This is a genomic window from Hymenobacter fodinae, from assembly GCF_004745825.1.
GTDB classification, from domain to species: Bacteria; Bacteroidota; Bacteroidia; order Cytophagales; family Hymenobacteraceae; genus Hymenobacter; species Hymenobacter fodinae.
Genome location: NZ_SRLA01000001.1, coordinates 229,659 through 284,434, shown reverse-complemented (window position 1 = coordinate 284,434; position 54,776 = coordinate 229,659). Strand labels below are relative to the sequence as shown.

Below are 54,776 nucleotides of genomic sequence, written 5' to 3'. Positions count from 1 at the left end.
CCTACTGCATTGGGACAGCACCACTGCCGGCTCCAGCACCCAGATTCTGGGCACCCATGACCGAGTATTCCCGCCCGGCCCCACGCCCATTGAGTACCTCATCCGGGGTGGCGGCCACTTTATGGTTATCAGCCACGCCCCAGAAATTGCCGAAATCCTGAATAAACTGGCGGCTGAGCAGACCAACGTAGTGGCGGCATCTCAGCCAAACGCTGTTTAATACCTATTGTATGTTTGCTACTTACCCCTACCAGGGCCGCACGTTTTCCTTCAACCCCAATGCTCCCTTGGATATTTCCCTGCCCTTGGCGCCGGGCGAAAATCAAGTCAACTGTTTTTGGGCCGAGCCAGTGCAGTTTGATGTGATACGGGTAGGCAACTTTGTGGGTAGCGTGGCGGAAGGCGGCAGCACTAACTACAAGCGCGTACACGTAACGCCCCACGGCAACGGCACCCACACCGAATGCTACGGTCACATCTCCGCTGAGCCACACGCCACCCTCAACCGCTGCCTGCGCCGGTTTCTATTCGTTGCCCGTTTGGTTTCGGTGCAGCCCCGCCCCCAGCCCAAAGGCGACCAAGTGGTGATGCTAAACGATTTTCGGCGCGAGTTGGAAGGCGGACCCGATGCGACTATTCGCCCCGAAGCTATTATTCTGCGCACCCTGCCTAACCACAAGGCCAAGCGCACCCGCCAGTACTCCGGCACGAATCCTACCTACCTAGAGCCAGCTCTAGGCCAGTACCTAGCGGAGCAGCACATTGAACACTTGCTCCTCGACCTGCCCAGCGTAGACCGTGAAGAGGACGACGGAGAGCTACTAGCCCACCACGGCTTCTGGCAGTACCCCCACGCCACGCGCCACGCAGCCACCATCACCGAACTCATCTTCGTGCCCGACGAGGTAGAGGACGGCCTTTACCTACTAAACCTGCAAGTCACCAGCCTAGAGCTAGATGCCAGCCCCAGTAAACCGGTGCTGTATGCGATAACTTAACGCTAGGCCAGTCGAACGCAAAAAGGGACTGCCCTCTCGAGCAGTCCCTTTTCTATATCTCTAACTCCGGAGTTACCGAGAGTTACGCGTTGTCGTGCGCTTCAGCAGAGGCAGTAGCGGAAGTAGAAACCTCAGCGGCGTCAACTACAGCGGGAACTACCGATACGAACGAACGGTCTTTGCGGCCCTTGCGGAACTGCACCGTGCCGTCGATCATCGCGAACAGGGTGTGGTCTTTACCGATACCCACGTTCTGACCGGGGTGGTGCTTCGTGCCACGCTGACGAACGATGATGTTGCCGGCGATGATGCCTTGACCACCGAAAATTTTCACGCCGAGACGCTTGGAATGCGATTCACGACCGTTGTTGGAGCTACCTACGCCTTTCTTGTGTGCCATGGTATTGTTGAGTTGAGAGTAGAGGGTTGCCGGCTGCCAGGATCAAAGCCGAATTCTACTGAACTGGCCACTGGCAACGCAAAACAGGCAACTCAATTACCCAATAGTGTTGATCATTACTTTGGTGAACTGCTGACGGTGACCGTTCAGCTTCTTGTAGCCCTTACGGCGCTTCTTCTTGAACACCAGAACTTTATCACCCTTTACGTGGGCCAGAATGGTTCCGGTTACAGTTACGTCCAGCAGCGGAGCTCCAATGGTAACGGTTCCGTTATCATCGGTGAGGAGGGCTTTGCCCAGCTCTACGCTGTCGCCGACGTTGCCAGCCAGCTTGTGGGCGTATACAAATTTATTGGCTTCGACCTTGGTCTGCTTCCCGGCTATGTTGACAATTGCGTACATCGGCGTCTTCGCGGTTTCTGAAAAATGGAAGGCAAAAGTAGAAGGATGATTTTACAAATCCAAACCCTAACTCATTAAACATCATTGCCCCTGCCTTCCTGAGCTCTAGTAGGCCTATATGCAGGAACGCGCCAGCGCATACGCGAATAGCAGTTTTGTGGATAACCAACATTGTCCACACACAGAATGTGGATAACTTTTATAAAGCTGGACTTATTCCAGGATCCGGTGGCACTCCGGACAGGTGCGCACAACCGGCAGGGGCCTAGTAGCATACACAAAAATTAACACAGAAAAAACGCTACTGCCGAGCCGACCTTCCCAAAAGTGAGGGTTATCTTTGGCTCCCTGACTCGCCCGCCTTTCTGGCAATTGTTGTGAACAAACCCGGCGGGACCAGAGTTAGAGACCCGCCCCCTCGCTGGCGGGCGTTGCTACCACTACTCACATTCTATCCTGCTGCCATGGAACCTCTGCTCACCGAGAACCCCAACCGCTTCGTCCTCTTCCCAATCCAGCACAATGATGTGTGGCAGATGTACAAGAAGGCCGAGGCCTCTTTCTGGACGGCCGAGGAAATTGACCTCTCCCAGGACCAGAAGGACTGGGAAAACCTCAACGACGGCGAGCGTCACTTCATCTCGCACGTACTGGCTTTCTTCGCGGCCTCCGATGGCATCGTGAACGAGAACCTGGCCGTAAACTTCATGCAGGAAGTGCAGATGGCTGAGGCCCGCTGCTTCTACGGCTTCCAGGTGATGATGGAAAACATTCACTCGGAGACCTACTCCCTGCTGATTGACACCTACATCAAAGACCCCAAGCAGAAAGACTACCTCTTCAACGCTCTGGAGACCGTACCGGCCGTGGCCAAGAAGGGTGAGTGGGCCATCAAGTGGATCAACTCGGAGAACTTCACCGAGCGCCTGATTGCCTTTGCCGCTGTAGAAGGCATCTTCTTCTCTGGCTCGTTCTGCTCGATCTTCTGGCTGAAGAAGCGCGGCCTGATGCCCGGCCTGACCTTCTCGAATGAGCTTATCTCCCGCGACGAAGGGCTGCACTGCGACTTCGCCTGCCTGCTCTACAAAGACCACCTGCAGAATAAGTTACCCGAGTCTCGTGTGCACGAAATCATCCGCGACGCGGTGACCATAGAGCAGGAGTTCGTAACCGACGCGCTGCCCGTGAACCTGATCGGCATGAATGCCCAGCTGATGTCGCAGTACATTGAGTTTGTGGCCGACCGCCTGCTGGATGCCCTGGGCTACAGCAAAATTTATGGCTCTACCAACCCCTTCGACTTCATGGAAATGATTTCGCTGCAGGGCAAAACCAACTTCTTCGAGAAGCGGGTGGGTGAGTACCAGAAGGCCGGCGTAATGAGCGAGCGGACTTCAAACGCTTTCTCCCTCGACGAGGACTTTTAATCGGCTAGCTGCATAGTAAGAGTGGCCTAGGACACTGCTTGATGCAACCTATACCAGGGGGCGCTAATCATACGATTGGCGCCCCCTTTCGCGTTTATAGCAAAATCGTATTATTGCCAGGGCGGCTCACTGCAGCGGCTAGTTAAAAATTTGACAACCTGCCATTTATTTCAACAGCTTATACATCCATTACCCTATGAAAAAGGCCACTACCCTACTGGCGGCTCTTCTACTGAGCAGCAGCCTCACCTTTGCCCAAAGCGAGTTCCGGAAGCTCAACCAGCAGGCGGCAGATGCTTATGCGGCCAAGAGCTATAAGAGTTCCGGGGAGCTCTATGACCAGGCATTTAAGCAAGCCAAAGCCCAGCCCACCAGCACCGACCTCTACAACGCGGCCTGCAGCTGGGCCTTGGCCGGCGACGCCACCAAAGCTTTCCAGTACCTCGACAAAGCCACCACAGCCGGCTGGGAAAACGTGGCCCACGTGAAGCAAGACACCGACCTAACTACCCTGCACGCCGACAAGCGCTGGCAGCCCATGCTAGCGAAGCTGGAAGCGGCCGTGGCTAAAGTGGAAGCCAACTACAACAAGCCCCTGAAGCAGCAGCTCGACTCCATCTACGCCTCCGACCAAGGTGGGCGCCTGAAGTACGAGGCCATCGAGAAGCAATACGGCATGAAGTCGCCGGAGATGACGGCGCTTTGGAAGGAGATTGAGGCCACGGACGCCCGCAACCTGCAGCGCATCACCAAACTGCTCGACACGCACGGGTGGCCTAAGAAGTCGGAGGTCGGGAATACGGGTACCACTACGGTGTTCCTCGTGATTCAGCACTCTGACTTGGCTACGCAGCAGAAGTACTTCCCCATGGCCAAGCAGGCCGCCGAGCGCGGCGACCTATCAAAGTCGGCGCTGGCGCTGCTGCAAGACCGAATCCTGATTGGGCAGGGCAAGCCCCAGATCTACGGCAGCCAGCTCCACACCGACGCCGCAACCGGCAAAACCGTTTTCTCGCCCATCGAAGACGAAGCCCACGTAGATGAACGCCGCGCCGCCATTGGTATGGAGCCGCTGGCCAGCTATGCCAAGCGCTTTGGGTTGGAGTATAAAGGCCCAGTGAAGTAAGCACGCTAGGCCAGTACGGTGCACTGCTCAGCCTTTGGTGTAGCTGTTTCACCGCATTGCTGTACTCAATGAAACTCTCACCGCAGCATAAAGCCGCAGTAACTCCGTCTGCCGACGAAGTGCAGGAGCAGCGCGTGCGCTGGAATCGTGCATTTACAGACCCTGCTTGGCGTAGTACTCGCTTTAACTCCCAACCCAATGCGCTGTTAATAGAAACCGTAGGCCACATGTCCGCGGGGTTGGCCCTGGATATGCACATGGGAGAAGGTCGCAACGCCTTATACCTAGCTCAGCTGGGCTGGCACGTGACGGGCGTGGATATAGCGGAGCAGGCCCTACACCTCGCGCAGCAGCAGGCGCAGCAACTAGGGCTGCAACTCAACACCGTGGAGGCTGATGCTACGCAATACGACTGGGGCACCAACTACTGGGACCTGATAGTGCTGGCTTACGCCGATGAAAGCACCCACGTAGCCCAAGTGCAGGCTGCGCTCAAACCAGGTGGCCTAGTAGTCTTCGAGAACTTCCATGCCGATATCAACCGGGTGCGCCCCGGCAAGCCAGGCCAGACGCTTGGGTTTGCCACCGATGAGCTCAAGAACGTCTACGCGGAGGCGGGGTTCCGGATACTGCGCTACGAGGAGCCCATGGACATAGCCGATTTCTCACTGGAAACTCACCGCCTGGTGAAGCTGGTAGCCCAAAAGAGATAAATCGGCCTATCGTATCCTTTTCTCGCGGCCTCAAGAGCTACGTGCCATATCTCACCATTTGGCGAACGGGCAAAACCTCGTTGCTAGTCCTTCAATCGAGCACCACCACGGCCTTGCCCTTCACCTGGCCTTGGCTGGTTTCCTGGTAGGCCTGCCGGATATTGGCCAAGTCATACACTTTCTCCACCGGAATTTGCAGCCCACCCTCAGCCAGCGCGGCCAACGTGCGTAGGCCAGTGGCGCTGGGCTTCAGAATGAGAATTTGGTGTTTCTGACCCGAGAACAAGTTGTGGAAAAAGGCCCTGGCCAGCCCCAGCGGCGAGGGCAGCATGCTCACAAACGTGGCCCGAGGCTTCAGCAGTTGCTGGGCCGCGGTAAAACTGAGTTTGTCTGACATGTCAATGATGGCGTCGAACCGTTGCGGCAGTTCGCCAATGCGTTGCTTGGTGTAATCTATTACCGAATCGGCACCCAGTTGGGTGGCTTGCCCCAGCCCCGCCGGACCAGCCACGGCCGTTACGCGGGCGCCGCGCTGCTTGGCCAGCTGAATGGCAAACAGGCCTACGCCACCCGTGGCCCCGTTGATGAGCACCTCGTGGCCTTGCCTCACGCCCGCCAGCTGATCAACGATTTGCAGGGCGGCTAGGCCAGTCACCGGCAGGGCCGCCGCCTGGTCGAAGGAAATGTTGGCCGGTTTGTGAGCAATGGCTTCCTCCGTGACCACCACGTAATCGGCCAGAGCACCACCTTTAAATACCTCCAGGAAGCCAAACACGGCATCGCCGGGCCGGTAGCGCGTGACGCCGGAGCCCACCTGCGACACAATGCCGGCGAAGTCGATGCCGACGCCTTTAGGGAACGATGACCCCGACAGCAGCTTCATCTCGCCATGGTAGATTTTCCAGTCTAAGGGGTTGATAGAAGCGGCTTTTACCTGAATCAGCAATTGGTTTTGGCTGATGGTGGGGGCGGGCTGCTCGCGCACCTCCAGAACCTGTTCGTCGCCGAACCGGTCGTACAGTACTTTACGCATGGGGGTTGATTTTAAGTGAATGCCGCAATCAGCTAAGCCCGCGTTTCGTCTGTAGTGGCCTACCCAATGGCTGGCTACTGCGGGGTGGCTGGTTGCATGACAAAGGTGGGGCTGTGACTGCCCCGAGTACTAGCGCAAAACGGCGCAAAAACAGTCCGATACGGCAGCCTGGATGCCTCACCGTATCGGACTGTTTTTGCGCCGTTTTGGAGTAGCCCTGGAGAGCAGGCTAGGCCACCTTTGCAACACACTTTCAGACAACTACCATGGACAAGCACACGCAAGCTCCCACCATCCTGGGACCCCAGCAGGGCCGCACCCTGGCCGTAATGGGCAGCAACTACCGCATTCTGACCAGCAGCCACGACACGGCCGGCGCCTACGCCACCATTGAGATGCTGGTGCCCCCCGGCGGTGGCCCCGGCCCCCACGCTCACGCCGACATTGAGGAAACCTTCTTTGTAATGGAAGGTGAAGTGGAAGTCAAATCGGAGTATGGCACGCACCTAGCCACCGCCGGCTCATTCATCCGCATTCCGAAGGGCGGGGTGGTGCACGGCTTCAAAAACAAGAGCACGCAGCCCGCCCGACTGCTGTGCACGGTGGTGCCAGCTGGCCTAGACGAGTTTTTCCAGCAGATTGGTGAGCCGGTAGCCGTAGGCCAGTTTCTGCCGCCGCCGGTGCTTACTCCGGAAGCCATTCAGCGCATTCAGGCCCTGGCCCAGGAGTACGGGCAGCAGGTGTTTCCGCCTAACTACCTCGGCTAGCGCCCCCTCTACGACTGCGAGTAGCGCTTGGGGTGAAGGCCGTAGTGCTTCTCAAACAACCGACTGAAATGGCTCAGGTTGGAGAAGCCCAACTCGTAGCCCACCTCGGCCACCGAGTGCTGGCCCTGCTTCAGCAGGAAAGCGGCTTCCTTCATGCGAGCCTGCTGGAAATACGTGTACACCGAGCTACCGAAGGTTTGCTTGAAGAGCTGCTTGAGCTTGGTTTCGCTCATGGCCGCCTGCTGGGCCAGTTCACGTAGTACGGGCGGGGTGCTCAGGTCAGTGAGCAACTGGTTGTGCACCCGCAGGAGCCGTTCGGCGTCGGCACTATTGATGGGCTGGTGCGGAGCCGATTCGCGCAGCATCAGCTTGCGAAACACCAGGTACAGCAGCTCCTGCACCTTTACCTGGGTATAGAAATGGCTTAGACCGTCGTGCTGGTTTACCTCCGTGATGTTCCTAAGCAACAGCTTGGCTTCGGCCGACAGGCTATCAAAAAACAGGAAAGAGCTTCCATCGGCCGTAAGGGTGCTGAGCACCGGGTGAGGCTCGTTACCGGCCAGCAGCGCCTTCAGGCGGGGCGTTTTGAGGGCTACCACCAGGTAGTGCACCGCGTGCCGGGCCGGAAACCGGATGGTGGAACTCAGGTCGTTGGAGGTAAGCTGCACGGCCGAGTCGTCGCGCTGGGAAAACCGTACCTGCGGATGGTTGGTGAAGGCAATGTCCAGCGGCTGCTCATTGCTGTAGAAGAAGATGGTCACCTGGTCGCTGCTCCCGCCGGCCGCCTGCCGGTGAATGACGAGGTCTTCGTGCAGCTCGTAGCGGTGCATGGTCACCTTGAAATCCAGCCCAAACTGCAGCTTGCGCACATAGCCCTGACCTAGGTGGTCCGGTAAGCTAACCTGACCGTCGTGCACGGGCACTTGCAGGTACTGCGCAAACTGGGTGGTAAAGTCGAAGTCGGGCGTCGCGAAGAAACTGAACGTCATGCCGGGTAGGGCGCTAAGCAGGTATCGGGGAAAGGCAGGTAGCAAGTAAGTGAATCCTTTGCCCATCCGTAGCTGTGCTGAAGCTAGCAAACTAGAACTAGCTCCCCTCCTCAGATGAGGAGGGGTTGGGGGTGGTTGACTGGCCTAGAACAGCAATTAGAGCTAGATCTAAAATTGTTCTTGCGTCTATCAACCACCCCCAGCCCCTCCTCATCTGAGGAGGGGAGCTTCCCTAGGCCACTCCGCCTTCCCCACCGACAATACCACTTCTGGGGGAAAACAACAACCCAATTTCTAATCGTTTTAGCTTGCTATATAGACATGCCTGAATGACAAAAAAGGGCCTAAGCACTAGCGTTTTAACAGTATGTGGAAAACTTCTAAAGAATAGGTTTGTCCTGAGATACCAGAGCGGATATATTCGGAACCGTCGACCTGCTCAAGTGGCAAGGTTTCGGCCCGATTATCTGCCTGAACTGCTTGGCCGGCCTGTACCGGCTACACCTATACTTCACCCCCTCCATCAACTGCTACGCCTATGTTGGTAATCAAACGCGACGGCCGCCGCGAGTCCGTTAAATTCGATAAAGTAACGGCCCGCATCGAGAAGCTCTGCTACGGGCTGAACCAGAACTTCATCTCCCCGATTGAGGTGGCGAAGAAGGTTATCGACGGCATCTACGACGGCGTAACCACCGTTGAGCTGGACAACCTGGCGGCTGAAACCGCGGCCTCGCTCACCACCAAGCACCCCGACTACGCGATTCTGGCGGCGCGCATTGCCGTGAGCAACCTGCACAAGGTGACCAGCAAGTCGTTCAGCAGCACCATGAAGCGGCTGCACACCTACGAGGACCCCAAGACCGGCGAAAATGCCTCGCTGATTGCCCAGGATGTGTGGGAAATCGTGCACGCCAACGCCGCTACCCTCGACTCGGCCATTATCTATGACCGCGACTATAACTACGACTACTTTGGCTTCAAGACGCTGGAGCGCTCGTACCTGTTGCGCCTCGATGGCAAGGTAGTAGAGCGGCCCCAGCACATGATTATGCGCGTGGCCGTGGGCATTCACAAGGAAGACATTGCCGCTGCCATTGAGACCTATAACCTCATGAGCGAGCGGTGGTTCACGCATGCTACGCCCACGCTGTTCAACGCCGGTACGCCCAAGCCCCAGCTCAGCTCGTGCTTCTTGCTCACGATGAAGGACGACTCCATTGAGGGCATCTACGACACGCTGAAGAACTGCGCCCTGATTTCGCAGAGCGCCGGTGGTATTGGCCTGGCCGTGCACAACGTGCGCGCCACGGGCTCTTACATCAAAGGCACCAACGGCACCTCCAATGGCCTCACGCCCATGCTGAAGGTGTTCAACGACACGGCCCGTTACGTAGACCAGGGCGGCGGTAAGCGTAAGGGCGCTTTCGCGGTGTACCTGGAGCCCTGGCACGCCGACATCTTCGACTTCCTGGACCTGAAGAAGAACCACGGTAAGGAAGAAATGCGCGCCCGCGACTTGTTCTACGCCCTCTGGACGCCCGACTTGTTCATGAAGCGCGTGGAAGCCAACGGCGACTGGACGCTGATGTGCCCCAACGAGTGCCCTGGCCTAGACGAGTGCTACGGCGAGGAGTTCGAGAAGCTCTACCAGAAGTATGAGCGCGAAGGCCGCGGCCGCAAAACCATTAAGGCCCAGGACCTGTGGTTTGCCATTCTGGAAAGCCAGACCGAGACCGGCACGCCCTACATGCTGTTCAAGGACGCCGCCAACAACAAGAGCAACCAGAAGAACCTCGGTACCATTAAGAGCTCCAACCTCTGCACCGAGATTATGGAGTACACCGACAAGGATGAGGTAGCCGTGTGCAACTTGGCCTCGTTGGCCCTGCCCCGCTACGTGCGCCCCGACGAAGCCGGCAACCTGATCTTCGACCACCAGAAGCTTTACGAGGTAACCTACCACGCCACGATGAACCTCAACAAGGTCATCGACATCAACTACTACCCCGTGGTAGAGGCGGAGCGTAGCAACCGCCGCCACCGCCCCATCGGGCTGGGCGTGCAGGGCCTCGCCGATACGTTCATTGCCCTGCGCATGCCCTTCGAGAGCGACGAAGCAGCCGGCCTGAACAAGGACATCTTCGAGACCATCTACTTCGCGGCCATGACGGCCTCCAAGGACCTCGCCATCAAGGACGGTCACTACGAGACCTTCCCCGGCTCGCCCCTGAGCAAGGGCCAGTTCCAGTTCGATATGTGGGGCGTAACGCCAAGCTCCGGCCGCTGGGATTGGGAAACGCTGCGCACCCAGGTAATGGCGCACGGCGTACGCAACTCCCTGCTGGTAGCCCCCATGCCTACGGCCTCTACGGCCCAGATCTTGGGGAATAACGAGTCGTTTGAGCCGTACACCTCCAACATCTATGTGCGCCGCGTGCTGAGCGGGGAGTTCATGGTGGTGAACAAGCACCTGCTCAAGGACCTGGTGAAGCTAGGCCTGTGGAACGACCAGATGAAGAACGCCATCATTGCCGCCAACGGCTCGGTGCAGGACATCCCGAACATTCCGCAGAACATCAAGGACCTGTACAAGACGGTGTGGGAGATTTCGCAGCGCCGCATCATTGATATGTCGGCCGACCGCGGCGCGTACATCTGCCAGAGCCAGAGCCTGAACCTGCACGTGCTGAACGTGAACTTCGGCAAGCTTACCAGCATGCACTTCCACAGCTGGAAGAAGGGCCTGAAAACCGGCATGTACTACCTGCGCACCAAAGCCGCCGTGGATGCCATCAAGTTCACGGTGCAGAAGCAAGCCGCCGAGACCCTGGAGCCGCTGAACGTATCGGCCCAGAATGCCTCCGACATGGCCTGCTCCCTGGATAACCCAGACGCCTGCGAGGCCTGCGGTTCGTAAGGAGAGAAAATGAAAAACCGGTAGCTAACAACTACCGGTTTTTCATTTTAGTAAATGCCGTACAGTTTTTACTTGCTTTACCCTTAGATGCTAGCTGAGATTAGCTTACATCTGATGTAATATGATTATTCTATCACAATCGACATTGGAGCAACTGGCAAAAGCTGGTTGGCAGCCAGATCGAGTCATTTCAACGCTCAGTTATCAGTTAGCACTAAGAATAGAAAGATACCCTTGGTTTTCTGCCATTGAGGATTTTTTGCAGGAGTTTGGTGGGTTGCGAATTACATTTAGTTATCAGGATGGAAATACGAGCATACTCCATTTTGATGCTAGTAAGGCAGCAGCAGACGTAGATACGGATTGGGCACTGAATAATTACAAGCAGCGCATTGGCTGTAGTGCCCTTTGCATTATTGGCCAGGCGTACTCAGACCATATGTCGCTATACATGGATGAGGAAGGTAAGGTATACGGGGGCTTCGATGATTTTCTATGTTTGATTGCTGAAAACGGTGAAGCGGCAATTGAAACTATATGTCAGAGGATGCCAATGCGAGAAATACCAGATCTGCTGGACTAGCTACTGACATGATTCAGTACCAAATCATAAAGCTGTGCCCCTTGTTGAAACCTTAGCTATACTAAACTCACGCTGATGGAGCATAGCATACCAGTAAAAGCCACCATTCCAGGCTTGGCACAGTTTTCTATATAGTGTTTTTATACTGCTCTATTCCTTATGAAATACAACGCTACTCTCTCGCTATTGCTGGGCCTGGCGCTGGCCTTTACCGCTGGCTGTGATAAAGATGATCGGGAAGAAACACCCGAGCCTATGCCGGAGCCTGCCGTTACCTATAGCCGCTCCATTGTGTATCAGGATAACGGGCAGCACCGGGATACCACCTTTCAGGCACCGCAACTAAAGGGGTCTGTCGCGCAGACGGCCCAGAGCCTATCAGTGGGCGTAGGGCCAACCACCGGCACCGAGGGCATGGGCTTCGCGCTAGACCGCGCGAAATTGCCCGCCACACTCACCGGCACCTACACCCTCAAAACCCTCCGCGACCGAACCCTGGATGCGGACGTAACCTACTACTACGACCTGCCCGAAAGCCGGGGCGGCGGTACCATCCTATACCCCAGCAGCATGCAGCACGTGTCGGGCAGCTTCACCATCAGTAGCTACGATGCCAAGCGGCAGCTCCTGAGCGGCACATATACTGCCACCTTAACTGAGTCTAACGACCCAACAGTGGCCTACAGCACTTTTCCCAAGCGCAAGTGTGACATTACCATTACGGGCACCTTCGCTAACGTGCCGCTAAAGCAGGTAGACTAGCGCGGACTCACGCAGTACCTCTTCTAGGCCAATAGTCCAGTGCACGAAAAGGCTTCCGCAGTTTGCGGGAGCCTTATTGGTTGTACTAGCCGCGGCTTAGGGACGCCCGTGGGAGCTGCCAGGTGTGCTGCCCACGAGAGGACCGGAGCATGGGCGCCGGAGGGTTTGGGCGGGTTACGGCGGCGGGCTGAGGCCAGAGCCCATCATCCTGTACCGTCGTGGTGAAGGCGGCTGCGTACCATCAAGGTGCCGGCGCGTGCTGGCCTTAGCCGCTACTCTGTATGCCTTCTTCTGCTCTCTACCGCCCGCAGCCCAAGGTGCTGCTTTTTGATGTAAACGAAACCCTGCTCGACATGAGCAAGCTTAAGCTGGCCGTGCCGAAGGCCTTCGGTAACAAGCACGCCTTCAAGCAGTGGTTTGGCCTGTTGCTCCAGTACTCGCTAGTAGATACCGTAACGGGTACCTACCACTCCTTCCCCGACATTGCCGAGGCTGCCCTGGACATGACCGCCGACATGCTGGAGGAAAAGCGCCTGTCGGTCAGCACCAAGAAGCAGCTGGTAAGTTTGCTTACCCAGCTGCCCGCCCACCCCGACGTACCCCGCGGCCTCGAGTTGCTGCTGGACGCCGGCTTCCGGCTGGTGGCTTTCACCAACTCCCCGCAGGAAAGCCTGGACGCGCAACTGCGCTACGCGAAGATTATCCACTACTTCGAGCAGGGGCTGAGCATAGAGGCCGTGCAGCTCTACAAGCCCCACTTCCACACCTACCAGGCCGCCGTGAAAGCCGTGGGCGTAGCCCCGACCGATGCCCTGCTGATAGCGGCTCACGGCTGGGACGTGGCCGGAGCCCAGGCTGCCGGGCTGCGCAGCGGCCTTATAGCCCGTCCTGGCCAAACGCTGTACCCCCTGGCCTCGCCGCCCACCTACCAGGGGAAGGACCTTCCCGCTCTGGCCCGCCAGATAATCGGGTAAGCGAAATTTGTGAGCAGGCCTAGCCAGGCTAATGGATGCTACCCTTTTTGGAGCCCGCCTAACCCGCCCCCTGAGTGGCCTAGTAAACTCATAGTGCAACAAAAAGGCTTCCGCGAACTGCGGAAGCCTTTTTGTGTTAAACAGCAGTTGTTTAGTGGCGGCCATGACCTCGTCCCCGGCCGTGCCCATGCCCATGTCCGGGAGGACCGTAGTAGGCGGGGCCGGCGGGCACCAGCATCACGGGGCGAGGCTGGTAGTAGTATTTCGGAGCCTTATACTTCTTCACTTTCACGGGCCGGGCCTCACGCACCACCACGTACTGAGGCGCCGGGCGGCCGATGTTGATGGTGACTTGCGCCTGAGCCGCCGTAGCGCTCAGTACCACGGCCGTGATGGTAAGGCCAGCAGCAGCGAGAAAAGATTTCAGCATTGGGAGAGAGTGTAACGGAAAGACGAGTAAAAAGCCTGTAAGTGAGCGAACCAAGTTCTGTGCAATAGTGGCGGCAAATACTGGGCCAGACTACTGGAAATATCCTAGTTGCGGTGCCCGAGGCCTAGGCTTACCCCGGAAGAATAAGTGCTGTATCTTGCTTACTACTGCTGCTCCCAATGACTTCTACCCCCACCCCCGCCCTGCCCTCGCCGGCCGTGCTGGCCATCTATAATGCGGTGCCCAGCGTATTCTGGTCGGTGCTGCACTTGGGGCCGCTTACTGTTTTCTGCTACCAGTATCTGGCGCGGCCGTGGCTGTACGGGATACTAGGCGTGAGCTTACTGGCCTACGCCCTGCCCCGAGCCTGGTTTCGGCACTGGCAACTGAGTAGCCGCCGCACCATTTACCGGCGGATGGGCGTACCCCTGATAGGGCAGTTTACCCAATACGGGAGCTTGGTGAACAAGCTAATCCGCCGACGCTACCCGCAGTACCGGCGCGCCCGCAACCGGCAGACGGTAGCCGGGCTAGTGAGCAGCAGCTACCACATGGAGCGGTTTCACGTAGCGGCCCTACTGTTCTTTTTGCTGTGCAGCCTGGCGGCAGGCGCCCAGGGCCGCTGGGGATGGGCCGTTGGGCTGGCCACGCTGAACATCAGCTACAACCTCTACCCCATCTGGCTGCAACAATACCTGCGTCTGCGCGCAGTTTCTGACTGAGCACAGCGTATTAGAAAGCGCTAGGCCACCCGGCGCCCACAAGACAGGAGCACTGGGTGGCCTAGGCTATAATGAACAGAGCAGGGCTAGTACTTGATTTTGCTGATGGTGCCAGAGCCGGTGCTGAGGACGTAGTAGAAGTTGGGGTTAATGCGCTCAATGTCGGTGAGTCGGTCTAGGCCACCCGCCACCGTAGCGCCCGACTCCGTGGCCACGCGGCCCGTAGAGGGTAGCCACCCCACAAACGTTGGGGGAGTAAATCGAAACTGGCCGTACTCGGTGACGAGCAGGCCGTTGTTGCGGGTAGGCGCCAGATTGGTGAGGGCTGTGAAGCCGGTGCGATAGTCGCTCACCACGCCGCTGGGGCTGATCTGCAAAATTTTAGCCGCCCCCGCAGTGAAGGGGAAGCCCGTGAGGGTAGTCACTAGGAACCGGCCGCCCTCGTAGATGATGCCCGTGGGCACCGGCTGCGTCATGGGGTTAATGTTGGGGATGCGGGCGAACACACTGGGCTGCCGAGTGCTTAGATTTACCCTGATAATGGCATTGGCTCCCGCATCGGCAATGTACAGTTGGCCGTCGGGTCCGAAAGTGAGGTCGTAGAGGTTAGAATCGAGAGGAGTAGACAAATTTTGAGAATACACGAAGGCCTTAAGCTCAATATAAGGCAGTGAGGAAGCACTAACGGGCCCATTTTTGGCCTTGTACTTTGCTACATCGGCGATGTAAAGCCGTCCGTTCAGTCCGTCGAGGATGTAGAGCTTGCCATCGTTGTAGAGCACGTGCCCTAGGCCACCCAGCTCGCCGTTGGGCAGCCGCGCCGACCCAAACCCGGTGAAGGCCGTTTGCACGTCACCGTTCTGCATTACCACTACCACTGAGCCATCGTTCTGCCCGGTGCCGCTCTGGCTCACCCAGATCACCCCCTTCTTATCGACGCTCATCCCAATGGGGCTGGCAAGGCCATCAACCACTACGGTTGCTTGGTCAGGCATGGCCTTGGCATCCGACTGGTTGGGCGCTACTTGCTCAAAGCTGTTTTTGTCAGCACAGCCCGCGGCCAGTAGCCCGGTAGTAAGCACAGCAAGGCAGAGACGTGAGTACTTCATGGCGTGATGAATTGGAAGTGAAAAAGAAGATATAACCGAACTAATACGGCCGACTTTCAACCAATTAGTACTATTAAATATAGGTTAAATACAGTAATAATCACGGGGTTTTAGCCTCTATATTTCGCTCCGGAAACCATTAGCTCAGCCGTATACAACCATTTGCGTATCCGCTACCTCTCTGTTAGGAGCCTCTAACTTATTGCCGAGTAACCACTCTATATAAGTACTGGCCTACAGCCAGGGCCACAGATGGCAGCCTACACAGATAGTTTTCTTTGCTATATCGTCACGTATCTCTCTATTCTCACATGCGTAAAGTTTTGCTCCCTTGCCTGGCTGGCTTCCTTGGTTTGGTAAGCTGCACGGCCACCCGCCCCCCAGCTAGCACCGGCACCAGCCCAGCTGGTTCTCGCACCGATATTATGCTGCTGGCCGTGCCTCACCTGTCGCAGCTATATAAGAAAGATAACCCGTCTACGGATGTGCTCTCGCCCCGCCGGCAGACGGAACTGGTTGCCTTCCGCGACCAGGTGCTGCGGTACCGGCCCGATGCGATTATGGTGGAAGAATTGCCCTCTGAGCAGCCCCGTCTCGACAGCCTCTACGCCCTGTACCGGCAAGACAAGCTCGATGTGAACACCATGCCCGGGGGCCGCTCCGAGATTTACCAGCTGGCATTCCCACTGGGCAAGCGCTTGGGCCTCAACCGTATCTACTGCGTCAACTCGGAAGGTGGCACCTCTCAGAGCATCCTGCACGAGGGCACCAACATCAAGCTATACCAAGACGCCACCACCGAGCACCGCGCTTACTACGCGCCCGTTGTGCAGAAGTGGGAAACCGGAGCCCTGTCCATGTCGGGGTTGCTGGCTTTCCTTAACGGCCAACCCATGCTGCAGCAGCTTCACACGCTGGTGTACCGCACCCCAGCCCGTGTAACTGATGGTACCCTCAAACCTGACCCGATGGTGGACTCGACCTTTATCAAGCCGCATTACGTGGGCGCGGAGTTCATTTCGGTGCTCTATAACCGCGACCTGAAGATCTATTCCAATATTGTAACTACCCAGCTGGCCACCCGTAGCTCCCGCGTGCTCACCATTATTGGGGGCAGGCACGTGGGGTCTTTGCAGGGCATATTCAGCACTGATCCTGCTTACCGGCTAATACCTTCTACGGACTACCTAAAGCAGAAATAATCCTGCTTATTTATCCCCTAGGCCACTATGCAAATCGCCGTTTTAACCAAGAAAGCCCAAGTGCTGTCCCGATAAACAGCACTTGGGCTTCTCCGATTATGAATAACCTATTTACTCAAACTGAAATTCCATCCTTACCTGGCTGAACAGCGAAGTAGAGTAGGTAAGCGTATTGCCGCGCTTAACTCCATCGGTTTTGAAAGACTGCCCAGAACCGCTAAACATGTTAGAGAATAAGCAGTACGTTCCATGCTGATTTTGAGCGAGCAGGCTAACCAAATAGGTGTTGGCCCAAGTGTTTCCTCGGCTCAGTTTAGGCAGCTCAAGCACCACCCGGCCAGGAACTTCCACTACCATAGGGGTAACAGTATTGCGGAATACATTGGGCGCGATGGCGCTTTTAAACACCACAGGCGCATTAGGCACTAGTCCGCCGGGCGGGAAGGTACTTGTAGCCTGTAGTTGCTGTATCTGCACAAATACATCGGCGTACTCCGTGGTAGGCCAAGTGGCATTAAAGTTCTGTAGGGGTACCAAGGACCAGTAAGCTTTATCGATAACGAGCCGCTTGAGCACCATATCCAGCACCTCTACTTTCTTGGAAACGGAGCTGCGCTGCCCATCGGCCCCTGTGGCGGTTAGTGTAACCGTGTAGGTCCCAGACTTGTCATAAGAAAGTACTGGGCGTTTGGCATTGGAAGTAATGCCATTACCAAAGTCCCAGGAGAGAGAGGTGGCATGTTGCACGGCACTGAACAGACTGCAGGTATCGTTGGTCGTCAGGTTTTGCTCAGCCGCCTTTGCACCTCGAAAAGTAAAATCTGAAACGGGGGCTGGGGCGGGTGTAATTTCCTGGCATGAGGCCAGCATCGTCAGACAGCCTAGGCTGAGTACAAGGTTTTTCATAGTGGATAGCGCGCAATACAAGAAATAGAATACCCCAGCGCGGCAGGGCACTGCCTCTGACGCTAGTTCTTGCTGCACAATATACAGGAGTTTCAAAGTGAAACTAGGAAGTACCACTTCCCACCACCAACTCTTGGCCTAGAATAGACTGGTCGCCTGAGTGGCCTAGCCTGCTCTATGGCCGTTTACGGCGTGGGGTGGCAGGAGTTGAGCGGCGCCGGTTGGTAAGCTGCTCAGCCTGCACCGAGTCGATGGGGCCGGCCGTTACTTTCCCGCTGGGCACTTCGGGCAAAGGCAGCGTGCCGCTGGGGCGTACGTCAGTAGCGGGCGCCACGGGCTCGGCATTCCGCTGACCCACACCGGCGGGCAGCGTTACCCCGGGCATGGGGCTGATGCGCTCAGTGGGGTTGCGGCGGGTAGGTGTAACAGGAGCCCGATTTTGGGCCTGCGCTGCGGTGGCTACTAGGCCAGTCAGCAGTACAGTAAACGAGAGGAAGCGACGCATAGGACAACAGGCAAGTCAGACCGTAGAAGTAGGTAGACCTGCCCAGCAGACCGCCCAGATGGGTCGGCCTGCTGGGCAAGCGGTACTCTTCTGCTGTACGGTGGCGTAGTGCGCAAGTTTGCCGGCTCAGCAATCTGCTCCCTACGTAGCTGTTTGTCCGGGGCTCAGCAGCCCTACATCATATCGTAGCAGGGGTAGCGGCGCTGCCGGTAGATTTTGCCATCCTGAAACTCAAAGATCAGGCACAGCTGCGCCGATAAGCGCTGCCCCCGAAGCAGGAGCCCAATATCATTGGTGGTGGTAGCCTGCCAACGGCCTTCCACGATAACGGTGCCATCGGGGCAGGTTTGGGTGTGTTGCACCTCAAAGCTTGGGTCGCGGAGCAGCTCCCGCCCGGCCCGCAGATTGGCAATAATGTCGGAAAAAGAACGGCGCTGAATGGTTTTGTGCAGCAGATTGGGGTACTCCAACTGCTCAACTTCGGGATGCAAGACAGCGGCATACGCGGCCTCGTCGATGCTGAATGCTTGTACTAAGTCGAAATAGGTTTGCAGAACGGATTGATGCTCGCTCATGGCGGAAGTGGGAATGGACGGATGGGAACACAAGGATAGAAGCTGGGCGCAAGTTACGTCTCCGCGCCCGGCACTTCTATCTAGTACGTACGATACGCCAATATAGGGCCCTTCTGGCTAAACTGCTGGGCTTATTACTTGCCTTTAAACCACTATTTGTATTGGTGCAACCTGGCTATTTTGGGCGGCGTATTATGGAGCGTTTTCGTTTGTATGTGCCACCTAAAACGTTTACAACCATGGCTATTCAGAAATATCAGGACTCCTTTTCCGACTTGGCCTCCTCTAGCTTCAGCACGATGCTCGACCGGTTCTTCAACGACTCTATGGCGGCGCGTGGACGCGTGAACAGCTTCTCGCCCCACGTGGATGCGTACGAAACCGAGAAAAGCTTTGAGATTGAAGCTGCCCTGCCCGGTATGAAGCGCGAGGACATCAAGGTGGACTTTCACCAGGGCCGCCTCACCATTGCCGGTGAGCGGCACTTCCGCAACGAACAGAACCAGCGGCGTTACCACCTAGTAGAAAGCTCCTACGGCTCGTTCCACCGTTCTTTCCAGCTCCCCGATACCGTAGATGCCAGCCGTATTGAGGCCGCCTTCGAGAACGGCATGCTGCATATCAGTGTGCCCAAAGACGAACAGAAAACCATGCGCCATCAGATTGAGGTGCGCGGCGGCCAGAGCAGCCAGCCCGGCGGCGCCAACGGCCAAAGCTCCAGCGGCCAGATGTCGGAGCGCGTGGGCCAGCAGGCCACCGATGTAACTGTTCAGACGGACGGTCAGAACGGCACCCAAAACAGCCAGAGTACAGGCGATGCCATTCAGGAAATGCAAAACCGGCCCCAGAGTTCCGGTGTGGGTTCCTAGGCCACTGCTAGCCTGCTACTAATCACTTGGTATGCCCAGAACAGAGCCCGCCCGTTATAGGGTGGGCTCTGTTGCTTTCACTCCTACCTCACGCTCCGTACTATAAGGCAGCTTTTACGCTTGCGAACAGCCACTTAGCAGCCGTGGTCGTACAAGCTAGGTAGCATCCTTTCTCTTCCACGTTACTTCCTAGTCTCATGGTTCGTATTCTTCTTTTCTTTCTGCTGCTGGCAGCAGGCATGGGCCGGCCGGCGGCGGCCGTTGCCCAAGAGCTGCCTCCTCGCCCTGCGCCCTTTCGGTTTGTGAATGACCAGGCGCAACTGATGAGCCCGGCCGATGCAAAAACCCTGGAAAATGGCTTGCGCCGCTACGCCGACAAAACCGGCAACCAGCTGGTAGTGGTGACCGTGCCCACCCTGGGCGGGCGCGACGTAGCCGACTACGGCCGGGCACTAGGCCTGGCCTGGGGCGTAGGTCAGCGCGACAAAAACAACGGCGTAGTAGTGTTGCTGGGGGCCCAAGAGCATAAGGTTACCATTCAGGCGGGCTCGGGGCTGCGTACTCAAATTACGCCCGAGCTTACGGCCCGGGTAATTAACCAGCAGATGACGCCCAGCTTCAAGCAAGGAAACTACTTCGCGGGGTTGCGCTCGGGCCTGAATGCGCTGATGCTCGCCGCCGACCCCAACGCCAACCAGCCCGCTGCTGCCACCCCGGCTCCCGCCACCGACAACACTGCCGGAGTAGCGGCTTCGGGTGCAGGCCTGTCGGATGAGCTGCCGGCCCGTGCCTCCGCGCCCGACCCCGTATCGGCGCCGATTCCGGCGTCTGACCCGGGCTCACCTGGCCTAGGCATGGGTACGCTGCTACTAGGTGCCCTAGTAATTGGGGGTGGCTTGTGGCTTATCATCCGGATGTTCCGGCGGAAATCGGCACCAGCTACTAACCCGTATGCTACTCCTACTAACGGCGGGGGTGCCCCCGACTTCTTACCCAACCAGCCAAATGGCCCCGCGGGCAACTACGGCCGCGGCATGGGTGGCCAGCAACCTCAGGGTGGCCCCGATTTCCTACCTAACCGCGGTAACTCGGGTGGCGGTGGTGGCCTAGGCAGTGGCATGGGCGGTATATTGGCAACGGGTGCCGCCGCTGCGGCCGGCGCTTACCTGGGCAACCGCATGGCGCACGGCCACGACACCCCCAATGCAGCCGGCTACGACGTCGACCGCACCCCTCCCCCATTGGATACCAATACCGGAGCGGCCGCAGGGGCCGGCGCTTACACGGGCGGCGGGTTCCCGGCCCTGGGCGGCACCAGCGGCACCGATGACACTGCCCCCGACTACTTCTCCGAAACCACCTCCGACGACTCGCAAGACTACTTCTCCTCGGACTACGACGACACCTCGTCGGATGACACCGGTGGGGGTGGGTTCGATGATGACAACAACAACAGCGGCGAATGGTAAGCTGCTAGGCCAGTCAGCATAGTGAGCAATCAGGTCACACGTCGGCCTTACTCACCTGAAGGGCAACTAAAAGCCGGGCTTCCCTCCTATCTAGGTCAGGGAAGCCCGGCTTTCTTTTGTTACTGGCCTAGGCCACATCAAGCAGCTGGGCTCAGATCAGAATGGTTTTTAGAGTACTCTGCTACAGATAAACCGGCTGCTTCAGCAACCAAAGCTTCGCCTCTTCGTCGGTTTCGAAGGAGCGGTACGTGAGAGGTAAGCCCTGCACGTGGGTGGTAATATAGGCCGTAGCCAGGCGCGTCAGGACACTTTCCGATACTACCACCGCCCCGAAGCGGTAGCCAGCCGTGCGCACGGCTCCGGGTAGCCACTGCTCGGCCACCCACCGCTGCTCTTCTTGGCTGAAGGGCTGCATTACGCGCTGATTTATCAGCATCCGGCTCCATTTCCGCTGCTGCATGCACAGCGCCATGTGAGTAAACAAAGCCTTCAGATCGGCAAAGGTGCGGGCGTTTGGCCCCCAGTGAGCGTGTAGGAAACCCGCGGGATCTTCCAGTAACCGGCCGGCGGTGTTTTCAAAGTAAACTCTCATCGAGTGTAAAGGTAGGTATCTGCGGGGTTGAAGGCTCCGCTTTTGTGCGCACCGGCAGGCGGGACACCGTTTCTGTTTTCTGGCATGCAATCTATCGTCTTCACACACCTGTTTTCTCTACGTGGGCCAAGCGGTAAAAGCTACCTGCAGCACGCTCATCTTTATCCTAACTACTGGGGGCTTTCCATGGTTTCGTAGGGCGTGGGCACGTCCACGTTGCTGGACTTAGGGAAGGCTAAGAAGTGCGTGACGCGCGGTGGTTCGGGGCCGGTGTGCAACTGCCGGACGCGCGCCTCCACGGCGAGGTCTTCCTTCGTGAAGCGGTGATGCTGCCGCTCATGCTCGCCCCAGGTAGCTACGTAAAAAAACTCCGTAATGCGGTTAGGCTGAGCTATGTCCGTGAATACGCCGGCTCGCAGGGAACCGTCGCGCAGGCGCAGGCGGGTCAGCTGCTCGGCCGCCTGCCGGAATGCCGCTTGGTTTTCGGGCTCTACCTGGTACTCCACCATCACTACCACCGGGCCATCGTCGGGGTCTATGTCGCCGGCCATAGTCGGCGTAGGCCAGTGCTCGGCGGGCTCCAGGTTCAGGCCCTCACCTGAGCGCATGGGAAACGGAAGCGCCAGCAGCATACTCAGCAGCATCCAGCCTGCTGCCCCTAGCAGAGCCAGCTCCAGGGTAGTGCGGTCGGCCAGCTCGCCCCACACCACGCTCCCCAGCGACAGGCCCGCCTGAAACACCAGCATGTACATGCTTACCACCCGGGCCTGCACCCACTTAGGCACGTTGAGCTGCACGGTGGTGCTGAAGCTGGTCATGGTCATCAGCCAGGCAATGCCCGATATAAACATCACCGGATAGAGCCACTGAATGGCCGGCGCCAGGGCCAGGGCCACGTTGGTACCCACAAACACTAGGGTACCCAGCAGCACCCGCTGGTTGTAGTTGATGCGGTTGCCGACGCGCCCCATCAAGAAAGCACCTGCAATGGCGCCCGCCCCCAGCCACGAGAGCATCACGCCGTAGGAGCCTGAGCTTAGGTGCAGACGGCGCGCAACTACCACCGAGAGCAACCCCCACATGGCGCTGGCCCCAAAAGAAAAGGCAAACGTGCGGAACAGCACCGCATAAATAGCCGGCGAATACTGCACGTAGCGCATTCCAGCCCGCAGGGCTCCCATAAAGTTCTCGGCGGGCCCGCTGGCAACCTCTGCCTGCCGTTTCCAGGTGTAGATTACCGCGAAGGTGCCCAGAAACGACACCGCATTCAGCAGAAATACCCATCCCGGCGAGTAATAAGCAATGATGACGCCCCCAATAGCCGGCCCAATGGCCCGGGCAATGTTGTTGCTGACGCCATTGAGCGTGATGGCGAAGCCCAGCACTTTGCGGGGCACCAGCTCTACCGTTACGGTTTGCCACACCGGCGCATTAATAGCTGCCCCAATACCCAGCACAAACGTGAGAGCCAGCACCCCAAATGCCGAAACCTCGCCCAGCAGCGTGAGCACTCCCAGCAGCAGCGCCACTACCGCCATAAAGCCCTGCGTAAACAGCAGCAGCCGGCGCCGATCAATAAGGTCGGCGATGGCGCCGGCGGGCATGCTCAGCAGAAAGGCCGGTAAGCTGGTGGCCGTTTGCATCAAGGACACCAGCAGGGCCGAGGTAGTAAGCGTAGTGACGAGCCATACGCCAGCCACGTTTTGCATCCAGGTGCCAATGTTTGACACGACCGAGGCAATCCAGATAGCCCGGAATACGGCAAATGTGAAGGGCGTCCAGAGGGTGGCCGGGGCCTCATCAGGGGCAGCGGAGGAAGTGGAACGGGAGGGGAGAGCCATACAAGCGCGGGAGACCAGAAATCAGCGGACTCGGCAACGCGGTGCACACCACCCAGCCCACAGGCTGCGTACGGCGCCCAAGCCAGAATAGGTACGCCCGCGGTTCTCATTTCAGCGCTGCCCTGCCTTCACTTCTAAAACAAAGCCGCCACCATCCAGTAGTGGAAGGTGGCGGCTACCGTATCCGAAGTGAAACGGGTTACTTACTTGTTCTTACTGGTTTGCCAGCCTTTACGCTGGGGATGCCGCGAGCGGCGCGCTTTTTCTTAGCCTTCCGATACAACTTCCAACGCCGAAATACGCCCAACTTACGGGGCTTGTGTCGGCTGTTGCCGCGGTACTTCTTGTAATTGGGGCGGTGCCCAATCCGGCTGCTACTGCTAGCGGCGGTTTCAGTGGTAGCTGCCTCCCGCGGGGCTGCCACTGCAGCTACTGGCTCCAACAGGAGCATCAGCGCACACAGAAAGAGGAGTAGTATTTTGGACATACAAAAGATTAATAAAATGATGACCTATTGCTACTACACCTCCGTGGTATTATCCATCTTAGATATACGCAGCTTACATCACGAAAATAGGCGTATTTTCTACATAATGTTATAATATAGCAAAATAAATATTTATCTAACCTATCAGATATATAATTGCACTTATGCAAGCTAAACCGTGTAGCTACCCCAATTGATCGGGCGGCAGAAGTGCTTACTCTCAGCCTGAATTGCGTGAGGCGAACTTCCCGCAAAACCACGTGGGCAGCAGAAAAAAGCAACAATCGGCGCCCTTAGGAGTTCCTAGGCCACCCCCGCTTCCCTTCTACTTACAACTTAGCTTCTGCATGTTACAACGTTTCGATAGCGTCATCTTCGACTTGGATGGCACCCTCTGGAATTCCTCCGAAGCCATTACCAAAGCCTTTCAAGCGGCCAAAAACAGCGTCGATTATATTGAGCACGACATCACTCTAGCTCAGGTACAATCCGTGACGGGTATGCCCTACGGGGCAGTGTATGAGCGCCTGTTTCCCACGTTGCCCGCCGAACGTCGGGAGGAATTCCAGGCCTTATGCGCTGAGCAGGAGCTGACCGCCGCCCGCGAGCATGGGGGCGTGCTCTACCCCGAGCTAGAAGAAACCTTGCGCTACCTGCAGGAGCGCCAGTACCGCCTGTTCATCGTCAGCAACTGCCAGCGTGGCTACGTGGAGGCCTTCTTCGAGAACAGCCAGCTAGGCCACTATTTTGAGGGGCACCAGTGCTTCGGTACTCGCGGGCTGCCCAAGTCGGAGAACATCAGCGAGGTGGTAAGCCAATACGGCCTGCAAGCACCGGTATACGTGGGCGACACCCGCGGCGACTTTGAGGCCAGTCAACAGAGCGGCACCCCCTTCATTTTCGCCACCTATGGTTTTGGTGAGGTCAGCCCGGAAGAGGCTCCGCTGCGCATCAACCAGCTCGCCGACCTCCGGAACTTGCTCTAGTGGCCTAGGCCAGTTCAGGCGCGCGATACTTTTCCCTTCAGGTCCCAGTGGCTGGAGAGCACGCGCGAGCTGCCCGGCTCCCGCTTGATGGTGCGCACGTACCGCTCACCGGTAATGGCACCATCGGGCCGGCGCTTCCCCAGGAACAAGGTCACGGGCTCACCCAGCTCGTTTGTAATGAAAGTCAGGGCGAGGCCCCTGAATGCATCGTCCAGGGTGGCCGAGGGTTCATATACTTTGCTGAGCTTTTCAATGAGTTTGGGGTGGAGGGGCATGGCGCGGTAAGGTTGGTCGGGATGTAGTGTACGCCGTATAACGGGGGCAGAGTTAACGCTCTGGTTACGCAGTATCCGCTACCGTCGAGCTTACTGAACGGGCGTTTCTGGTAACTCATCCATGCAAAAACTTATGGCAAAACAGATGAAAGCCGCGCTCTACCGCGAGTTTGGCGGCCCCGACAACGTGCGGGTAGAAACACTGGACGTCCCGGCAGTGCAGGAAGGAGAAGTGCTAATCCGGGTGAAAGCGGCCGGCGTAAACCCCGTGGATGCTTTCATTCGGGGTGGCCACATGCAGCAGTTTCTTCCCTACACCTTCCCCGTTATACCCGGCTGGGATGTGGCGGGCGTGGTAGAAGAGTGCGGCCACAGCGCCCGGCGTTTTTCGCCCGGCGATGAGGTGTACGCCTATGCCCGCCGCCCAACCGTGCACCTGGGCACGTTTGCCGAGTACATTGTGCTGCCCGAAAGCTACGTAGCCGCCCGCCCCAAGGGCCTGAGTTGGGAAGAGGCTGCGGGTATTCCGCTGGCGGGCCTCACGGCCTACCAGTCGATGTTTGATGCCGGGCAGCTGCAGGCCGGGCACTCGGTGCTGATATTGGGGGCTTCTGGTGGAGTAGGCAGCCAGGCTATTCAGCTGGCCAAGGCGCACGGCGCTACGGTGGTGGCTGTAGCCAGCGCCCGCAACCAGGAATATATGCGGGCGCTAGGCGCCGACTACACCATTGACTACGCCCAGGGCCCGGTAGCCGATGCGGTGAAAGCCATTTTCCCGGAGGGCGTAGATCTACTCTTCGACTGCATCAGCGGCGAGACGCTGGCCCAAAGCGCGGCGGCCATTAAGCCCACCGGCACGCTGGTATCCATCCTTAGCCACGGCGAAGGACTTGACCTAGGCCCCGAAGTACAATTCAAGTACCTGTTTGTGGAGCCCAACGCCCCGCAGCTCGACCACCTACGGGAGCTAGCCGACGCGGGTAAGCTGAAGATTCAGGTAAGCCAAACGTATCCGTTGGAGCAAGTTCCGGAGGCCTTCCGGCAGATTGAGACCCACCACACCACGGGCAAAATCGTGATAGTACCCTAGCTCACTTCTAGGCCACCTCCTGATTCTGTACCTCCCCAGGACCTACCTCTTGCGTAGACCTCAACGGCTTAGGCTACGTGGGGTGTAATCCCCACCGGCCGCATACCTTGTTGAATTGTACCTATGGATATGCATTACATCCGGCGCGGGAGCGGCAAACCCCTGCTCCTGCTACACGGAATTGGGGGTAGTTGGCGCTCCTGGCAAACTATTCTGCCGGCCCTGGCGGCGGAGCGCGACGTCATTGCCGTGGACTTGCCCGGCTTCGGGGCTACCCCGCCCCTGCCGGGTGAAGTTTCCATCCGGACGCTGGCCGATGCCGTGACGGAGTTTCTGCGCAACCATGACCTATTGGGCATCGATGCGGTAGGCAGCTCCATGGGGGCACGGCTGGTACTGGAACTAGCCCGGCGCGGGGGCGTAGTGGGCGCAGTCGTCTCCCTCGACCCCGGCGGCTTTTGGCGGGGCTGGGAAATTCCTACGTTCTACTACTCAGTAGCGGCTTCCATCCGGCTGGTGCGCGCCCTGCAGCCGGCCCTGCCTACCATTACCAGCACCACCTTGGGCCGGACGCTGCTGTTTGCCCAGTTCTCGGCTCGGCCCTGGCGGCTTGCCCCGCAGGTGGCCCTGGATGAGCTACAGACGTTTGTAGCCTCCCCTTCTTTTGATGAGCTGCTGCATAACCTGGCCTACGGCGAGAAGCAGCTGGGTGCCCCAAAAGGCAGCATCCGGGAGCCGCTGGTTATTGGCTGGGGCCGCGAAGACCGGGTGTGCTTCCCGCGGCAGGCCTACCGCGCCCAGGAGCTTTTCCCCGATGCTCGGCTGTATTGGTTTGAGGAGTGCGGCCACTTTCCACAGTGGGACAAGCCCGAGGAAACCGTGCAGGTAATCTTACGGGTTACCAGTGGCCAGCAACTTCCCGCAGGTAGTTCTCCCGTAACCCAACGCCGCCCACTGCAGCCCCTCCGGGCTGCCGTATTAGTGGGCAGCATACTGGCCGTAGTGTCCGGCAGTGCCTGGCTAGTTACCCGCAAGCACAGGTAGTTCAGGTACTAGGTTACAGGCCTAAGTCACTCAGCAGGAGCAGGCCTAGCAGGCAGGTGCTGAGCCGGCCCCCTACCTTACTCTGCGCGTCGGCCTGCTCCCGCCCAGAAAAGGTGTAACTTACAGGATGACAGAAGAATATTTGCGCCAGCTTGGCTTCGAAACGTACACCGATCCTAACGCCTTCGGTAAAGCAGTGGCCTACAACGTAGCCTGGCGCTACCGCCACACCCACGCCGCCCAGGATGGTACCGTGCTGTACGCCGAGCACCCGCTTAGCATTCCGCGCTGCCGCCTTAGCACCCTCCCCGCCCCTTTAGACCAGCGCGACGTGCTAGCTGATGTAGCGCTGGACGACGATGCTGGCCTAACGGCCGCCGTTAACAGCTTCTTCACGGCACACCAAGGCATAGGTGCGGTTCTCAAGGCCAACACCTCATCGGCCTTCCGCCCTTTCCGCCGAAAAGAATAGCATCCTTTGGCACTAATACCACAAAAAGCGCGAGGATACTCCTCGCGCTTTTCTGCTTTTATAGAATAGATGATATAGAATAGGTCAATAATAGTTGGCAGAGTCTATCTGGTGGTGATGAGGATGGCGCCTTTCTTACCCTTCTCGCCATACTTAGCGGTTGCCTTCTCGGCATCTAGCACATACACACTCTTAATAGTGCTTCCTTTCAGTGTGGTAGTTTGGCCGTCTGCTTCCTGATCATTTATAAAGACCAGTCGGTCTTTGAAATCCGACAATGAAATGTCTTTGTCGCCCTCAGTGCTTTCCTTGATGCGCATCGTAATAGCCTGGTTTTCGGAAGACGCGGCTTTGTACACGATGTTGTACTTCGTGTTGAACGCTTTCAGCACCTCTGAATCTTGCCCAGCTTTGGTAATAATCAGCATCACGCCTTTCTCGCCAATTGCGCCGAAGTCTTGCTTAAAAGCCTCTTCATTGAAACCAGGCATGAACTTGTGGCCTTTTAGCACATTCACGCTTGCTATAGTACTTGGTTCTAACTGACGCATGGCCTGCTCAGAGCTCGGCACCCCATCCACGAAATACAGGGCATTTTGAGCCATAGTAGCTGCCTCCTTCTGGACGGTGGTAGTCGGTTCCGGGAGATAGGCTTTTTTCTCGCAGCTCCAGAGGGTGAGGCCAGCGGCCAGCGGTAACAGGAGCAGATAGCGGGCGGCCTGCGTGCGGGCCGTACGGGGCTTATTCATCATGGCAATACGGGTTTTAAGGAGATGGAAATTGAAATGGCTGACAATAGAGTTGGCCTGCCCCTGCACGCTCTGGCGCAGCAGCTGGTACTGATAAGTTTTGTTGTCGAGGAGGCCCGATTGCAGCACCCGGTAATCGGTATTGAACTCCAGGTTTTCGTGCAGAGCCTGGCGCAGGAGCCACACGCCGGGGTTGAACCAGTAGAAGAGCAGACTAAGCTGGGCCAGCAGCACATCCACGGTGTGCCACTCCCGCACGTGCACTTGCTCGTGGCACAAAATGGCGGGCAGTTCCTCGGGGGTGTGCTGGGCCGGATTGAGGTACACGGTCTGCCAGAAGGCGAAGGGCGCCACTGCCTCTGGCACCGCCCGAAACGGTTGGCCATCATACTCGGCGGGGCGAGAAATGCGGTGCAACCGGTAGAGTGAGAGTAGCTGCAACACCAGCCGAACCGCTAGGCCACTCACCCCCACCCAGTAGGCCACTACCAGCCAGTTAATAGTAGTTGGCACGGCGGCCGGCAATGCTTGCCAATTGGGAGCCAGCATTAGCAACTGCGCGGGCAAGGGGTTCTGAGGAGCAAACCAGTGGCTCAAGTCGATGAGCGGGTAGGCGGGCGCAAATACCAGGGCGAAGAGCAGAAACGCCCGGTTCAGGCCGAAGAAGGTGAGGCGGCGCAGGCCCAGGTAATACACGGCGCAAAACAGCAACAGAGCCCCGTTTACCTTCAGCAAGTACGGCAGCAGGTCGGCGGTGCTCATTCCTCCTGCCCTTTCTCAATCATGCGCACAATCTCCTTCAGCTCCTCGGCGCTGATTTTCTGCTCCTTCGCAAAAAAGGAAACCAGCTCTTTGTAGGAGTTGCGGAAGTAGTCGCCCACGAAGGTGCTCATGAAGCGCTTGCGGTACTCTTCGGCGGCAATAAGCGGGGTGAAGCGGAAGGTGTTGCCCAGCTTCTCGCCGCGCAGGTAGCCCTTGCGCTCCAGGTTCCGGACCGTGGAGGCCAGCGTGGTATAGGGTGGCCTAGGCTCGGGCAGGAGTTCCAGCACCTCCTTGATAAAGCCCCCTTCCAGCTGCCAGAAGGCGCGCATGGCTTCCTCTTCAGGTTGAGTAAGTCGTTCCATATCAGTAACTACGATTGTTTCGTAATACTACGAAATTATCGTAATTAAAGGTATAGAAGTGGCACCTTTATTTTTATCAAAAGCAAAAGGTGGCCTACGACATGCGTAGGCCACCTTCACAGGAGGTAAAGCCGCAGTACAACCAGCGCAGCTTAGGCCGGCAGGTGCAAGTGTTTGGTAAGCCACTGCACGGCGTCGCCTTCGTTGGTAAATTGATTGATGGAGCAATAGTCGCCGTGGGTGTAGGGCAGGGCGGGTAGTGTCATATCATCGGTAGTGTCATCCAGCTGAGCCGGCGACACGAGGTAGGCCAGGTACACGTGCTGCCCTAGTCGGTTCCGCAACGTGGGGTAAAAGTCGCGCACCAGCCAGTGCACGTCGCTGTTTTCCAGATGTTCGCGGCGGCGCGAGTCTATTAGCCACAGGCACGTGGTGCAGCCCGCCGCAAATTCCAACAGTCGATGGTACCCCGTGCGCAGCTCCGGCGACGAGGTAGTCCGCAGCCACCGGGCCGTCAGAATACTCAGGTCGGAGCGGTGCAGCAGATGCAGGAAGTCATTCAACGTATTCTCTGACATAGAACGAAGATAAGTCAGGAGTTCTTAGCCGCACGGCCGGCGGGGGCTAAACGCAACCTAGGCCTGTTACGCCCACTTAAACGGGAGCGTTACAGGCCTAGTATTTCTGCTGATAAGCTTACTGGGTGCTTCTAGTGGCTACAGTTGAGCTTACCACACGCGGGCGCGCACGTTCTGAGCTCGCACCATTTTGGCATCTTCCTTACACCCAAACGCCTCGTAAAACTCCGGCATGTTCATGAGCGGACCGTTGGTCCGGAACTGAGCCGGCGAGTGCGGATCGGTCATGACCTGCTGGCGCAGATATTCGGGACGGGCATTGGTGCGCCAGATCTGGGCCCAGGCCAGGAAGAACCGCTGCTCGGGCGTGTAGCCGTCGTACTTGGGGCGCGGGCCGTTGCCGTACTTCTGCTGGAGCTGCTTCTGCAGGGCGCTGTAGGCCACACTCAGGCCACCGAAGTCGGCCAGGTTCTCGCCCATGGTTAGTTTGCCATTCACGTACACGGAGTCAACCGGCGAGAAGGCCGAGTACTGCTTGCCTACCATATCGGCACGCTGGGTAAACTTCTCGGCGTCCTCCTTAGTCCACCAGTCGCGTAGGTTACCCTCGGCATCTGACTGCCGGCCCTGGTCGTCAAACCCGTGCGTGATTTCGTGACCAATTACCGCGCCCATACCGCCGTAGTTCACCGCATCATCCGCGTTCGGGTCGAAGAAGGGCGGCTGCATGATGCCAGCCGGGAAGGTGATGTCGTTCATCGAGGAGTTGTACGATGCATTCACCGTGGGCGGGGTGAAGCGCCACTCGTTGCGGTCAATGGGCTTCCCAAACTTGCTCACGTTATCGTTGTAAGCCCACTGACGAGCGGCCAGCACGTTCTTTAAGTACGACTCGCGCGAGATGGTCAGGGCCGAGTAGTCTTTCCACTTATCGGGGTAACCGATTTTTACCTTGAAGGCGGCCAGCTTCTTCAGGGCTTCCTGCTTGGTGGCGTCACTCATCCAGTCGAGCTGCTGAATGTGCTCGGCCATGCTGGCTTTGATGTTGTTGACCATTTCCATGGCCTTTTGCTTGGTCTCGGGCGTGAAGGTTTTGTCCACGTATAGCTGCCCGAAGGCCTGCCCCATGGCGGCATCCGTAGCGCCCAACATGCGCTTCCAGCGAGGCTGCTGCTGCTTGGCTCCCGTGAGCACCTGCGTAAACCGGAAAGCCTCGTCGGAATAGGCCTTGGGCAGGGCCGAGCTGACAGAGCTAACCAGCTGCCAGTCGAGGTAGGTCTTGATATTAGCCAGGGGTTCCTGCTTCATCAAAGTATTCACCTCCTTGAAGAAAGCCGGCTGGCCTACGATTACCTCCTTGGCAGCACCCAGCTTGTTTTGAGCCAGCATGGTGGGCAAGCCGAGGTTGGGAAATTGCTTACTAGCCTCCGCTACCGTCATCTTATTGTAGTTGGCGTAGGGGTCGCGCAATTCCACCCGGCTCTTGCTGGCCTGGGCCAACCGGGTTTCAATGCTCAGCACCGCCGCAGCCTTTTTAGCTGCCGTGGCTTCTGAGTCGCCCATAAGCTTAAACGTATTCGTCATGTAGGCCACGTAGGCGTTGCGCACGGCCTTGGAGCGGGCATCGTCCTTGAGGTAGTAGTCGCGGTCGGGCATACCTAGGCCACCTTGGCTCAGGTTCACGGCGTACACGGTGCTCTGCTTACGGTCGGGACCTACCCCGGCCCGAAAGAACGCGCCCGTACCCAACGCCTGCTGACGAGCTACCACCGTTTGCAGTCCTTTCAGATCCTTTACGGCGGCAATGCGGGCCAGCTCCGGTTTCAGGGGCGTGATGCCGGCCTTCTCAATGGCCACGGAGTCCATGGCGGAGGCGTAGTAGTCGCCTACCTTTTGCATGTTGCTGCCCTTGGGGGCCGAGGTATTGGCCGCAGCTTCCTCCAGAATTTGGCGGCTCACGGCATTGTTACGGTCGGCGAGCTGCTGGAAGCTGCCCCAGCGCACCTCACTGGCCGGAATGGGCGTGTTCTTGAGCCAGGTACCGCTGGCGAAGTGGAAGAAGTCGTCACAGGGCGATACGGCCGGGTCGATGTTGGCAACGTCCAGGCCTACACCCTTCACCACCGGAGCTTCAGCGGCAGCGGGGGCCGCCACCGTAGCATCAGGTGCAGTAGTAGTAGTGGCCGCGGGCTTCGAGGAACTGCAACCCGCTATGGCTAGGCCCGCCACCGACAAGGCCGCTAGGGTGAGTTTGTTTCTGTTTTTCATACTGGAAAGGAATGAGAGAACGGAGTGGTTTGGAGGCCCAAATAAGACCGTCATGTCGAGCCTGTCGAGACATCTCTACCTCTGGCTACTAACCACTGGCCTAGAGAAGCGGTAGAGATGCTTCGACAAGCTCAGCATGACGTTTTACATACTTCGTACCCGGGCTAATATCAAAAGAAGAAAAGCGAGCTGCCTGAGACAACTCGCTTTTCAAACTACTATTTAGTAAAGCTTACCACACGCGGGCGCGCACATTCTGGGCGCGCACCATCTTGGCATCTTCCTTACAGCCGAAGGCCTCGTAGAACTCGGGCATATTCATCAGCGGGCCGTTGGTGCGGTACTGCGCGGGCGAGTGCGGGTCGGTGAGTACTTGCTGGCGCAGAGCCTCGGGGCGCATGCTGGTGCGCCACACCTGGGCCCAGGCCAGGAAGAAGCGCTGCTCCGGCGTCAGGCCATCGTACTGCGGACGGGGGCTGCTACCGTACTGCTTCTGGAGCTGCTTCTGCAGGGCGCTGTAGGCCAAGGCGGTGCCACCAAAGTCGGCCAGGTTTTCGCCCATGGTCAGCTTGCCGTTCACGTACACCGAATCCAGGGGCGAGAAAGCCGAGTACTGTTTGCCCACTAGGTCGGTGCGCTTCGAGAATTCGGCCGCGTCTTCTTTGGTCCACCAGTCGCGCAGGTTGCCCTCCGCGTCCGACTGCCGGCCCTGGTCGTCGAAGCCGTGCGTGATTTCGTGGCCGATTACCGCGCCCATGCCGCCGTAGTTCACCGCGTCGTCGGCCTTGGGGTCGAAGAACGGGGGCTGCATGATGCCGGCCGGGAACACGATTTCGTTCATCGTGGAGTTGTAGTAGGCATTCACCGTGGGGGGCGTCATACCCCATTCCGTCCGGTCAATGGGCTTACCGAACTTGCTCACGTTGTCTTTGAACTCCCACTCGCGGGCAGCCAGTACGTTCTTCAGGTACGACTCGCGCGAGATGGTCAGGGCCGAGTAGTCTTTCCACTTGTCGGGGTAGCCGATCTTTACCGTGAAGCCGTTGAGCTTCTTCATGGCCTCCTGCTTGGTGGCGGGACTCATCCATTCCAGGGCCTGAATGTGCTCACCCATAGCTTCCTTGATGTTGGCCACCATCTCCAGGGCCTTCTTCTTGGTTTCGGGGGTGAAAGCTTTTTCCACGTAGATCTGGCCGAAGGCTTCGCCCAAGGTCCCGTCCGTTGAGCGCAGCATGCGCTTCCAGCGGGGCTGCTGCTGCTTGGCCCCACTCATCACCTGGTTGAAGCGGAACGACTCATCCACGTAGGCCTTGGGCAGAGCCGAGGCAACGGAATTCACGAGGTGAAAACGCATGTAGGTTTTCCAGTCGCCGATGGGCTCTTGCTTCAGGGCCGTGCTGGCTTCCTTCATGAACTCAGGCTGGCCTACAATCACTTCCTTAACGCCGCTTAGGCCCACCTGGGGCAGCATAGCGATCAGGCCGATGTTCGGGAACTGGGCATTCGCCTCGGCTACCGTCATCTTGTTATAGTTAGCGTACCGGTCGCGGAGGGCTACGCGGTCTTTGCTGGCCTTAGCGAGCCGGGTTTCGAGGCGCAGCACGGTGGCAGCGTTTTTAGCAGCCGTGGCCTCGTTGTCACCCAACATCTTAAACATGTTGGTGAGGTAGGTGGTGTACGCCGTCCGGATAGTTTTAGAGCGCGCGTCGTCCTTCAGGTAGTAGTCGCGGTCGGGGAGCGTAAGGCCGCCTTGGCCCATGTACACGGCATACTCAGTGCTCTTCTTGGAATCTTGGCGCACACCCAAACCGAATACCGAGCGGGTCTGGAGCATCTGCTGACGCACCAACGCATTCTGCAGACTCTTCAGGTCTTTCACGGCCGCAATGCGGGCCAGCTCGGGCTGCAGGTATTTCAGGCCTGCCTTCTCAATGGCCACGGTATCCATAGCCGAGGCGTAGAAGTCGCCCACCTTCTGGGCGTTAGAACCTTTTGCTGCCGCTTTGTTTGCAGCCGACGACTCCAGAATCTGGCGCAGCACGGCGTTATTCTGGTCGATGAGGGTGTTCCAGGAACCCCACGACGATTCGGCGGCCGGGATGGGCGTGTTTTTGATCCAGGTGCCGCTGGCATACTGGAAGAAATCTTCGCAGGGCGAAACCGACAGGTCACGGGCCGACAGATCGAGACCCACCCCGGGCATTACCGGGCCTTTTGGAGCCGTTTCAGTGGTAGCAGCAGTGGCAGTAGAAGTGGTAGTAGTCGACGTGGTGGTGGCAGCCGGCGTGCTAGAGGCGCAGCCCGTGAGGGCTAGGCCAGCAGCGGTACCCAGCGTCAGCAATAGGTAGCTCTTTGAGAACATGTGTGAGGGTAGACTATGGAAAAAGTGAAGTAATATACAAGAATATCACCTCGCATTAATAACAAGCAGGTTAAAGGGCAGATAAATTGATAATATTTCAATTTATCTGCCCTGAGTGGCTTACCAAATGACAGCGCGCTCAGCATCGGGTCGCACCATCTTCTGGCCCGGCTGGCACCCAAATGCCTGGTAGAACTGCGGCATGTTCATCAGCGGCCCAATGGTGCGGTACTGGTCGGGGGAATGGGGGTCCGTCAGGATCTGCTGGCGCAGGGCCTCGGGGCGGATGTTGGAGCGCCGCAACTGGGCCCAGCTCAGGAAGAAGCGCTGCTCGGGCGTAAAGCCATCAATGACGGGGCGCGGACCGTTGCCGTACTGCTTCTGCAGCTGCTTTTGCAGGGCACCATATACAATGGTGAGGCCCGCGAAGTCGGCGAGGTTTTCGCCCATAGTCAGCTTGCCATTCACGTACACCGAATCCAAGGGCGAGAAAGCGGAATACTGCTTGCCTACCACGCCGGCACGCTGAGTAAACTGCTCACCGTCTTCCTTGGTCCACCAGTCGCGCAGGTTGCCTTCGGAGTCGTACTGCCGGCCCTGGTCGTCGAAGCCGTGGGTCATTTCGTGGCCCATCACGCCCCCAATGGCGCCGTAGTTTACCGCGTCGTCGGCCTCCGGGTCGAAAAACGGCGGCTGCAGGTACCCCGCCGGGAACACGATTTCGTTCATGGGCGGGTTGTAGTAGGCGTTGATGGTGGGCGGGGTCATCCCCCACTCGTTGCGGTCAATGGGCCCACCGAACTTCTTCACGTTCTGCTGGTAGTTCCACTGGCGGGCGGCCAGCACGTTCTTTAGGTACGACTCGCGCGAAATGTTCAGGGCCGAGTAGTCTTTCCATTTATCGGGGTAGCCGATTTTAACACGCAGGGCGTTCAGCTTCTTTAGAGCCTCCTGTTTGGTGGCATCGCTCATCCAAGTGTTGGTCTGGATGTGCTCGGCCATCGACTCCTTAATATTCGCCACCATCTGCAGGGCTTTGGCCTTGGCTTCGGGCGAGAAGGCCTTGTCTACGTACAGCTGCCCAAACGCCTCACCCAGAGTAGCATCGGTAGCGGCCTGCATGCGCTTCCAGCGTACCGGCTGCTGCTTGGCCCCGCTGGTTACCTGCGCAAACCGGAAGGCCTCGTCGGAGTAGGCCTTAGGCAGCGCCGAGGGCACCGACGACACCAGCTGCCACGCCAGATAGGTCTTGATATCACCCAAAGGCTCCTGCTTCAGCACGTTGCTCACTTCCGTAAAGAAGGCGGGCTGGCCTACAATTACCTCCTTAGCCGCCCCTAGCCCGTTCTGCGCCAGCAACGTAGGCAGGCCAAGGTTGGGGAATTGCTTGTTGGCCTCCGCCACCGTCATCTTGTTGTAGCTGGCATTGGGGTCGCGCAGGGCCACACGGTCTTTTGACGCTTGCGCCAGGCGAGTTTCGAGACGCAGCACCGCCGCAGCCTTTTTGGCTGCCGTGGCCTCCGAGTCGCCCATGAGCTTGAACGTGTTCGTCATGTAGGCCACGTAGGCGTTGCGCACGGCCTTGGAGCGGGCATCGTCCTTGAGGTAATAGTCCCGGTCGGGCATGCCCAGGCCACCCTGGCTCATATTTACGGCGTACACCGTGCTCTGCTTGCGGTCAGGCCCCACCCCGGCCCGGAAGAACGCACCCGTGCCTAACGTTTGCTGGCGGGCTATTTCTGCCTGCAAGGATTTGAGGTCTTTTACGGCCGCAATGCGGTTTAGCTCGGGCTGCAGATACTTCAGGCCCGCTTTCTCCAGGCCTACGGAGTCCATGCCGGAAGCGTAGAAGTCGCCCACCTTTTGCAGGTTCGAGCCTTTGGGGGCATTGGTGTTAGCCGCGGCTTCTTCCAGGATTTGGCGCAGGGTGGCTTGGGTACGGTCGCCGAGCAGGTTGCGCGGACCCCAGCGCGTGGCATACGCCGGAATGGGGTTGTTCTTCAGCCAGTTGCCGCCCGAGAAGCGGTAGAAATCCTCGCAGGGCGACACCGAGCGGTCGATATCAGCTAGCACAATGCTGCGGCCGGGCACGGAGGCTACGGCTGGCGCTGGCGTGGTGCTCGTGCTGGAGGTAGCGGTAGTAGTGGCAGGTTGGCTGGTGGCGCAGCCGGCCAGGGTCAGAGCGAAAGCAGCCGCAGCTGCTCGTTGCCGAGTATGGGTTCTTTTCATGAAGTAGAATGAAGGCGCGGATTAGAGTAAGTAAAAGGTCGCGCGCGCAGGCGCGAGGGTTGCGCGGCACAAGATGGCGGGTGGCCTAGCCACAAAAAAAGCAGCTTCCTCAAAATGAGGAAACTGCTTTTCAATAATCAGGACGATACCCCTAGGCCACTACCGTCGGCGGGGCTTGGCGCGCTCGTACTGTACCGGCCACTCCACATCCGCACCAAGCTCGTGGGCCGCGCGCAGCGGGAAGTAGGGGTCGCGGAGCGATTCGCGGGCCAGCAGCACCAAGTCGGCTTGACCGGTAGCAATGATGTCTTCGGCTTGCTGGGCGTTGGTGATGAGGCCTACGGCGCCGGTCGGGATGCCGGCTTCGCGCTTCACCTGCTCGGCGAACTGCACCTGGTAGCCGGGGCCCACTGGGATTTGCGCCGTAGCCACGTTGCCGCCCGTGGAGCAGTCAATCAAGTCCACGCCTTTCTCTTTCAGAAGCTTCGCCAGCTGCACTGATTCTTCGGCGGTCCAGCCGCCCTCGGTCCAGTCGGTGGCGGAGATACGCACGATGAGCGGCAGTTCCGTAGGCCACTCGGCGCGGGTGGCTTCCGTTATTTCCAGCAGCAGGCGCACCCGGTTCTCGAAGGAGCCGCCGTACGCATCAGTGCGCTTGTTGCTCAGAGGTGAGAAGAACTCGTGTAGCAAATAGCCATGGGCCGCGTGCAGCTCAATCACCTGGAAACCTGCTTCCAATGTCCGGCGCGTGGCCACCCGAAAGTCTTCTACCACTTGCTGAATTTCAGCCAAGCTTAGCTCGTGAGGTGCGGGCTCTTCGGCGGTGAAGGGCACGGCGCTGGGCGCTACCGTTGTCCAGCCACCTTCTGAGGCGGGCACCACCCCGCCGCCTTTCCAGGGGCTGGCGTGGCTGGCTTTACGACCGGCGTGGGCTAGTTGAATGCCGGCTACTGAGCCATTGGCCTTCAGGAAATCGGTAATGCGACGCAGGCCTGGCACGTGCTCATCTTTCCAGATGCCCAGGTCATCGGGCGTGATGCGGCCTTCTGGCGACACGGCCGTGGCTTCCAGAATGATAAGGCCGGCGCCCCCCACGGCCCGGGAGCCCAGGTGTACGAAGTGCCAGTCGTTGGTAAATCCGTCCTCGGCGCTGTACTGGCACATGGGCGAGATGACGATGCGGTTTCTAAGCGTGATGCCGCGCAAGGTGAGCGGCGTGAATAGCTGAGCCATATAGGTAAGGGCAGAATGTTGTTTCAACGCGAAGTTCTCTAAACCGCCTCGCCACCGGCTGGGTTTTGGTTGAGCTACTTAAAAACCATTTGGCGGGGCTAATGGTATGCTATGGCTGACTACTAGCACAATCAGCTTATCTCCTGATGAGGGGATGGTTCAAGTGGCCTACAATGGTGTTATCAGAGCGTCATGTTGAGCTTGTCGAGACATCTCGCGTGCTGACATTGCGATGCTACCTCAACGATTCGAGCGAGATGTCTCGACAAGCTCGACATGACGGCCTTATTGGTTTGTTCTAGGCCAATCCTCAGCGTTCATCCAAGCAATTGAGCTAGTTCTCTCAGCCTTAGCTTTCCTTCTTCCTCATAGCGCCTCCCCCATGCGTACCATCAAGCGCCAGCACCGGGCCGTTAGTGCCCCCATCGCCGACCTCGTTACCTATCGCGCCTTGCCAACGCAGTCGGTAGAACACCTCGATCCGTTTCTGTTCCTCAACCACCACGGCCCGCAGGTGTACCCCACCAACAACCGCGGCCTACCCTTCGGCCCACACCCTCACCGTGGCTTTGAGACGGTGACGTTTATTCTGGATGGCGACATCATGCACCAGGATACCGGCGGGCACCAGAGCATTATCGGGCCGGGCGGTATTCAGTGGATGACGGCGGGCCGCGGCCTGATTCACGCCGAAATTTCCTCACCCGAGTTTAAGCGCCAGGGTGGCCCGCTCGAGATTCTACAGCTCTGGGTGAACCTACCGGCCAAGGACAAAATGGTAGAGCCGCGCTACATAGGCCTACAGGAGCCCGAAATTCCGACGGTGACGCTCGACAATGACCGCGTGACCATTCAGGCCGTATCCGGCAACTGGGCGGGCACGGCTGGGGCAGTGCAGCCCCTGGCCGACATTCAGCTGGCTACTATCCACTTCAAGGAAGGCGGCACCCTGAGCCTTGCCATTCCGGCGGAGCGCACCATTTTCTTTTACACCGTGCGGGGACGCCTGCGCGTGAACGGGCAGGAAACCGAAGCCCGCCAGCTGGTAGAGTTCAACTACGACGGCGACGAGTTGCGCATTGAGGCCACGTCCGATGCTGTGCTGCTGCTAGGCCACGCCAAGCCGTTTGAGGAGCCCATTGTAGCCTACGGCCCCTTCGTGATGAACACCGAGCAGCAAATTCAAGAGGCCTACCGCGACTACCAAGCCGGTACGTTTGGCCGTTGGACGGAATAAAGTTCTTCGGGCGTAAGGTATTCAGCGAGTAAATCCGTCTGCCCCAGTGCGCCAGCTCCTGGACGCAGATATAGCGTATGGCAGACGGATTTACTTCTTCAGCAGTGGTAGTACACGAAAAGATTGCACACAATCTTTCTTCGCCGTATATTTGTAACAGATTCTGTTACGTATTCGCTTATGAACACTCGTTTCGCCGTCGCGACGCACATTTTGGCGTATCTGGCCCACTCCAAGGGGCAGCCGGTATCGTCGGAGGTGCTGGCCAGCAGCGCGGGCACCCACCCGGTGGTCGTGCGCCGGCTCATGGGCAACCTGCGCGATGCCGGGCTGGTGCAAAGCCAGCGGGGCGCTGGCGGAGGCACGGTGCTGGCCCGCCCGGCCGCCGAAATTTCTCTGCTCGATGTGTTTCGGGCGGCGCAAGAAGGCGAGCCGGATCTGTTTTCCGTGAACAGCACGAACCCGAATGAGAACTGCGACCTGGGCCGCGTAATGCAGGAAACCCTGGAGGGCGTGCTCGGCAACGCTATTGCGGCCATGCGAGCTTCCCTGGCTGCTGTCTCGGTTGAGCAGGTAATGCAGGAGCTGGCTGCTCGCCGGCCCAACCATTGCCCCAAAGCCTTTGAATAGCTTTTTTATTTACCCTCAAATGTAACCAAACTGGTTACTAACTGATTACCTGACGTTTTCACTCTTTTCCTCTTCGCCCAGATGGGTTGCCCGCCAGGCCGCTACCGACCGACGAGCCGCTTTCGGTGAGGTTATTTACCCCTAGTCATGAAAAAAATACTTGGCGTGCTGCTCATTGTGCTGGTAGCGTTGAGTAGTTGGGAGCTGCCCTTGTGGCTGGCCCCCGCCACCCCCGCCCCAACGCCTTCTGCTTCGGGAGCTACATTACCTGGCCGCTTTGTGGCCACCGGCGCGCCGGCGCAAGCCCCGGAGCATAACACAGGTCGCAGCATTCAAACCACGCGCGCTGGCCGCGTGTGGGAAGTGTACTTCTCCGTTGGTCAGCGCGTACGCAAGGGCCAGGTGCTGGTAAAGCTGGCGCACTCCCTGCAAACCGTGGAGCAGCAGCATCTGCAAACCCAAATCAAGCAGCAGCAAGCCCTCTGCCTGCAACTAGAAGCCGCCGCCTCTGCCGACCTGGCCGCCGCTCGCACCAAGCTGCAAGACCTGCAGCAGAAGCTATCCAATACGTCGCCGGCCCTGGCTTTTGAGTACGTAACGGCTCCTGAGGATGGCGTAATGACTTCGCGTTCCGTTTTGCCCGGCGACTACATTTCGTCTTCACAAACGGTAGCTTCTTTCGTGGCGGGCATGCCCGCCGATACCACGCTATTGCTTTCCAGCGTTGAGTAAACTCTACTGCTTTTTACTTTCCTTTTTCCCTTTGCTGCCCAACTAGTTATGGAACAGCTTGTTCGCCACCAAGTGGAGCGCATGCTCCGCAAAAAGCGCCACATCCCTACGCTGAAGCTCACGCCCCGTACCCGCTTGCAGGAAGATATCGGCCTAGACTCGTTTGATCTGGTTGAGCTGGTGATGAATATGGAGCACCGCTTTCATATTGAAATTCCGGACCCTGAGCTGGAAAACCTGCGCACCGTGCAAGACGTGCTCAATTGCGTTGATTCGCACCTGAGCGTTAGTGTGGCCTAGACGCTAAAGGATAACTACCCCTTAGCCCCTAGACATTGCACAAAGGCCGTGGCCCCGATTTCTGAAGTGAAGTCGGGGCCACGGCCTTTGTGCTGCCTACTGCAAAGTGGCCTAGCAGCTCCGGAGCTTTTCCACCCGCAGCAACATCCGGATGCCTTAGTTTTTAGAGGAGATAATGGCCTCGCGGGCTTCTTCCTCGCGCAAGCGAGAACGATACGCCGCCAATACCTCCTAGTAAGAGAGTATCCCGTTATGATGAGACGGTTATGGGCACCTACCATCGGCAGCAGAAGCCACCCAGTGCTGAGTTTTTGGTGAAGTATAGGCCTAGGCCACTCCAGCAACTATTGCGCAGCCTACCCCTGGCGCTTGGCCTGCAGCCACTCAATTGCCTCGCGCTCATCAATGAACCGCTCCCCCATAAAGGGTTTGCCAGCAAATGCATTAGCCGTTGGAAAGGCGGCATCGGCAGCCGCGTCGCGCAGAATTACGGGAGCCAGTAGGTACGCCAGGTGGGTGTAGCCGCCCAGGCGCGGTTGCAGACGCGGCAAAAAGTCAGTTAGCATCCAGTGGGCGCCTTCCCGGTCGGTATTGAAGCGCCGCCGTACATCTATCAGCCACTGGCGGCAGCGGTGCTGGGCGGCCTCTTCCAGCAGCAGCTCGTAGCCTTGCTGCATCTCGGGCAGCGTTACCTGCCGCAGCCAGCGCGCCACCAGCACATCTAGGTCGGGGCGGTAGGCTATAGAAAGATACTCGGGTGGGGTGCTTAGCATACGCGGTTAGATGGAGCCACTAAAGGTAGGCAGATATCTTCCGCCAGAACATGCTTGCGCTGCCGGCCGTTTATCCCTTCCTGGTTAACCCCCTATCTTCCCCCTATGATTCCGCTGATTGCCTATACCCCCCGCCTCACGTTGATTGCTGCCAGCCGGGCGCTGCTCACCGCCGAGCTGCACAAGCCTCAGTACTTCCCGGTTCTGCTGGGCGCCGCCCTGCCAGCGCACTGGCCGCCCGGCGAGTACGACCAAGAGGCTATGCGCTACTTCCTGGAAAAGCTCACTGCCGGGGGCCGCACGGCCGCGGGCTGGTACGGGTGGTACGCTATTCTACGAGCCGGCGCCGAAACACCCCATAACGTGCTCATTGGCACAGGAGGCTTCCACGGACCGCCCTCCCCCGATGGCACCGCTGAGCTAGGCTTCTCGGTAGCCAACGATTGGCAGGGCCGGGGCCTAGGCCTGGAGCTGGCCGCCGGTCTTATCACGCACGCCGCGCAAACTGGCATGGTGCGCCAGTTGGTGGCCCGCACCACCCCAGAAAATACGGCCTCTAAAAAAATACTGACCCAAACGGGCTTTAGCGTCGGCGAACTGGATATTGAAGGTTACCTGCACTTCAGTCGGGCCGTGGAGCCCACCTCAGCCACCTCCTGAGTGGCCTAGGCCTATGAGCATACGTAGGCACGGCTGGCAGTTGTGCGTTTTTACTTGTTTGTAATCAATAACATAGCTTGAGCATCTGCGTACGCCACAGGGCACCTTCCTTCGTACCTTGCTGATGAAGCTCTTCTTGCCCCTTGCCCTAAGCTTGAGCGCCGCCCTGACCAGCCACGCCCAAACGGCCCCAAGCCAATCTACTCCGGCTTCATCGGCGGTTGGCACCAAAAACGCGGCTAGTACCACCAACCAAGCCCCTACCCCGGCGCAACCCACACCTAGCTCTACGCCGGCCGTGTCGGGCACCAAGAACGTGGGCAGCACCCGCGCCGATGCGCCCATGAGCCAGCAGGCCACCCAAATGGCCCAAGAACGTCCCAACTCCAAAAGTAGAGTGCCTCGCAAGCCGGTGCCCCGCACCCGGCCCTAGCAGGGTGGCCTAGCCAGCTCTGGGGTTATTTGGGCCGGTCGGCTTTGTGCTGCGGATACTGTGGGTCCATTTCCACCAGCGCATCGCGCAGAGTTTCGGCCACAGCGTAAGCTTTGTACCAGTTCTGATCGGCCGGGATGATGTGCCACGGGCAGGTAGCCGGATTGCAATGCTGGAATACATCTTCGTACACGGCGCGGTACTGGGGCCACTGCTGGGCTTTCTGCTCATCGCCGGCCTCGTACTTCCATTGCTTGCTGGCATCCGTCACGCGCTCTTCCAGGCGCTGGCGCTGCTCCTCCTCCGATACGTGCAGGTAGAACTTAAGTACCGTAGTGCCTGCTTGCTGCAATAACTTCTCGAAGGCATTGATGGCCGCGTACCGGCGCCTTGCTTCCTCGGCCGTGATGAGGCCTACTACTCGGGTAATGAGCACATCTTCGTAGTGGGAGCGGTTGAATACCTGAATCATGCCCCGGCGGGGCGTTTGCAGGTGCACGCGCCACAGAAAGTCGTGGGCCATTTCCTCGTCGGTGGGCTCCTTAAATGCATGCACGCGCACGCCTTGGGGGTTGATGCCGCTGAACACCCGCCGAATAAGACCATCTTTCCCGCTGGCGTCCATCCCCTGCAGCACCACTAGCACACTACGGCGGTTCTCGGCGTATAGGCGGTCTTGCAATTCAATCAGCTCTTGGCGTATACGCTCCAACTCCCGCGAGGCTTTTTCTTTGTTGATGGAATGCGGAGCGCGGGTCGGCAACTTGGTCAGGTCGTACTCGGAGGGGATGTGGGACATGGGAGAGACGGGAGGTTAAGTAAACAAGTGAGAAAAGCAGTACCCGAGTGGGTAAATAACTACTGCTCAGAAGCAGCCGGGCCCGAAGCACCCTCAGCCCCTACCCCCAGCGCTGCCAGCGTAAGCGGACCTTCCGAGACGTAGCGCAACTGCGCCGAGAGGCCCGCAGCCTCTAGGTCTTGCACCAGACCTTCGCCGGCCACTTCCGGCGTAAATGAATCGGTGGTGGTTGTAATAACCGTCACGGGCCGTTTGGGCAAGGCCGCTAGCGTAGCCCGACGGTTTAGCTCAGCCGGGAAAATGGAAGCATAGAGCACCAGCCGGTCGTAGGGTATATTGCCCGCGGCCAGCCACCGGCAGGCTGCGGCAGCCCCGTGCCCGTAGCCCAGCACCGTAACCGGGGTATTGGGTGGGCAGGCGGCCAATACTTGCGCGGCCAGGCTATCCAGGTAAGTCGTTACGTCGGGTAGGTCGGCGTCGATAGAGTCGGGGGCAAACCAATTGGCTACGGTGGCGGCTATTTCGGGAGTGGTTCCCAGCGCTGGGAGGGCGTAGCGGGAAAGGCCTTCGGGCAAAACTAGCAGCCGCTCGGGCGTATCAAGGTTCACTAGTTGACTGGCAAAGTCTTGCAACGACTGCTCGCGCCCGTGCAGGCAGAACCAGATATGCTGAGTGCCAGAACCGGGTTCACCCAAGCTGATATATCGTGCCGTACGTGGAGTAGTGAAGTACTGAGGTTGCATAGGCCAAAAACTGGTAACTGACCTATATACGCAGCCGAGCTAAAAGTGACGACTTGGCCTAACAACTGCTCCTACACGCTCAAAAAACCGAATAAATTCAGCCACAATGTCACTCGAGTAGCTAACAAGCCCAACAATTACCGCCATTCTGGCTGAAACAAAGCTATTTCAGCTGGTATTCTGCCTTGGTACATGGTTTGTATTAGAGCAATCACAACTAAGAAAGGAACTTCACCATGAATCTTATCAGCAAGGAATTCATTCACAACATTGCTCCGCAGCTCGACTTACTCAACACGTTGGGTGGCGGCATTGCGCAGGCGATGCTGCGTGTGGACCAGCGGGAAAAAGGAGTAGTGGTACGGGTGGCCTTGCCCTCGGTGAGCCCCGATAATTTCCACGTTCTGCTCCAGAACAATACCCTCACGGTGTACGCCGACTACCGCCACACTCCCGAGGATCAGCTGTCGGCCCCGCTGTTCAGCCGCACGTTGAATCTGCCCGCTAACCTCGATGCCAACCGCGTAGACGCCGTATTCGAGGGCCAGGAGCTGCAGGTGCGCATCCCCTTCCGCGACCCTGCTCAGCAGCGCGAGATTACCATTAAGCAGCGCTAGGTCACTCAGTCGCTGCTCATATGGCCGGGACCGACCGGCCCACATGGTTTCACCAGCCACTGCCCCCGCAGTGGCTTTTTCATTTTATCACGGGTTGAACAGGGGCCACAGGAGCAGAAAGCCCGTCAGGAGCGACAAGTAGAACCAACCCATAAGTTGCCCCCGGTAGCGGCGCGGCATCCGGTTACTCAGGATTAATACGGCCACCACATCTAGCGCCAGGTGCAACAGCAGAAACACCACCGTTTTCACCCAGTTGCTCACAATGGTGTTTTCGGGCTGCATCTGGTCTTGCATGCCTAGGCCGGAGGTAGCAAACTTCAACACCTGGTAGGCCACTACCTCAAACAGCAGAAACAAGCCAAACCCCGCCAGCAAGGCCAACGGTCCGGATTTCTTGGTGATTTCAGCCATTTGGGGGCAAGTGATGAGTCTGTGAAATTACGAAGAGTGAAATGAGCTAGAGCGGTGGTCATGCCGAGAAGACTTGATGACGCATCCGCAGCACCATCACTTCTTCTGCTCTATCTACCGCTTCTTCCCTAGCACTTCCTGGGTGCGGGTCTGGATGTAGAGCTCCTCTACTTTGGTGCGGGCCCAAGGTGTGCGGCGCAGAAACGTGAGGCTGGATTTGATGCTGGGGTTCACGGCAAAGCAGTTGATGCGAATGCGGCGGTCTAGCTCGGGCCAGCCGTAGCGAGCAACCAGATACTCCAGAATCTGGGCCAGCGTAACGCCGTGCAGCTCGCGGATCAAGTGCCCCGATTCGTCGCGGGCATCGGCGGGGTTGGTGGTTTCAGCCATGTCAAACAAGGAAATAGTGGCCTACGAAGGTCCGTAAAAAGACCGGTTTTTCTGTGTTCTTTGCCCTGACTAGGCACCAGAACACGCATGTGGCGCGTTACCTTTGAGATGCCGACGCTTATGAAGACCCTTCGCCGCCCCGTCATCCGTCGCCGCGCCGCTGCCTGGCGCCGGCCCCTGCTGCTGGCTTTGCTGCTAGGCCTGCTAGGGGCGGCCGTCGTCTATACGCACTACCGTCGGCAGATCAACCGCTATGCCCGCCGGGCTTATGCCACCTGGCGCAGCGGCCACCTGACTGGCCTAGAAAAGACGCCTCTGCTGGCTGGCTATAGCGTGCACGGCATCGACGTGTCGGCGTACCAAGGCCGCATCGACTGGTCTAAAGTGGCTGAACATCAGGTGCGGTTTGCCTTCATTAAAGCCTCGGAAGGCGTTACGCTCCGCGACCCGCGCTTCCGCCGCAACTGGGAGCAGGCCCACGCTGCGGGCATTTACCGGGGCGCCTACCACTACTTCCAGCCCGACTACGACGGCACCCGCCAAGCCAACCTGTTCACGCGCCAGGTACCCCTCATGCCCGGCGACCTGCCCCCGGTGCTAGACGTGGAGCACCCGCAGTTTCATGATGTGCACAAGATGCGCAAGGGCATTGCCACGTGGCTGCGGCTGGTAGAACGCCACTACGGCGTGCGGCCCATTCTATACTCCAACTACAGCTTCTACCGCCGCTACCTGGCCGGCCACTTTGATGAGTACCCCTTGTGGCTGGCCCACTACGAGGTAGATCAGCCTAAACTCCCTCGCAACAAATGGATTATCTGGCAGCACTCAGATGAGGCCTACGTGCCCGGCATCAAGGGAACGGTTGACTTCAATGTGTTCCAAGGTAATTTTCGGCGGCTGCTAGATTTGCGGATTCCGCCCAAACCGGCCGCACCAGCGCCTCACTAACCTCTTGCTCATGCCTATGTCGTTCTTGCCCCGGCTCCTTTCGCTTTCCCTCGTGAGTGCCACCCTAGGCCTGTTGGCCAGTTGCGCCGGCGGGGCCGAAACGTTCACGCAATCGGGCAAGGCCTCTTTCTACGCCGATAAGTTCAACGGCCGCAAAACGGCCAGCGGCACCATTTATCGACCCAACAAACGCACGGCGGCTCATAATACCTTACCCTTTGGTACGGTGGTGCGCGTGACCAATCCGCGGAACCACCGCTCCGTAAAAGTCACCGTCACCGACCGTGGCCCCCACGCCAAAGGCCGCGTGATTGACTTATCGAAGAAGGCGGCCCGCAAAATTGGGATTGTGGATGCTGGGGTGGCACCCGTAGAACTCAAGGTCGTTCATCGTAAGAAAGGCTAGGCCAGTACTCAGCCCTCAGTTTTCAGTATATGCGCATCCGCAAAAAAGTCCAGTGGACGATTCCTACTAACCCCGACCGCTTCGTGCGCCTGGGTGCTTTTGTGAAAGCCGCCGAAGCCCAGGGCTGGACGGAGGCCGAAGTACAGTTTGTAATTGATGAGCTAGTAGAAGCCCGCGACGAAGCCGAGGTTACGCTTATTCTGGAAGACTACACCCAGCGCCGCTAGCAGCAGAGACCTAGCAACTCAACGCCCGCCCGGATTCAGGAACCTGAACCAGGGCGGGCGTTGCGCTTTGCGGAGTACCCACCGTTGGGGATGCCGCTACTTACTTGCCTTTTTTCTTGGTTTTCATTTTGCCTTTGCCGCCAGCCATTTTGGCCTGCATGATACTGTCTTGCTGGGCTTTGAAGGAAGCGGAAGTCAACCGACCCGTCAGCGAAACGTAGTCGCCCTCCTGCAGTTTGGTGGTGGTACCGTCACTCATGGTCACGGTTCCGTCGGCCCCGATTTTGGTGCCGTTTACCAGCGTGGTTTCCGATGTCAGCGCGTCCGTGTGGGCGTCGCGCGTCATCATCACTTTTCCGTCCTTCATCAGGAAGCCGTCCTTCATGGTAGCTCCTTTAATAACGACTTTCTGCTTGGGCTGCACGGCCTTGCGAGGTGGCATGCTCGTTTGGGCCTGGGTGCGCAGGCTGATGGCGCACAGTACCGCGGCGCCGGCCAGAATAATGTACTGCTTCATAAACGTGGGATTGGGGTAAGTGAGAGAGGTAATCAACCAGCTAACTGGCATGTAAAATACAAACTACCGGGCACTAAGGGCCCCGGCGCGGGTAGTAACCTCAGGGGGCCTGAGTTCGTTTCAAAACGATATTATTGCGTGTTTGGTACCAGCCAGCGCAGGGTATATCCTGCCCTTGGCTAGCACTCCCAGGGAGCTGGCGCAGCCGTTGCTCCCTGCTTCCATCTGCCTTTTGTTCAACATCGTGGAATACAAAGACTACTACAAAATCCTGGAGCTCGATAAGTCGGCCACTAAAGAGCAAATCCGCAAGCAATACCGGAAGCTGGCCCGCAAGTACCACCCCGACGTGAACCCCAACGACCCCGAAGCGGAGCGCAAGTTCAAGGAGGTGAACGAGGCCAACGAGGTACTCAGCGACGACGAAAAACGTGCCAAGTACGACCGCCTGGGCGCCGACTGGCAGCGTTACGAGCAAGCCGGCGCGGGCCGGGGTGCCGGCGGTTTTGACTGGTCGCAGTACGCCCAGGGTGGTGGGGGTGGCTTTGGCGGCTTTGAGAGCCAAGGCGACCCGTTTGGCGGAGCCGACTTCTCCGACTTTTTCAGCTCTATGTTTGGGGGAATGGGTGGCGGTCAGGGCGGTAGCACCCGCCCCCGCGCCGGCCAAGACTACCAGGCGGAGTTGGAACTGACCCTGGAGGATGCCTACCAGGGCGGCCCCCGCACGCTCACCGTCAACGACAAAAAGCTGCGCATCAACATTCAGCCGGGTGTAGAGGATGGCCAGACTATTCGGCTGCGTGACCAAGGGGCGCCCGGCCGCAACGGGGGGCCTAGCGGCTCGCTTTACATCACCATTCGGTTGCGCCCCGATGCCCGCTACACCCGCACCGGCAACGACCTCACCATGGACGTGCCCGTGAGCATTTACAAAGCCTTGCTGGGGGGCGAGCAGATTGTGGAAACGCTGTCGGGACCCGTGAAAATCAACATCAAGCCCGAAACGCAGAACGGCACCCGGCTGCGCCTGCGCGGCAAAGGCTTCCCGGTGTATCGGCAGGAAGGCCAGTTCGGCGACCTATACCTGCGCCTGACCTTGACCCTACCCCAAAACCTCACGGATCAGGAAAAAGACCTGTTTCGTCAGCTTGCCGCCTTGCGCAATGAGTAACTGTGCTGGCTTAGTGGCCTAGCTCCTTCTTCCTTCTTTTCCGCCCGCTCATTTCTGAAAACAGCTTATGGACACGCATATCATCACCATTACCTTCCACGACTGCGCCACTCGCTACGGCCTGAGTGAAGCCGATGTGCGAGAATTTGTGGAGCTAGGCCTCTTGCACCGGGCCGCCAGCCTGCCTGATGCCTTGGAAGCAGAGCCCGACCACCTGGCCCGCCTGGCCCGCTTGCACCATGAGCTGGGCCTGAGTAAAGACAGCCTAGAGGTGGTTCTAGCCATGCGCCAACGCCTGCAGCAAGTGCAGCAAGAACTGCAGCTTCAGCGGGCCCGGGTGCGGCAGCTCGAAAGGTTTTTGCGCGGCTCTGCTCCTATGCATGATATAGACTGAATGTGAGCGACAAGGGTGGCCTAGCACACCTTGATACGGTTCAGCTTGCCGGAATTAGCCAGTAGCACTGCCCCTCAGCTAGATCAGGAGAGAAGGTTACGTGAGAGAAGTACAACTTTTCCGAATTACTACGGTATAAAGTCCCTATCTGCTCCGTGCAGATATCCTCTTCTGCCACCTTTTTTCCCCGTTATATGCTTCCACGCATTCCCCTCTCTAAAGCGCTTGCGCTAGGGGTATCGGCATGGGCTCTGGCCCCGCTTGCCTCCCATGCGCAAACCGCCGACCGCAAAACCGCCATTGGCATCAACGTGAGTGCCATGCAGTACAAGGGCAGCTTTGGCTCCGACTACTGGAACTGGAGTGAAAACAAGTACGCGCCCGGCATCACCATCAGCCAGTACCTGACTAAGGGCCTCGACCTGCAGCTGAGCGGCAACTACGTAGAGTTCAAGAAGAATGCTCCCGCCGGTGCTCCTTATTTCGGCAGCAACTTCGCCACCAACGTGGTGAACGTAAACCTGGGCCTCAAATTCAAGCTCCTGAAAGAGGAGTCGTTCATTCGGCCTTACCTGCTGGCCGCACCGGGCTGGACGTACACCAGCCGCGAAGGCGTTATCAACCGCAATAATCAGGTGCTGCGCACCGATCAGGATAAGAGCTACTTCGACCTGTTTGGGGCCGCCGGTTTAAGCTTCCGTCTCGGCGATGCCGTGAACTTGTTCGTGCAGACGGGTCAGCATATTCCGCTGAACGCCAACATTGACGGTGAGCCCAACCGCGACGACAATAAGTGGGACGACAAGTTCCTGCAGCACACGGTAGGCCTCAACATTGCCCTCGGTAAAGCCAAGGATGAGGACGGTGACGGTGTACCCGACCGCAAAGACAAATGCCCTGGCACTCCCGCGGGCGTGGCCGTTGACATGAATGGCTGCCCACTGGATGGTGACGGCGACGGTGTTCCGGATTACCAAGACAAGTGCCCCACCGAGAAAGGCTTGGCGGCGCTGGAAGGCTGCCCCGACCGTGACGGTGACGGCGTGCGTGACGGCGACGACAAGTGCCCCGACACCCCCGGCAAAGCAGAGCTGCAAGGCTGCCCCGACTCGGATAATGACGGTGTAATCGACCAGAACGATAAGTGCCCCGACACTCCCGGCGGCGTGAAAGTAGATGCCAACGGCTGCCCCATTGACTCGGATGGTGACGGTGTGCCCGATTACCAGGACCGCTGCCCCAACCGCCCCGGTCCCGCCTCAAACAAAGGCTGCCCAGAAATGAAGCTGGAGGAGAAGAAGCGCCTGCAGGAAGCTACCAAGTACATCCAGTTCGAGTTCAATAAGGCTACCCTGAAGCCCATCTCGTTCCCAACCCTCGACGGTCTGGTGCAGATCCTGAACGATTACCCTGATTACTTCCTCGGCATCTCGGCCCATGCTGACAACATCGGCAACGACGACTACAACCTGCGCCTCTCGGATGAGCGTGCCGCCTCGGCCCGCGCCTACATGCTCCGCAAGGGCATTCCTGAGAATCGCATTGTGTCGCACGGCTACGGTGAGAGCAAGCCCATTGCTGACAACAACACGGAAGCTGGCCGCGCCCTCAATCGCCGCGTAGAGTTTGATGTGTACCTGCCCGGCGACCCGAACCCCGCCGAAACCAAGTACGGCCCCGCTCCGGAAATTCCGGCTGCTCCAGCCAAAGCCGCTCCGGCTCCCGCCAAAAAGGCTCCCGCGAAGGCTCCGGCCCGCAAGCCAGCCCCGCGCCGTAAGTAATTCGGCAACTGGCCTAGGCCACTCCTAAAAGCGGCCCGCTCACTTGAGCGGGCCGCTTTTTTGTTTTATGGGCTTTCTTGGCGGTAGAGTTAAATGAGCCCGTCATGACGGGCTTCTACATGATGTTCTACCTACACCTAGACGCTCCTTTCAGCCCTACATTACCTCATCTCATCTATTCAGCCTGGTCTAGGTGGTCAATAGCGCACAGAAACCCGGCAACGGCGCGGTAGCAGGTTTGCGGTAAAGAATAGAACTTGCCTGCGGTTTACTTTCCCCTGGCTTCTGAATACTGCTTTCGGGAAATTAAGCGTCTCCTATCGCACCACCTTCTTTTCCCACCCCCATGGAGTACTCTTCTACTTCTAGGCCACTCTCCCTGCGGAGCCTGAGCCGATACGCCCTGCTGGTTGGCGCTTGCCTGTTAAGTGGCCTAGCCAACGCCGAGGAAATTCAGTCGCCCAACAAGCAGCTGACCTTAGACTTCACCCTGCAGGCCGACGGCGTACCTACTTACAGCCTCACGTACAAGGGCCGGTCGGTTATCAAAACCAGCAAGTTGGGCCTGGAGCTGAAAAACGCCCCGGCTCTCACCAGCGGCTTCACTGTTGCCGACTCCAAGCGCACCACGTTTGATGAAACCTGGCAGCCAGTATGGGGCGAAACCAAGAACATCCGCAACAACTACAACGAGCTGGCCGTCACGCTCAACCAGCCCGCTACCAGCCGCACCGTTATCGTGCACTTCCGGGTGTTTGATGATGGCCTAGGCTTCCGCTACGAGTTCCCACGTCAGCCCAAGCTCGACTACTTCACCATCAAGGAAGAGAAGTCGCAGTTTGCCCTGGCCGGCGACCATAAGGCGTTTTGGCTGCCCGGCGACTACGACACCCAGGAGTACAGCACCGTCACGAGCAACCTCTCGCAGGTGCGCGGCCTGATGAAGGAAGCCACTACGCCCAACGCCTCCCAAACCCCCTTCTCGGCTACCGGCGTGCAAACGCCGCTCATGCTCAAGAGCAAGGATGGCCTCTATATCAACATCCACGAAGCTGCCCTCATCGACTACTCCGCCATGCACCTGGAGCTTGACGACAAGAGCTTCGTGCTGGAAAGCCACCTCACGCCCGATGCCGTGGGCGACAAAGGCCTGATTCAGACGCCGGCCGTTTCGCCCTGGCGCACGGTGATTGTGAGCGATAAGGCGGGTGACATTCTGGAGTCGAAGTTGGTGCTGAACCTCAACGAGCCCACCAAATTCAAGGACGTATCCTGGATTAAGCCCGTGAAGTACGTGGGTGTGTGGTGGGAGATGATTACGGGCAAGAGCACGTGGTCGTACACCAACCAAGAGAACATCAAGCTCGACGAAATCGACTACTCCAAGGTGAAGCCCAACGGTACCCACGGCGCCAACACGGCCCACGTGAAAGAGTACATCGACTTTGCGGCCAAGCACGGCTTCGACGGCGTGCTGGTAGAAGGCTGGAATACCGGCTGGGAAGACTGGTTCGGCAAGCACAAAGACTACGTGTTTGACTTCGTAACCCCCTACCCCGACTTTGATGTGGCAGAGCTGAACCGCTACGCCCAAGGCAAGAACGTGCGCCTCATCATGCACCACGAAACCAGCGGCTCAGTGCGCAACTATGAGCGCCACTTGGATTCGGCCTTCCAGTTCATGAATAAGTACGGCTACACCGCCGTGAAAACCGGCTATGTCGGTGACATTGTGCCCCTAGGCCACCACCACTACGACCAGTGGGTGAACAACCACTACCAGTACGTGCTGGAGAAAGCCGCTGAGCACAAGATTATGGTGAACGGCCACGAAGCCGTGCGCCCGACTGGCCTAGCACGCACCTTCCCCAACCTGATCGGCAACGAGGCTGCCCGCGGCACCGAGTATGAGGCCTTTGGCGGCAACAACGCCGACCATACCACCATCCTGCCCTTCACCCGCCTTATTGGCGGGCCCATGGACTATACGCCCGGTATCTTCCAGACCAAGGTTAGCGCCTACAATCCCAGCAACAACTCCTTCGTGCACACCACGCTGGCTCGGCAGCTGGCCCTGTACGTGACCATGTACAGCCCCCTGCAAATGGCCGCCGACCTGCCCGAAACCTACAACAAGCACCTCGACGCCTTCCAGTTCATCAAGGATGTAGCCGTGGATTGGGACAACTCGAAAGTGCTTGAAGCTGAGCCCGGCGACTACATCACCATTGCCCGCAAGGCCAAGGGCAAGAGCAGCTGGTTCGTGGGCAGCACCTGCGACGAACAGGGCCGCACCTCCAAAATCAACTTCAGCTTCCTCGACCCCGGCAAGAAGTACACCGCTACCATCTACGCCGACGGCAAGAATGCCCACTACGAGAAGAACCCCCAGGCCTACGCCATCCGCAAGATGATGGTGACCAACAAAACCAAACTCTCGCAGCTCTGCGCCCCCGGCGGCGGCTACGCCATCAGCATCATGGAAGCCGGCAAGTAAGTTTTAGTGGCCTAGGCCTATTGAAAAAGCGGCCCGCTCTACTAGAGCGGGCCGCTTTTGATTTTACTCATTCACTACTCTTGAGGTAGTCGGCGTACTCGCTGCCAATCATACTCTCAGCCACATATTTGTCCGCAAGTGCGCCGTACTCAGTATTTGCGAAAGTTAGCGCCTCCTCTATAGTGTCAAATTCAGTAGTAATACTATCAACCTCTTCTCCATTTTCATCCAGTGCTGTAGTAAACTCAACTATATCTGTGAAGTCTTCCTCTCCTTCGTCAAATACCTCATGGTATGCGACACAATAAGCTTTTTCTTCTCCAGAATCAATTGAAACCCATCGTAATATCACCTCATCCCCTTCTTTAGGAAGGAGAAATTGGGCAATAGGTTTTCCTAAGCTTAGTCGTGTTTTGGCTTGTGTGCTTACTAGGTATCTTCCCATATAGCTTATGATTCACTGACTTTAGCTAGCTATCGGTTTTCTGCTAGTCTGCATCCACTTCCTGGATAATGGCATGGAAGGCTCACCGGGGGCCATCTAGTTGGCGCTGCATATTCTGCTCAAAATCCCACAGTTCCTGCACGGGCACCGTACCACGTTTATTCTTGCCTACATTCTTCCCCTCTTTGGTAAACAGGTACGGATAACAAGCTACGCTTTGCGTGCCCTTCAGGGCGCTAACTTCCTGTTCCCATCCTTTCCAGCGAAAGTTGCGGTAATACCCCTTTAAGTCTCCTGAAAAGCAAAAAACCAGAAATTCAGAGTAGGTTCTGCCAGTGGCTTCCCAGCGCAGATTATCGGGGGCAAAGTAGAAAACCTTGCCTATGGTTTCTTGACCGAATGCGCCACCATTGATGGCGTAGAACCCTCCTAGTATGTCGTCGGCAAC

General features: G+C 58.1%; 60 protein-coding genes (2 of these 60 cut by a window edge). 32 read left to right on the top strand and 28 right to left on the bottom strand.

Annotation, left to right across the window (positions count from 1 at the left end; all coding sequences use genetic code 11):
• A protein-coding gene (locus EU556_RS01255; RefSeq protein WP_135430221.1) for an alpha/beta fold hydrolase crosses the window boundary here: on the top strand, positions 1–220 show its 3' end. 458 nt of this gene lie to the left of the window's left edge; 220 of the gene's 678 nt are visible here — the last part of the coding sequence; the start codon falls outside the window, past its left edge; it ends in the stop codon at positions 218–220.
• A gap of 10 nt (positions 221–230) precedes the next feature.
• Positions 231–998 (top strand): cyclase family protein, encoded by a 768-nt coding sequence (locus EU556_RS01250; protein ID WP_135430219.1) that lies wholly within the window; start codon positions 231–233, stop codon positions 996–998.
• Positions 999–1,080: 82 nt separating this feature from the next.
• Here EU556_RS01250 and rpmA read toward each other — a convergent pair whose 3' ends face one another.
• The gene (rpmA, locus tag EU556_RS01245) at positions 1,081–1,398 is read right to left on the bottom strand and encodes a 50S ribosomal protein L27 (RefSeq protein ID WP_135430217.1); all 318 of its coding nucleotides are present in this window, start codon (positions 1,396–1,398) and stop codon (positions 1,081–1,083) included.
• A gap of 96 nt (positions 1,399–1,494) precedes the next feature.
• Entirely contained in the window at positions 1,495–1,800 is a 306-nt protein-coding gene (gene rplU, locus EU556_RS01240) for a 50S ribosomal protein L21 (protein ID WP_135430215.1), read from the bottom strand.
• Between the two features lie 464 nt (positions 1,801–2,264).
• Between rplU and EU556_RS01235 the strand changes: the two genes are divergently transcribed.
• The 3 genes from EU556_RS01235 to EU556_RS01225 all read left to right on the top strand — a co-directional run bounded on the left by EU556_RS01235 (position 2,265) and on the right by EU556_RS01225 (position 5,066).
• Positions 2,265–3,227 carry a ribonucleoside-diphosphate reductase small subunit gene (locus EU556_RS01235; protein ID WP_135430213.1) on the top strand — a complete coding sequence of 321 codons (963 nt, stop codon included), beginning with the start codon at positions 2,265–2,267 and terminating at the stop codon, positions 3,225–3,227.
• A 196-nt stretch (positions 3,228–3,423) separates the two neighbouring features.
• Entirely contained in the window at positions 3,424–4,353 is a 930-nt protein-coding gene (locus tag EU556_RS01230) for a DUF6624 domain-containing protein (protein ID WP_245327356.1), read from the top strand.
• Between the two features lie 68 nt (positions 4,354–4,421).
• The gene (locus tag EU556_RS01225) at positions 4,422–5,066 is read left to right on the top strand and encodes a class I SAM-dependent methyltransferase (RefSeq protein ID WP_135430211.1); all 645 of its coding nucleotides are present in this window, start codon (positions 4,422–4,424) and stop codon (positions 5,064–5,066) included.
• A 91-nt stretch (positions 5,067–5,157) separates the two neighbouring features.
• Here the strand turns inward: EU556_RS01225 and EU556_RS01220 are convergent, their stop codons facing one another.
• Positions 5,158–6,099 carry an NAD(P)-dependent alcohol dehydrogenase gene (locus tag EU556_RS01220; protein WP_135430209.1) on the bottom strand — a complete coding sequence of 314 codons (942 nt, stop codon included), beginning with the start codon at positions 6,097–6,099 and terminating at the stop codon, positions 5,158–5,160.
• A gap of 266 nt (positions 6,100–6,365) precedes the next feature.
• Here EU556_RS01220 and EU556_RS01215 point away from each other — a divergent pair, with 266 nt between their 5' ends.
• Complete coding sequence (locus EU556_RS01215; RefSeq protein ID WP_135430207.1) at positions 6,366–6,866, top strand: cupin domain-containing protein; 501 nt, start codon at positions 6,366–6,368, stop codon at positions 6,864–6,866.
• A gap of 8 nt (positions 6,867–6,874) precedes the next feature.
• On the opposite strand, the gene EU556_RS01210 is transcribed toward EU556_RS01215, so the two are convergent.
• Complete coding sequence (locus tag EU556_RS01210) at positions 6,875–7,855, bottom strand: helix-turn-helix transcriptional regulator (protein ID WP_135430205.1); 981 nt, start codon at positions 7,853–7,855, stop codon at positions 6,875–6,877.
• 538 nt (positions 7,856–8,393) lie between these two features.
• Between EU556_RS01210 and EU556_RS01205 the strand changes: the two genes are divergently transcribed.
• From EU556_RS01205 to EU556_RS01190, 4 genes are all read left to right on the top strand, one after another.
• Entirely contained in the window at positions 8,394–10,775 is a 2,382-nt protein-coding gene (locus tag EU556_RS01205; protein WP_135430203.1) for a ribonucleoside-diphosphate reductase subunit alpha, read from the top strand.
• Positions 10,776–10,896: 121 nt separating this feature from the next.
• On the top strand, positions 10,897–11,358 hold the full coding sequence (locus EU556_RS01200) for an SUKH-3 domain-containing protein (RefSeq protein WP_135430201.1): 462 nt from the start codon (positions 10,897–10,899) through the stop codon (positions 11,356–11,358).
• Positions 11,359–11,517: 159 nt separating this feature from the next.
• Complete coding sequence (locus tag EU556_RS01195) at positions 11,518–12,120, top strand: hypothetical protein (protein ID WP_135430200.1); 603 nt, start codon at positions 11,518–11,520, stop codon at positions 12,118–12,120.
• Positions 12,121–12,401: 281 nt separating this feature from the next.
• Positions 12,402–13,094 carry a haloacid dehalogenase type II gene (locus EU556_RS01190; protein ID WP_135430198.1) on the top strand — a complete coding sequence of 231 codons (693 nt, stop codon included), beginning with the start codon at positions 12,402–12,404 and terminating at the stop codon, positions 13,092–13,094.
• 151 nt (positions 13,095–13,245) lie between these two features.
• Here the strand turns inward: EU556_RS01190 and EU556_RS01185 are convergent, their stop codons facing one another.
• Positions 13,246–13,524: a hypothetical protein gene (locus EU556_RS01185; protein ID WP_135430196.1), complete on the bottom strand. Its 279-nt coding sequence runs from the start codon at positions 13,522–13,524 to the stop codon at positions 13,246–13,248.
• 179 nt (positions 13,525–13,703) lie between these two features.
• On the opposite strand from EU556_RS01185, the gene EU556_RS01180 reads away from it, so the two are divergent.
• Positions 13,704–14,246 carry a glycosyl-4,4'-diaponeurosporenoate acyltransferase CrtO family protein gene (locus tag EU556_RS01180; protein ID WP_135430194.1) on the top strand — a complete coding sequence of 181 codons (543 nt, stop codon included), beginning with the start codon at positions 13,704–13,706 and terminating at the stop codon, positions 14,244–14,246.
• 86 nt (positions 14,247–14,332) lie between these two features.
• Here the strand turns inward: EU556_RS01180 and EU556_RS01175 are convergent, their stop codons facing one another.
• Complete coding sequence (locus EU556_RS01175) at positions 14,333–15,355, bottom strand: ScyD/ScyE family protein (RefSeq protein ID WP_135430192.1); 1,023 nt, start codon at positions 15,353–15,355, stop codon at positions 14,333–14,335.
• A gap of 311 nt (positions 15,356–15,666) precedes the next feature.
• Here EU556_RS01175 and EU556_RS01170 point away from each other — a divergent pair, with 311 nt between their 5' ends.
• The gene (locus EU556_RS01170) at positions 15,667–16,557 is read left to right on the top strand and encodes a DUF5694 domain-containing protein (RefSeq protein ID WP_135430190.1); all 891 of its coding nucleotides are present in this window, start codon (positions 15,667–15,669) and stop codon (positions 16,555–16,557) included.
• Positions 16,558–16,668: 111 nt separating this feature from the next.
• Here the strand turns inward: EU556_RS01170 and EU556_RS26610 are convergent, their stop codons facing one another.
• From EU556_RS26610 to EU556_RS01155, 3 genes are all read right to left on the bottom strand, one after another.
• Positions 16,669–17,463: a PKD domain-containing protein gene (locus EU556_RS26610; RefSeq protein WP_135430188.1), complete on the bottom strand. Its 795-nt coding sequence runs from the start codon at positions 17,461–17,463 to the stop codon at positions 16,669–16,671.
• A 175-nt stretch (positions 17,464–17,638) separates the two neighbouring features.
• Positions 17,639–17,968, bottom strand: coding sequence for a hypothetical protein (locus EU556_RS01160; protein ID WP_135430186.1), 330 nt, complete (start codon positions 17,966–17,968; stop codon positions 17,639–17,641).
• 173 nt (positions 17,969–18,141) lie between these two features.
• Positions 18,142–18,543, bottom strand: coding sequence for a nuclear transport factor 2 family protein (locus EU556_RS01155; RefSeq protein ID WP_135430184.1), 402 nt, complete (start codon positions 18,541–18,543; stop codon positions 18,142–18,144).
• Positions 18,544–18,782: 239 nt separating this feature from the next.
• On the opposite strand from EU556_RS01155, the gene EU556_RS01150 reads away from it, so the two are divergent.
• Entirely contained in the window at positions 18,783–19,412 is a 630-nt protein-coding gene (locus EU556_RS01150; protein WP_135430182.1) for an Hsp20/alpha crystallin family protein, read from the top strand.
• Between the two features lie 197 nt (positions 19,413–19,609).
• Positions 19,610–20,881 (top strand): TPM domain-containing protein, encoded by a 1,272-nt coding sequence (locus tag EU556_RS01145; protein ID WP_135430180.1) that lies wholly within the window; start codon positions 19,610–19,612, stop codon positions 20,879–20,881.
• Positions 20,882–21,062: 181 nt separating this feature from the next.
• Here EU556_RS01145 and EU556_RS01140 read toward each other — a convergent pair whose 3' ends face one another.
• From EU556_RS01140 to EU556_RS01130, 3 genes are all read right to left on the bottom strand, one after another.
• A complete protein-coding gene (locus EU556_RS01140; RefSeq protein WP_135430178.1) occupies positions 21,063–21,473 on the bottom strand; it encodes a hypothetical protein in 411 nt (136 codons plus the stop codon).
• A 170-nt stretch (positions 21,474–21,643) separates the two neighbouring features.
• Entirely contained in the window at positions 21,644–23,314 is a 1,671-nt protein-coding gene (locus EU556_RS01135) for an MFS transporter (RefSeq protein WP_135430176.1), read from the bottom strand.
• 199 nt (positions 23,315–23,513) lie between these two features.
• A complete protein-coding gene (locus EU556_RS01130; protein WP_135430174.1) occupies positions 23,514–23,801 on the bottom strand; it encodes a hypothetical protein in 288 nt (95 codons plus the stop codon).
• Between the two features lie 347 nt (positions 23,802–24,148).
• Here EU556_RS01130 and EU556_RS01125 point away from each other — a divergent pair, with 347 nt between their 5' ends.
• On the top strand, positions 24,149–24,787 hold the full coding sequence (locus EU556_RS01125; protein WP_135430172.1) for an HAD family hydrolase: 639 nt from the start codon (positions 24,149–24,151) through the stop codon (positions 24,785–24,787).
• A 14-nt stretch (positions 24,788–24,801) separates the two neighbouring features.
• Here the strand turns inward: EU556_RS01125 and EU556_RS01120 are convergent, their stop codons facing one another.
• Positions 24,802–25,062, bottom strand: a complete 261-nt coding sequence (locus EU556_RS01120) for a hypothetical protein (RefSeq protein ID WP_135430170.1) — start codon at positions 25,060–25,062, stop codon at positions 24,802–24,804.
• 145 nt (positions 25,063–25,207) lie between these two features.
• On the opposite strand from EU556_RS01120, the gene EU556_RS01115 reads away from it, so the two are divergent.
• The 3 genes from EU556_RS01115 to EU556_RS01105 all read left to right on the top strand — a co-directional run bounded on the left by EU556_RS01115 (position 25,208) and on the right by EU556_RS01105 (position 27,668).
• Positions 25,208–26,152: an NADP-dependent oxidoreductase gene (locus EU556_RS01115; protein WP_245327354.1), complete on the top strand. Its 945-nt coding sequence runs from the start codon at positions 25,208–25,210 to the stop codon at positions 26,150–26,152.
• Between the two features lie 129 nt (positions 26,153–26,281).
• Positions 26,282–27,196, top strand: a complete 915-nt coding sequence (locus tag EU556_RS01110) for an alpha/beta fold hydrolase (RefSeq protein ID WP_245327352.1) — start codon at positions 26,282–26,284, stop codon at positions 27,194–27,196.
• A gap of 127 nt (positions 27,197–27,323) precedes the next feature.
• Positions 27,324–27,668, top strand: coding sequence for a hypothetical protein (locus EU556_RS01105; RefSeq protein ID WP_135430164.1), 345 nt, complete (start codon positions 27,324–27,326; stop codon positions 27,666–27,668).
• Between the two features lie 104 nt (positions 27,669–27,772).
• Here the strand turns inward: EU556_RS01105 and EU556_RS01100 are convergent, their stop codons facing one another.
• From EU556_RS01100 to namA, 7 genes are all read right to left on the bottom strand, one after another.
• Positions 27,773–29,179 carry a M56 family metallopeptidase gene (locus tag EU556_RS01100; protein ID WP_135430162.1) on the bottom strand — a complete coding sequence of 469 codons (1,407 nt, stop codon included), beginning with the start codon at positions 29,177–29,179 and terminating at the stop codon, positions 27,773–27,775.
• Positions 29,176–29,541, bottom strand: a complete 366-nt coding sequence (locus tag EU556_RS01095) for a BlaI/MecI/CopY family transcriptional regulator (RefSeq protein WP_135430160.1) — start codon at positions 29,539–29,541, stop codon at positions 29,176–29,178. Before EU556_RS01095 ends, EU556_RS01100 begins: the two co-directional genes overlap by 4 nt.
• A 152-nt stretch (positions 29,542–29,693) precedes the next feature.
• On the bottom strand, positions 29,694–30,119 hold the full coding sequence (locus EU556_RS01090; protein ID WP_135430158.1) for a hypothetical protein: 426 nt from the start codon (positions 30,117–30,119) through the stop codon (positions 29,694–29,696).
• 150 nt (positions 30,120–30,269) lie between these two features.
• Positions 30,270–32,387: a M13 family metallopeptidase gene (locus EU556_RS01085; RefSeq protein WP_135430156.1), complete on the bottom strand. Its 2,118-nt coding sequence runs from the start codon at positions 32,385–32,387 to the stop codon at positions 30,270–30,272.
• Between the two features lie 232 nt (positions 32,388–32,619).
• Positions 32,620–34,749 (bottom strand): M13 family metallopeptidase, encoded by a 2,130-nt coding sequence (locus EU556_RS01080; protein WP_135430154.1) that lies wholly within the window; start codon positions 34,747–34,749, stop codon positions 32,620–32,622.
• A 120-nt stretch (positions 34,750–34,869) separates the two neighbouring features.
• A complete protein-coding gene (locus tag EU556_RS01075) occupies positions 34,870–36,978 on the bottom strand; it encodes a M13 family metallopeptidase (protein WP_135430152.1) in 2,109 nt (702 codons plus the stop codon).
• Positions 36,979–37,137: 159 nt separating this feature from the next.
• Positions 37,138–38,211 carry an NADPH dehydrogenase NamA gene (namA, locus tag EU556_RS01070; RefSeq protein ID WP_135430150.1) on the bottom strand — a complete coding sequence of 358 codons (1,074 nt, stop codon included), beginning with the start codon at positions 38,209–38,211 and terminating at the stop codon, positions 37,138–37,140.
• A 382-nt stretch (positions 38,212–38,593) separates the two neighbouring features.
• Between namA and EU556_RS01065 the strand changes: the two genes are divergently transcribed.
• The 4 genes from EU556_RS01065 (at position 38,594) to EU556_RS01050 (ending at position 41,110) form a co-directional block, all read left to right on the top strand.
• Entirely contained in the window at positions 38,594–39,448 is an 855-nt protein-coding gene (locus tag EU556_RS01065) for a pirin family protein (protein ID WP_135430148.1), read from the top strand.
• A 180-nt stretch (positions 39,449–39,628) separates the two neighbouring features.
• Positions 39,629–40,078: an Rrf2 family transcriptional regulator gene (locus tag EU556_RS01060; RefSeq protein WP_135430146.1), complete on the top strand. Its 450-nt coding sequence runs from the start codon at positions 39,629–39,631 to the stop codon at positions 40,076–40,078.
• Positions 40,079–40,225: 147 nt separating this feature from the next.
• On the top strand, positions 40,226–40,810 hold the full coding sequence (locus tag EU556_RS01055) for an efflux RND transporter periplasmic adaptor subunit (protein ID WP_135430144.1): 585 nt from the start codon (positions 40,226–40,228) through the stop codon (positions 40,808–40,810).
• A gap of 48 nt (positions 40,811–40,858) precedes the next feature.
• Positions 40,859–41,110 carry an acyl carrier protein gene (locus EU556_RS01050; protein ID WP_210116197.1) on the top strand — a complete coding sequence of 84 codons (252 nt, stop codon included), beginning with the start codon at positions 40,859–40,861 and terminating at the stop codon, positions 41,108–41,110.
• Between the two features lie 356 nt (positions 41,111–41,466).
• Here the strand turns inward: EU556_RS01050 and EU556_RS01045 are convergent, their stop codons facing one another.
• On the bottom strand, positions 41,467–41,883 hold the full coding sequence (locus EU556_RS01045) for a hypothetical protein (protein WP_135430142.1): 417 nt from the start codon (positions 41,881–41,883) through the stop codon (positions 41,467–41,469).
• A 105-nt stretch (positions 41,884–41,988) separates the two neighbouring features.
• Between EU556_RS01045 and EU556_RS01040 the strand changes: the two genes are divergently transcribed.
• Both EU556_RS01040 and EU556_RS01035 read left to right on the top strand, forming a co-directional pair.
• Positions 41,989–42,543, top strand: a complete 555-nt coding sequence (locus tag EU556_RS01040; protein ID WP_135430140.1) for a GNAT family N-acetyltransferase — start codon at positions 41,989–41,991, stop codon at positions 42,541–42,543.
• A 124-nt stretch (positions 42,544–42,667) separates the two neighbouring features.
• Complete coding sequence (locus EU556_RS01035; RefSeq protein ID WP_135430138.1) at positions 42,668–42,976, top strand: hypothetical protein; 309 nt, start codon at positions 42,668–42,670, stop codon at positions 42,974–42,976.
• A gap of 25 nt (positions 42,977–43,001) precedes the next feature.
• On the opposite strand, the gene EU556_RS01030 is transcribed toward EU556_RS01035, so the two are convergent.
• A complete protein-coding gene (locus EU556_RS01030) occupies positions 43,002–43,775 on the bottom strand; it encodes a PPK2 family polyphosphate kinase (protein WP_135430136.1) in 774 nt (257 codons plus the stop codon).
• 59 nt (positions 43,776–43,834) lie between these two features.
• Positions 43,835–44,518: a hypothetical protein gene (locus EU556_RS01025; RefSeq protein ID WP_135430134.1), complete on the bottom strand. Its 684-nt coding sequence runs from the start codon at positions 44,516–44,518 to the stop codon at positions 43,835–43,837.
• Between the two features lie 236 nt (positions 44,519–44,754).
• On the opposite strand from EU556_RS01025, the gene EU556_RS01020 reads away from it, so the two are divergent.
• Entirely contained in the window at positions 44,755–45,135 is a 381-nt protein-coding gene (locus EU556_RS01020) for an Hsp20/alpha crystallin family protein (RefSeq protein WP_135430132.1), read from the top strand.
• A gap of 87 nt (positions 45,136–45,222) precedes the next feature.
• Here the strand turns inward: EU556_RS01020 and EU556_RS01015 are convergent, their stop codons facing one another.
• Both EU556_RS01015 and EU556_RS01010 read right to left on the bottom strand, forming a co-directional pair.
• Positions 45,223–45,549, bottom strand: coding sequence for a hypothetical protein (locus EU556_RS01015; protein ID WP_135430130.1), 327 nt, complete (start codon positions 45,547–45,549; stop codon positions 45,223–45,225).
• A 114-nt stretch (positions 45,550–45,663) separates the two neighbouring features.
• A complete protein-coding gene (locus EU556_RS01010) occupies positions 45,664–45,939 on the bottom strand; it encodes a VF530 family protein (protein WP_135430128.1) in 276 nt (91 codons plus the stop codon).
• A 120-nt stretch (positions 45,940–46,059) separates the two neighbouring features.
• Here EU556_RS01010 and EU556_RS01005 point away from each other — a divergent pair, with 120 nt between their 5' ends.
• From EU556_RS01005 to EU556_RS00995, 3 genes are read left to right on the top strand one after another with little or no spacing between them, the layout of a single operon-like run.
• On the top strand, positions 46,060–46,890 hold the full coding sequence (locus tag EU556_RS01005) for a glycoside hydrolase family 25 protein (RefSeq protein WP_167855397.1): 831 nt from the start codon (positions 46,060–46,062) through the stop codon (positions 46,888–46,890).
• A 16-nt stretch (positions 46,891–46,906) separates the two neighbouring features.
• Positions 46,907–47,296: a septal ring lytic transglycosylase RlpA family protein gene (locus EU556_RS01000; protein WP_135430124.1), complete on the top strand. Its 390-nt coding sequence runs from the start codon at positions 46,907–46,909 to the stop codon at positions 47,294–47,296.
• A 29-nt stretch (positions 47,297–47,325) separates the two neighbouring features.
• Entirely contained in the window at positions 47,326–47,523 is a 198-nt protein-coding gene (locus tag EU556_RS00995) for a hypothetical protein (protein WP_135430122.1), read from the top strand.
• A 100-nt stretch (positions 47,524–47,623) separates the two neighbouring features.
• On the opposite strand, the gene EU556_RS00990 is transcribed toward EU556_RS00995, so the two are convergent.
• On the bottom strand, positions 47,624–48,040 hold the full coding sequence (locus EU556_RS00990; RefSeq protein ID WP_135430120.1) for a DUF6799 domain-containing protein: 417 nt from the start codon (positions 48,038–48,040) through the stop codon (positions 47,624–47,626).
• 244 nt (positions 48,041–48,284) lie between these two features.
• Here EU556_RS00990 and EU556_RS00985 point away from each other — a divergent pair, with 244 nt between their 5' ends.
• The 4 genes from EU556_RS00985 (at position 48,285) to EU556_RS00970 (ending at position 53,883) form a co-directional block, all read left to right on the top strand.
• Positions 48,285–49,211 (top strand): DnaJ C-terminal domain-containing protein, encoded by a 927-nt coding sequence (locus tag EU556_RS00985; RefSeq protein WP_135430118.1) that lies wholly within the window; start codon positions 48,285–48,287, stop codon positions 49,209–49,211.
• Between the two features lie 67 nt (positions 49,212–49,278).
• Positions 49,279–49,605, top strand: coding sequence for a hypothetical protein (locus EU556_RS00980; protein WP_135430116.1), 327 nt, complete (start codon positions 49,279–49,281; stop codon positions 49,603–49,605).
• A gap of 194 nt (positions 49,606–49,799) precedes the next feature.
• Positions 49,800–51,386 (top strand): OmpA family protein, encoded by a 1,587-nt coding sequence (locus EU556_RS00975; protein WP_135430114.1) that lies wholly within the window; start codon positions 49,800–49,802, stop codon positions 51,384–51,386.
• Positions 51,387–51,732: 346 nt separating this feature from the next.
• On the top strand, positions 51,733–53,883 hold the full coding sequence (locus tag EU556_RS00970; protein WP_135430112.1) for a glycoside hydrolase family 97 protein: 2,151 nt from the start codon (positions 51,733–51,735) through the stop codon (positions 53,881–53,883).
• A 67-nt stretch (positions 53,884–53,950) separates the two neighbouring features.
• Here the strand turns inward: EU556_RS00970 and EU556_RS00965 are convergent, their stop codons facing one another.
• Positions 53,951–54,328: a hypothetical protein gene (locus tag EU556_RS00965; protein ID WP_135430110.1), complete on the bottom strand. Its 378-nt coding sequence runs from the start codon at positions 54,326–54,328 to the stop codon at positions 53,951–53,953.
• Positions 54,329–54,410: 82 nt separating this feature from the next.
• A protein-coding gene (locus EU556_RS00960; RefSeq protein WP_135430108.1) for a DUF2625 domain-containing protein crosses the window boundary here: on the bottom strand, positions 54,411–54,776 show its 3' portion. Its footprint extends 330 nt past the window's final position; only the last 366 of its 696 coding nucleotides appear in the window; its start codon lies beyond the right edge, outside the window; the stop codon is at positions 54,411–54,413.

Coding starts and splice junctions, on each gene's coding strand:
- EU556_RS01015 (WP_135430130.1), bottom strand. CDS start 45,549: ATGGCTGAAATCACCAAGAAATCCGGACCGTTGGCCTTGCTGGCGGGG.
- EU556_RS01060 (WP_135430146.1), top strand. CDS start 39,629: ATGAACACTCGTTTCGCCGTCGCGACGCACATTTTGGCGTATCTGGCC.
- EU556_RS01195 (WP_135430200.1), top strand. CDS start 11,518: ATGAAATACAACGCTACTCTCTCGCTATTGCTGGGCCTGGCGCTGGCC.
- EU556_RS01120 (WP_135430170.1), bottom strand. CDS start 25,062: ATGCCCCTCCACCCCAAACTCATTGAAAAGCTCAGCAAAGTATATGAA.
- EU556_RS01230 (WP_245327356.1), top strand. CDS start 3,424: ATGAAAAAGGCCACTACCCTACTGGCGGCTCTTCTACTGAGCAGCAGC.
- EU556_RS01030 (WP_135430136.1), bottom strand. CDS start 43,775: ATGTCCCACATCCCCTCCGAGTACGACCTGACCAAGTTGCCGACCCGC.
- EU556_RS00995 (WP_135430122.1), top strand. CDS start 47,326: ATGCGCATCCGCAAAAAAGTCCAGTGGACGATTCCTACTAACCCCGAC.
- EU556_RS01100 (WP_135430162.1), bottom strand. CDS start 29,179: ATGAGCACCGCCGACCTGCTGCCGTACTTGCTGAAGGTAAACGGGGCT.
- EU556_RS01150 (WP_135430182.1), top strand. CDS start 18,783: ATGGCTATTCAGAAATATCAGGACTCCTTTTCCGACTTGGCCTCCTCT.
- EU556_RS01085 (WP_135430156.1), bottom strand. CDS start 32,387: ATGAAAAACAGAAACAAACTCACCCTAGCGGCCTTGTCGGTGGCGGGC.
- EU556_RS01055 (WP_135430144.1), top strand. CDS start 40,226: ATGAAAAAAATACTTGGCGTGCTGCTCATTGTGCTGGTAGCGTTGAGT.
- EU556_RS00975 (WP_135430114.1), top strand. CDS start 49,800: ATGCTTCCACGCATTCCCCTCTCTAAAGCGCTTGCGCTAGGGGTATCG.
- EU556_RS01035 (WP_135430138.1), top strand. CDS start 42,668: ATGAAGCTCTTCTTGCCCCTTGCCCTAAGCTTGAGCGCCGCCCTGACC.
- EU556_RS01155 (WP_135430184.1), bottom strand. CDS start 18,543: ATGAGCGAGCATCAATCCGTTCTGCAAACCTATTTCGACTTAGTACAA.
- EU556_RS26610 (WP_135430188.1), bottom strand. CDS start 17,463: ATGAAAAACCTTGTACTCAGCCTAGGCTGTCTGACGATGCTGGCCTCA.
- rpmA (WP_135430217.1), bottom strand. CDS start 1,398: ATGGCACACAAGAAAGGCGTAGGTAGCTCCAACAACGGTCGTGAATCG.
- EU556_RS01210 (WP_135430205.1), bottom strand. CDS start 7,855: ATGACGTTCAGTTTCTTCGCGACGCCCGACTTCGACTTTACCACCCAG.
- EU556_RS01020 (WP_135430132.1), top strand. CDS start 44,755: ATGAATCTTATCAGCAAGGAATTCATTCACAACATTGCTCCGCAGCTC.
- EU556_RS01045 (WP_135430142.1), bottom strand. CDS start 41,883: ATGCTAAGCACCCCACCCGAGTATCTTTCTATAGCCTACCGCCCCGAC.
- EU556_RS01160 (WP_135430186.1), bottom strand. CDS start 17,968: ATGCGTCGCTTCCTCTCGTTTACTGTACTGCTGACTGGCCTAGTAGCC.
- EU556_RS00965 (WP_135430110.1), bottom strand. CDS start 54,328: ATGGGAAGATACCTAGTAAGCACACAAGCCAAAACACGACTAAGCTTA.
- EU556_RS01140 (WP_135430178.1), bottom strand. CDS start 21,473: ATGAGAGTTTACTTTGAAAACACCGCCGGCCGGTTACTGGAAGATCCC.
- EU556_RS01225 (WP_135430211.1), top strand. CDS start 4,422: ATGAAACTCTCACCGCAGCATAAAGCCGCAGTAACTCCGTCTGCCGAC.
- namA (WP_135430150.1), bottom strand. CDS start 38,211: ATGGCTCAGCTATTCACGCCGCTCACCTTGCGCGGCATCACGCTTAGA.
- EU556_RS01010 (WP_135430128.1), bottom strand. CDS start 45,939: ATGGCTGAAACCACCAACCCCGCCGATGCCCGCGACGAATCGGGGCAC.
- EU556_RS01040 (WP_135430140.1), top strand. CDS start 41,989: ATGATTCCGCTGATTGCCTATACCCCCCGCCTCACGTTGATTGCTGCC.
- EU556_RS01215 (WP_135430207.1), top strand. CDS start 6,366: ATGGACAAGCACACGCAAGCTCCCACCATCCTGGGACCCCAGCAGGGC.
- EU556_RS01185 (WP_135430196.1), bottom strand. CDS start 13,524: ATGCTGAAATCTTTTCTCGCTGCTGCTGGCCTTACCATCACGGCCGTG.
- EU556_RS01095 (WP_135430160.1), bottom strand. CDS start 29,541: ATGGAACGACTTACTCAACCTGAAGAGGAAGCCATGCGCGCCTTCTGG.
- EU556_RS01220 (WP_135430209.1), bottom strand. CDS start 6,099: ATGCGTAAAGTACTGTACGACCGGTTCGGCGACGAACAGGTTCTGGAG.
- EU556_RS01115 (WP_245327354.1), top strand. CDS start 25,208: ATGAAAGCCGCGCTCTACCGCGAGTTTGGCGGCCCCGACAACGTGCGG.
- EU556_RS01090 (WP_135430158.1), bottom strand. CDS start 30,119: ATGTCAGAGAATACGTTGAATGACTTCCTGCATCTGCTGCACCGCTCC.
- EU556_RS01175 (WP_135430192.1), bottom strand. CDS start 15,355: ATGAAGTACTCACGTCTCTGCCTTGCTGTGCTTACTACCGGGCTACTG.
- EU556_RS01145 (WP_135430180.1), top strand. CDS start 19,610: ATGGTTCGTATTCTTCTTTTCTTTCTGCTGCTGGCAGCAGGCATGGGC.
- EU556_RS01125 (WP_135430172.1), top strand. CDS start 24,149: ATGTTACAACGTTTCGATAGCGTCATCTTCGACTTGGATGGCACCCTC.
- EU556_RS01080 (WP_135430154.1), bottom strand. CDS start 34,749: ATGTTCTCAAAGAGCTACCTATTGCTGACGCTGGGTACCGCTGCTGGC.
- EU556_RS00980 (WP_135430116.1), top strand. CDS start 49,279: ATGGACACGCATATCATCACCATTACCTTCCACGACTGCGCCACTCGC.
- EU556_RS00970 (WP_135430112.1), top strand. CDS start 51,733: ATGGAGTACTCTTCTACTTCTAGGCCACTCTCCCTGCGGAGCCTGAGC.
- rplU (WP_135430215.1), bottom strand. CDS start 1,800: ATGTACGCAATTGTCAACATAGCCGGGAAGCAGACCAAGGTCGAAGCC.
- EU556_RS01025 (WP_135430134.1), bottom strand. CDS start 44,518: ATGCAACCTCAGTACTTCACTACTCCACGTACGGCACGATATATCAGC.
- EU556_RS01180 (WP_135430194.1), top strand. CDS start 13,704: ATGACTTCTACCCCCACCCCCGCCCTGCCCTCGCCGGCCGTGCTGGCC.
- EU556_RS01200 (WP_135430201.1), top strand. CDS start 10,897: ATGATTATTCTATCACAATCGACATTGGAGCAACTGGCAAAAGCTGGT.
- EU556_RS00990 (WP_135430120.1), bottom strand. CDS start 48,040: ATGAAGCAGTACATTATTCTGGCCGGCGCCGCGGTACTGTGCGCCATC.
- EU556_RS01130 (WP_135430174.1), bottom strand. CDS start 23,801: ATGTCCAAAATACTACTCCTCTTTCTGTGTGCGCTGATGCTCCTGTTG.
- EU556_RS01065 (WP_135430148.1), top strand. CDS start 38,594: ATGCGTACCATCAAGCGCCAGCACCGGGCCGTTAGTGCCCCCATCGCC.
- EU556_RS01250 (WP_135430219.1), top strand. CDS start 231: ATGTTTGCTACTTACCCCTACCAGGGCCGCACGTTTTCCTTCAACCCC.
- EU556_RS01050 (WP_210116197.1), top strand. CDS start 40,859: ATGGAACAGCTTGTTCGCCACCAAGTGGAGCGCATGCTCCGCAAAAAG.
- EU556_RS01190 (WP_135430198.1), top strand. CDS start 12,402: ATGCCTTCTTCTGCTCTCTACCGCCCGCAGCCCAAGGTGCTGCTTTTT.
- EU556_RS01235 (WP_135430213.1), top strand. CDS start 2,265: ATGGAACCTCTGCTCACCGAGAACCCCAACCGCTTCGTCCTCTTCCCA.
- EU556_RS01135 (WP_135430176.1), bottom strand. CDS start 23,314: ATGGCTCTCCCCTCCCGTTCCACTTCCTCCGCTGCCCCTGATGAGGCC.
- EU556_RS01000 (WP_135430124.1), top strand. CDS start 46,907: ATGTCGTTCTTGCCCCGGCTCCTTTCGCTTTCCCTCGTGAGTGCCACC.
- EU556_RS01005 (WP_167855397.1), top strand. CDS start 46,060: ATGAAGACCCTTCGCCGCCCCGTCATCCGTCGCCGCGCCGCTGCCTGG.
- EU556_RS01075 (WP_135430152.1), bottom strand. CDS start 36,978: ATGAAAAGAACCCATACTCGGCAACGAGCAGCTGCGGCTGCTTTCGCT.
- EU556_RS01205 (WP_135430203.1), top strand. CDS start 8,394: ATGTTGGTAATCAAACGCGACGGCCGCCGCGAGTCCGTTAAATTCGAT.
- EU556_RS01105 (WP_135430164.1), top strand. CDS start 27,324: ATGACAGAAGAATATTTGCGCCAGCTTGGCTTCGAAACGTACACCGAT.
- EU556_RS01170 (WP_135430190.1), top strand. CDS start 15,667: ATGCGTAAAGTTTTGCTCCCTTGCCTGGCTGGCTTCCTTGGTTTGGTA.
- EU556_RS01110 (WP_245327352.1), top strand. CDS start 26,282: ATGCATTACATCCGGCGCGGGAGCGGCAAACCCCTGCTCCTGCTACAC.